At 69.8% G+C, this 56,341-nt stretch carries 50 protein-coding genes, 3 tRNA genes and 1 pseudogene (1 of these 54 cut by a window edge); 34 read left to right on the forward strand and 20 right to left on the reverse strand.

Annotation, left to right across the window (positions count from 1 at the left end; translation table 11 throughout):
• Window positions 1-262: 262 nt before the first annotated feature.
• From GWK61_RS56370 to GWK61_RS14115, 5 genes are all read right to left on the reverse strand, one after another.
• On the reverse strand, window positions 263-2,365 hold the full coding sequence (locus tag GWK61_RS56370) for a DUF5107 domain-containing protein (RefSeq protein WP_323747559.1): 2,103 nt from the start codon (window positions 2,363-2,365) through the stop codon (window positions 263-265).
• A complete protein-coding gene (locus GWK61_RS14100; protein ID WP_228562302.1) occupies window positions 2,362-3,207 on the reverse strand; it encodes a carbohydrate ABC transporter permease in 846 nt (281 codons plus the stop codon). The genes GWK61_RS56370 and GWK61_RS14100 overlap by 4 nt, the downstream gene beginning before the upstream one ends.
• A 32-nt stretch (window positions 3,208-3,239) precedes the next feature.
• Window positions 3,240-4,208, reverse strand: coding sequence for a carbohydrate ABC transporter permease (locus GWK61_RS14105; protein ID WP_194908806.1), 969 nt, complete (start codon window positions 4,206-4,208; stop codon window positions 3,240-3,242).
• Window positions 4,209-4,210: 2 nt separating this feature from the next.
• Window positions 4,211-5,527 (reverse strand): ABC transporter substrate-binding protein, encoded by a 1,317-nt coding sequence (locus GWK61_RS14110; RefSeq protein WP_194908807.1) that lies wholly within the window; start codon window positions 5,525-5,527, stop codon window positions 4,211-4,213.
• 237 nt (window positions 5,528-5,764) lie between these two features.
• Window positions 5,765-7,768 carry a DUF5107 domain-containing protein gene (locus GWK61_RS14115; protein WP_194908808.1) on the reverse strand — a complete coding sequence of 668 codons (2,004 nt, stop codon included), beginning with the start codon at window positions 7,766-7,768 and terminating at the stop codon, window positions 5,765-5,767.
• A 140-nt stretch (window positions 7,769-7,908) separates the two neighbouring features.
• Between GWK61_RS14115 and GWK61_RS14120 the strand changes: the two genes are divergently transcribed.
• Together GWK61_RS14120 and GWK61_RS14125 are read left to right on the forward strand one after the other, a co-directional pair.
• Window positions 7,909-8,694, forward strand: coding sequence for a DeoR/GlpR family DNA-binding transcription regulator (locus GWK61_RS14120; protein WP_194908809.1), 786 nt, complete (start codon window positions 7,909-7,911; stop codon window positions 8,692-8,694).
• 94 nt (window positions 8,695-8,788) lie between these two features.
• Window positions 8,789-9,595, forward strand: a complete 807-nt coding sequence (locus GWK61_RS14125) for an SIMPL domain-containing protein (RefSeq protein WP_194908810.1) — start codon at window positions 8,789-8,791, stop codon at window positions 9,593-9,595.
• Between the two features lie 80 nt (window positions 9,596-9,675).
• Here the strand turns inward: GWK61_RS14125 and GWK61_RS14130 are convergent, their stop codons facing one another.
• The gene (locus GWK61_RS14130) at window positions 9,676-10,332 is read right to left on the reverse strand and encodes an NUDIX hydrolase (protein ID WP_194908811.1); all 657 of its coding nucleotides are present in this window, start codon (window positions 10,330-10,332) and stop codon (window positions 9,676-9,678) included.
• Between the two features lie 91 nt (window positions 10,333-10,423).
• Here GWK61_RS14130 and GWK61_RS14135 point away from each other — a divergent pair.
• The 6 genes from GWK61_RS14135 to GWK61_RS14160 all read left to right on the forward strand — a co-directional run bounded on the left by GWK61_RS14135 (window position 10,424) and on the right by GWK61_RS14160 (window position 13,164).
• Window positions 10,424-10,496: transfer RNA gene (locus GWK61_RS14135), tRNA-Thr, on the forward strand.
• Window positions 10,497-10,574: 78 nt separating this feature from the next.
• Window positions 10,575-10,648, forward strand: a tRNA-Met gene (locus GWK61_RS14140).
• Between the two features lie 110 nt (window positions 10,649-10,758).
• Window positions 10,759-10,923: a 50S ribosomal protein L33 gene (gene rpmG, locus GWK61_RS14145; RefSeq protein WP_194892873.1), complete on the forward strand. Its 165-nt coding sequence runs from the start codon at window positions 10,759-10,761 to the stop codon at window positions 10,921-10,923.
• Window positions 10,924-11,102: 179 nt separating this feature from the next.
• Window positions 11,103-11,570, forward strand: a complete 468-nt coding sequence (locus tag GWK61_RS14150; protein ID WP_194908812.1) for a MaoC family dehydratase N-terminal domain-containing protein — start codon at window positions 11,103-11,105, stop codon at window positions 11,568-11,570.
• On the forward strand, window positions 11,567-11,995 hold the full coding sequence (locus GWK61_RS14155; protein ID WP_194908813.1) for a MaoC family dehydratase: 429 nt from the start codon (window positions 11,567-11,569) through the stop codon (window positions 11,993-11,995). The genes GWK61_RS14150 and GWK61_RS14155 overlap by 4 nt, the downstream gene beginning before the upstream one ends.
• Before the next feature lie 104 nt (window positions 11,996-12,099).
• Window positions 12,100-13,164, forward strand: a complete 1,065-nt coding sequence (locus tag GWK61_RS14160) for a UDP-N-acetylmuramate dehydrogenase (RefSeq protein ID WP_194908814.1) — start codon at window positions 12,100-12,102, stop codon at window positions 13,162-13,164.
• A gap of 440 nt (window positions 13,165-13,604) precedes the next feature.
• On the opposite strand, the gene GWK61_RS58495 is transcribed toward GWK61_RS14160, so the two are convergent.
• The 4 genes from GWK61_RS58495 to GWK61_RS14180 all read right to left on the reverse strand — a co-directional run bounded on the left by GWK61_RS58495 (window position 13,605) and on the right by GWK61_RS14180 (window position 19,966).
• The gene (locus GWK61_RS58495) at window positions 13,605-16,178 is read right to left on the reverse strand and encodes an ArnT family glycosyltransferase (RefSeq protein ID WP_194908815.1); all 2,574 of its coding nucleotides are present in this window, start codon (window positions 16,176-16,178) and stop codon (window positions 13,605-13,607) included.
• Window positions 16,175-17,461 (reverse strand): bifunctional glycosyltransferase family 2/GtrA family protein, encoded by a 1,287-nt coding sequence (locus GWK61_RS14170; RefSeq protein ID WP_194908816.1) that lies wholly within the window; start codon window positions 17,459-17,461, stop codon window positions 16,175-16,177. Before GWK61_RS14170 ends, GWK61_RS58495 begins: the two co-directional genes overlap by 4 nt.
• Before the next feature lie 241 nt (window positions 17,462-17,702).
• The gene (locus GWK61_RS14175) at window positions 17,703-19,172 is read right to left on the reverse strand and encodes a HAMP domain-containing sensor histidine kinase (RefSeq protein WP_194908817.1); all 1,470 of its coding nucleotides are present in this window, start codon (window positions 19,170-19,172) and stop codon (window positions 17,703-17,705) included.
• A gap of 8 nt (window positions 19,173-19,180) precedes the next feature.
• A complete protein-coding gene (locus GWK61_RS14180) occupies window positions 19,181-19,966 on the reverse strand; it encodes a response regulator transcription factor (protein WP_438939767.1) in 786 nt (261 codons plus the stop codon).
• Window positions 19,967-20,099: 133 nt separating this feature from the next.
• Here GWK61_RS14180 and GWK61_RS14185 point away from each other — a divergent pair, with 133 nt between their 5' ends.
• A complete protein-coding gene (locus tag GWK61_RS14185) occupies window positions 20,100-20,780 on the forward strand; it encodes a TetR/AcrR family transcriptional regulator (RefSeq protein ID WP_194908818.1) in 681 nt (226 codons plus the stop codon).
• Window positions 20,781-20,987: 207 nt separating this feature from the next.
• Window positions 20,988-22,544, forward strand: a complete 1,557-nt coding sequence (locus GWK61_RS14190) for a DHA2 family efflux MFS transporter permease subunit (RefSeq protein WP_194908819.1) — start codon at window positions 20,988-20,990, stop codon at window positions 22,542-22,544.
• Here GWK61_RS14190 and GWK61_RS59485 read toward each other — a convergent pair.
• From GWK61_RS59485 to GWK61_RS14205, 3 genes are all read right to left on the reverse strand, one after another.
• Window positions 22,431-23,156 (reverse strand): CPBP family intramembrane glutamic endopeptidase, encoded by a 726-nt coding sequence (locus GWK61_RS59485; protein ID WP_194908820.1) that lies wholly within the window; start codon window positions 23,154-23,156, stop codon window positions 22,431-22,433. The genes GWK61_RS14190 and GWK61_RS59485 overlap by 114 nt on opposite strands.
• Window positions 23,099-23,554 carry an alpha/beta-hydrolase N-terminal domain-containing protein gene (locus tag GWK61_RS14200; RefSeq protein WP_194908821.1) on the reverse strand — a complete coding sequence of 152 codons (456 nt, stop codon included), beginning with the start codon at window positions 23,552-23,554 and terminating at the stop codon, window positions 23,099-23,101. Before GWK61_RS14200 ends, GWK61_RS59485 begins: the two co-directional genes overlap by 58 nt.
• Before the next feature lie 229 nt (window positions 23,555-23,783).
• Window positions 23,784-25,031 (reverse strand): pyridoxal phosphate-dependent aminotransferase, encoded by a 1,248-nt coding sequence (locus tag GWK61_RS14205; RefSeq protein ID WP_194908822.1) that lies wholly within the window; start codon window positions 25,029-25,031, stop codon window positions 23,784-23,786.
• A gap of 192 nt (window positions 25,032-25,223) precedes the next feature.
• On the opposite strand from GWK61_RS14205, the gene GWK61_RS14210 reads away from it, so the two are divergent.
• From GWK61_RS14210 to GWK61_RS14245, 8 genes are all read left to right on the forward strand, one after another.
• Window positions 25,224-25,296: transfer RNA gene (locus GWK61_RS14210), tRNA-Trp, on the forward strand.
• Window positions 25,297-25,405: 109 nt separating this feature from the next.
• The gene (gene secE / locus GWK61_RS59490) at window positions 25,406-25,675 is read left to right on the forward strand and encodes a preprotein translocase subunit SecE (protein WP_194908823.1); all 270 of its coding nucleotides are present in this window, start codon (window positions 25,406-25,408) and stop codon (window positions 25,673-25,675) included.
• Between the two features lie 48 nt (window positions 25,676-25,723).
• Window positions 25,724-26,467, forward strand: a complete 744-nt coding sequence (gene nusG, locus GWK61_RS14220) for a transcription termination/antitermination protein NusG (protein ID WP_194908824.1) — start codon at window positions 25,724-25,726, stop codon at window positions 26,465-26,467.
• 119 nt (window positions 26,468-26,586) lie between these two features.
• Window positions 26,587-28,734, forward strand: coding sequence for a cell wall-binding repeat-containing protein (locus tag GWK61_RS14225; RefSeq protein WP_194908825.1), 2,148 nt, complete (start codon window positions 26,587-26,589; stop codon window positions 28,732-28,734).
• 245 nt (window positions 28,735-28,979) lie between these two features.
• Window positions 28,980-29,414, forward strand: a complete 435-nt coding sequence (rplK, locus tag GWK61_RS14230) for a 50S ribosomal protein L11 (RefSeq protein WP_194908826.1) — start codon at window positions 28,980-28,982, stop codon at window positions 29,412-29,414.
• A gap of 122 nt (window positions 29,415-29,536) precedes the next feature.
• Window positions 29,537-30,250, forward strand: coding sequence for a 50S ribosomal protein L1 (gene rplA / locus GWK61_RS14235; RefSeq protein WP_194908827.1), 714 nt, complete (start codon window positions 29,537-29,539; stop codon window positions 30,248-30,250).
• Between the two features lie 305 nt (window positions 30,251-30,555).
• On the forward strand, window positions 30,556-32,259 hold the full coding sequence (locus GWK61_RS14240) for an IS1182 family transposase (RefSeq protein WP_194908852.1): 1,704 nt from the start codon (window positions 30,556-30,558) through the stop codon (window positions 32,257-32,259).
• A 1,099-nt stretch (window positions 32,260-33,358) separates the two neighbouring features.
• The gene (locus tag GWK61_RS14245; protein WP_194908828.1) at window positions 33,359-35,380 is read left to right on the forward strand and encodes a S53 family peptidase; all 2,022 of its coding nucleotides are present in this window, start codon (window positions 33,359-33,361) and stop codon (window positions 35,378-35,380) included.
• A 112-nt stretch (window positions 35,381-35,492) separates the two neighbouring features.
• Here GWK61_RS14245 and GWK61_RS14250 read toward each other — a convergent pair whose 3' ends face one another.
• Both GWK61_RS14250 and GWK61_RS14255 read right to left on the reverse strand, forming a co-directional pair.
• Complete coding sequence (locus GWK61_RS14250) at window positions 35,493-36,707, reverse strand: RNA polymerase sigma factor (RefSeq protein WP_194908829.1); 1,215 nt, start codon at window positions 36,705-36,707, stop codon at window positions 35,493-35,495.
• Entirely contained in the window at window positions 36,704-37,075 is a 372-nt protein-coding gene (locus GWK61_RS14255; RefSeq protein ID WP_194908830.1) for a YciI family protein, read from the reverse strand. The genes GWK61_RS14250 and GWK61_RS14255 overlap by 4 nt, the downstream gene beginning before the upstream one ends.
• A gap of 154 nt (window positions 37,076-37,229) precedes the next feature.
• Between GWK61_RS14255 and GWK61_RS14260 the strand changes: the two genes are divergently transcribed.
• The 3 genes from GWK61_RS14260 to gad all read left to right on the forward strand — a co-directional run bounded on the left by GWK61_RS14260 (window position 37,230) and on the right by gad (window position 39,432).
• Complete coding sequence (locus GWK61_RS14260) at window positions 37,230-37,475, forward strand: hypothetical protein (protein WP_194908854.1); 246 nt, start codon at window positions 37,230-37,232, stop codon at window positions 37,473-37,475.
• A 187-nt stretch (window positions 37,476-37,662) separates the two neighbouring features.
• Window positions 37,663-37,902 carry a chaplin gene (locus GWK61_RS14265; RefSeq protein WP_194908831.1) on the forward strand — a complete coding sequence of 80 codons (240 nt, stop codon included), beginning with the start codon at window positions 37,663-37,665 and terminating at the stop codon, window positions 37,900-37,902.
• A gap of 138 nt (window positions 37,903-38,040) precedes the next feature.
• Window positions 38,041-39,432, forward strand: coding sequence for a glutamate decarboxylase (gene gad / locus GWK61_RS14270; protein WP_194908832.1), 1,392 nt, complete (start codon window positions 38,041-38,043; stop codon window positions 39,430-39,432).
• A gap of 38 nt (window positions 39,433-39,470) precedes the next feature.
• Here gad and GWK61_RS14275 read toward each other — a convergent pair whose 3' ends face one another.
• Together GWK61_RS14275 and GWK61_RS14280 are read right to left on the reverse strand one after the other, a co-directional pair.
• Window positions 39,471-40,274, reverse strand: coding sequence for an alpha/beta fold hydrolase (locus GWK61_RS14275; protein WP_194908833.1), 804 nt, complete (start codon window positions 40,272-40,274; stop codon window positions 39,471-39,473).
• Between the two features lie 116 nt (window positions 40,275-40,390).
• A complete protein-coding gene (locus GWK61_RS14280; RefSeq protein ID WP_194908834.1) occupies window positions 40,391-40,903 on the reverse strand; it encodes a hypothetical protein in 513 nt (170 codons plus the stop codon).
• Window positions 40,904-41,080: 177 nt separating this feature from the next.
• Between GWK61_RS14280 and GWK61_RS14285 the strand changes: the two genes are divergently transcribed.
• Window positions 41,081-42,127, forward strand: coding sequence for an ankyrin repeat domain-containing protein (locus tag GWK61_RS14285; RefSeq protein WP_194908835.1), 1,047 nt, complete (start codon window positions 41,081-41,083; stop codon window positions 42,125-42,127).
• A gap of 4 nt (window positions 42,128-42,131) precedes the next feature.
• Here GWK61_RS14285 and GWK61_RS14290 read toward each other — a convergent pair whose 3' ends face one another.
• Entirely contained in the window at window positions 42,132-42,605 is a 474-nt protein-coding gene (locus tag GWK61_RS14290) for a molybdopterin-binding protein (protein ID WP_194908836.1), read from the reverse strand.
• A gap of 180 nt (window positions 42,606-42,785) precedes the next feature.
• Between GWK61_RS14290 and GWK61_RS14295 the strand changes: the two are divergent.
• The 4 genes and pseudogenes from GWK61_RS14295 to GWK61_RS14310 form a co-directional block, all read left to right on the forward strand.
• A pseudogene (locus GWK61_RS14295) lies at window positions 42,786-43,208 on the forward strand (TOBE domain-containing protein); the annotation flags it as partial.
• 71 nt (window positions 43,209-43,279) lie between these two features.
• Window positions 43,280-44,191, forward strand: coding sequence for an extracellular solute-binding protein (locus GWK61_RS14300; protein WP_194908837.1), 912 nt, complete (start codon window positions 43,280-43,282; stop codon window positions 44,189-44,191).
• A gap of 50 nt (window positions 44,192-44,241) precedes the next feature.
• Window positions 44,242-46,071, forward strand: a complete 1,830-nt coding sequence (locus tag GWK61_RS14305) for an ABC transporter ATP-binding protein/permease (protein WP_194908838.1) — start codon at window positions 44,242-44,244, stop codon at window positions 46,069-46,071.
• 28 nt (window positions 46,072-46,099) lie between these two features.
• Window positions 46,100-46,495, forward strand: a complete 396-nt coding sequence (locus GWK61_RS14310) for a DUF302 domain-containing protein (RefSeq protein WP_194908839.1) — start codon at window positions 46,100-46,102, stop codon at window positions 46,493-46,495.
• Between the two features lie 83 nt (window positions 46,496-46,578).
• On the opposite strand, the gene argG is transcribed toward GWK61_RS14310, so the two are convergent.
• Window positions 46,579-48,048, reverse strand: a complete 1,470-nt coding sequence (gene argG / locus GWK61_RS14315) for an argininosuccinate synthase (RefSeq protein WP_194908840.1) — start codon at window positions 48,046-48,048, stop codon at window positions 46,579-46,581.
• Window positions 48,049-48,171: 123 nt separating this feature from the next.
• Window positions 48,172-48,933, reverse strand: coding sequence for a DeoR/GlpR family DNA-binding transcription regulator (locus GWK61_RS14320; RefSeq protein ID WP_194908841.1), 762 nt, complete (start codon window positions 48,931-48,933; stop codon window positions 48,172-48,174).
• Window positions 48,934-49,023: 90 nt separating this feature from the next.
• Here GWK61_RS14320 and GWK61_RS14325 point away from each other — a divergent pair, with 90 nt between their 5' ends.
• From GWK61_RS14325 to GWK61_RS14360, 8 genes are all read left to right on the forward strand, one after another.
• Window positions 49,024-50,238, forward strand: a complete 1,215-nt coding sequence (locus GWK61_RS14325) for an MFS transporter (RefSeq protein ID WP_228562304.1) — start codon at window positions 49,024-49,026, stop codon at window positions 50,236-50,238.
• A 44-nt stretch (window positions 50,239-50,282) separates the two neighbouring features.
• A complete protein-coding gene (locus GWK61_RS14330; RefSeq protein ID WP_194908843.1) occupies window positions 50,283-50,798 on the forward strand; it encodes a MarR family winged helix-turn-helix transcriptional regulator in 516 nt (171 codons plus the stop codon).
• 312 nt (window positions 50,799-51,110) lie between these two features.
• Window positions 51,111-51,674 (forward strand): NADPH-dependent FMN reductase, encoded by a 564-nt coding sequence (locus GWK61_RS14335; RefSeq protein ID WP_194908844.1) that lies wholly within the window; start codon window positions 51,111-51,113, stop codon window positions 51,672-51,674.
• Window positions 51,675-51,676: 2 nt separating this feature from the next.
• Window positions 51,677-52,489, forward strand: coding sequence for a pirin family protein (locus GWK61_RS14340; RefSeq protein WP_194908845.1), 813 nt, complete (start codon window positions 51,677-51,679; stop codon window positions 52,487-52,489).
• A 40-nt stretch (window positions 52,490-52,529) separates the two neighbouring features.
• Window positions 52,530-52,946: a nuclear transport factor 2 family protein gene (locus tag GWK61_RS14345; protein ID WP_194908846.1), complete on the forward strand. Its 417-nt coding sequence runs from the start codon at window positions 52,530-52,532 to the stop codon at window positions 52,944-52,946.
• Window positions 52,947-53,086: 140 nt separating this feature from the next.
• Window positions 53,087-54,988 carry a hypothetical protein gene (locus tag GWK61_RS14350; protein ID WP_194908847.1) on the forward strand — a complete coding sequence of 634 codons (1,902 nt, stop codon included), beginning with the start codon at window positions 53,087-53,089 and terminating at the stop codon, window positions 54,986-54,988.
• 86 nt (window positions 54,989-55,074) lie between these two features.
• Complete coding sequence (locus tag GWK61_RS14355; RefSeq protein ID WP_194908848.1) at window positions 55,075-55,608, forward strand: SigE family RNA polymerase sigma factor; 534 nt, start codon at window positions 55,075-55,077, stop codon at window positions 55,606-55,608.
• On the forward strand, window positions 55,601-56,341 hold the 5' portion of the coding sequence (locus tag GWK61_RS14360) for a hypothetical protein (RefSeq protein WP_194908849.1). The gene runs 129 nt beyond the window's last position; only the first 741 of its 870 coding nucleotides appear in the window; the start codon lies at window positions 55,601-55,603; its stop codon lies beyond the right edge, outside the window. The genes GWK61_RS14355 and GWK61_RS14360 overlap by 8 nt, the downstream gene beginning before the upstream one ends.

Raw genomic sequence — 56,341 nt, forward strand, 5'->3', positions numbered from 1 at the left:
CTGTTCGACAACGCGCGCCAGGAAGCCGTCCAGCGGATGCTGCTGAGCCGCCTGGCGCAGGCCGACGCGGCTGGGTGAGCAGCGTGCCCGACCTCCTGGTCGCCGAGGGCAGGCTCGGCGTCCGGCTCGGCGAGGACCCGGCTGCGGCGGCTCCCCTCCGGATTCCGCCGCGCGCTTTTGCCTGCTTGCCCAGCAGCTTGAGATCCCTTCCCGAATCAGTCCCGTCGGCGCCCGGGGAGGTGTGTCATGCGCTCCTCTCGGATCAGCCTCCGGACATCCGGAAGTCGTATTCGGGCGGTACCGGCTGGTCGGGATGCGCGGCGAGCCACAGGAGGTCCAGCGAGGCCTCGCCTTCCTGCAGGTTGTCGACCGTGATGCCCTCGTCGAGGAGGCGCCGGACCTGGTCGATGTCGCCGGTGGTGAGGGCGGCCTGCGCGTTGTAGAGGCGGATGCGGCCGTGTTCGCGATCCGCCGCGCTCAGCGCCGCGATGAGGCCGAGCGCTTCAGCAGCGCGGTCGGCGGCGAGCAGCGCTTGAAGCGTCTCGATGGTGAGCTCGCGAAGGTCCGGCTGGAGGCGGTGCGCCGCGACGGCCAGGTCGGCCCGCTCGCCGGGCGACGCCGCGAGATGCGCCAGCGCACGCTGCGCCCAGGCGTTCGGGCGCTCGGCGAGGGAGCGCGTCCAGGCCTCGCGGGCCCCGCCGCGGTCGCCGTCGGCGAGGCGGAGGAGGCCGAGGTGGTAGAGCGCGTGCCAGTCGTCGGCCGACGCTTCGAGCAGCGAGCGCCAGACCGGGCCGACGATCGGGGACGCCGGTGGCTCGCTGGACGGCAATCGCTTTGTCTGCAACAGATCCAGCCACGGCTGCTGCTCCGCATCGCAGGACCCGAATGGCCGCAGCGAATCGGCGGCCAACGCGCCAGCCGAGACCTCCAAGGCACCCCAGCCAGATCCATGATGCAGCACCTCGGGAACGGCGCCCGCGCCTACCTCCGAGCTCGCGCCAGCCTGCGCGCCCACACCCACGCCGACCGCCGCGCTCGCGCCAGGCTCGCGCACCGCATGCGTGCCCTCGACAGACGTGTCCGCGCCCGCGCCGCCCCGCACGCTCGCGCCAGCCTGCGCACTCGCGCCAGGCTCGCCGACCGCAGGCGCGCCCTCACCAGCCGCGTGCGCACTCGCGCCAGCGTCCCCGAACCGCCGCGCCTCAGCGAGCGCAGCCTCCAAAGCCCCCCGCGCCACCAACCGCTCCAGCGCCCCCGCCACCGCGCCCCGGGCCTCGTCCCACGTCCCGCGCACGGCCGCCGGGTCCGCCTCCAGCAGCCCGTATGCCTCGACCCACTCCCACGTGGCCCCGCCGGGCAGCTCCAGGTGCTCCAACTGCGTGCGCGCCAGCCCGGCCTGGATCTCGATGTACTCCGCGTCCGGCCCCGACAGCCACTCCTGCCACCGCTGGCCGCCGGCCCCGACGCCCCACTGGAACAACTTCCGGCCGATCAGCCGGTCCGTCGAGGTCTGCACCAGGCCCGAGCCGTTCTCGTCCAGTGCGGCGATCCAGCGGCGCTCGCCGGCCGGAATGTCCATGAAGAAGTCCGCCGCCGCTGGGAACCGTGCCGGGTAGCTCTGGTCGCCGGCCGTGCCCTCCGGGAAGTCGATCAGGCTGAGCTGCGCCGTGTAGTCGAAGTGGAACGCACGCTCCGTCGGCGCCACCACGCGGACATCAGCACTCTGCGGCACCGCGATGTTCGACCACCAGTACACCGGCGTCGGCGTCTCGGCCGGGTTGTGCAGCGCCACGTGCACCATCAGCGTCGGCGATCCCGCCGGCAGCCACGCGTCGACGGTCATCACCACCCGCCGCATCCGCTCGAACTCGTACATCCGCAGCACCGGCGTGCCGTCCGGCGCGCTCAGCCGCACCGCGTGCAGCGGCGAGCAGGTCAGTGGCCAGTGCCCGGTGCCGCCGAGGTTCCACTCCACGCCGCCGGCCAGCCAGGCGTCGCGCAGCGCCAGGTTCGCCGGCTGCAGGATCGGGTTGCGGTGCAGCAGTTCGCGGCCGGTCGGCCGGTGCACCAGCGACCACAGGCGGCCGCCGTAGTCCGGGAGGAACGTGGCGGTCAGCACCTCGTTCTCCAGCACCAGCGTCGGCAGCTCGCGAAGAGAACGCTCGCGGGTGTACGAGTCCTGCGTCGTGTACGGCAGCAGCGTCGGCGGCCGGCCGTAGTCCAGGTTCCGCGCCATGTCCGGGTAGGGGGCCACGGCGGAGTCGAAGCCGGGCCTGGCGATCCCGTGCAGGATCGGCAGCCGGCCCGCGGCCGGGTCGGCGGCGCCCGGGATGCGCAGGACGTCGCGTCGGAGTTCGGTGGTCACTTGCCTATCCCCACTGTCATACCTTGGATGATGCGGCTGCCGAGCCAGCTGAACAACGCGATCATCGGAGCCAGCACCACGCACACCCCGGCGAACATCGCGCCCCAGTCCAGGCCGTTGAGCTGCGCCTCCTGGACGAAGTTGGACAGCGCGACCGGCAGCGTCACCTTGTCCTGGCTGTGTGTCAGCACGATCGCGAACAGCGTCTCGTTCCACGCCGAGATGAACTGCAGCAGGAACGCGGTGACCAGGCCGCCGCGCGCCACCGGCAGGATGACGCGGGTGAACGTGCGCAGCGCGCCGGCGCCGTCCAGGACCGCGGCCTCCTCCAGCACCTGCGGGATGCCGGCGAAGAAGCCGGTCAGCAGGTAGACGGTGAAGGGCATCGCAAGACCCAGATACACCAGGATCAGCCCCGGCTGTGAGTCGTCGAGGTTCACCTTGGCCATGCCGATGAACAGCGGCACCACCATCACCTGGCTGGGCACCCCCAGGCCCATGGCGAACGTCATGCTCATCGCGCCGGAGACCCGGTTGCGGCGGCGGGCCAGCGCGTAGGCGCAGGGCGCGGCGACCGCGACGGCCAGCACCGAGGACAGCACGGCGACCAGCACGCTGTTCAGCGCCGCGCGGCCGAAGCCGCCGTCGGAGAACACCCTGCTGTAGTTGGCGAACTTCGGATGTGTCGGCGCGCCGAAGGGGTGGTTGAGGATGTCGGTGCCGTCGCGCAGCGAGGTGAGCAGGATCCAGCCGATCAGCGCGATGTCGGCGGCGACCACCACCCACACCGCCCCGGTGGCGATGCGCATCGGCAGGCTGGCGGCTTTACGCCTGGGCCTCATGGGCTCGTCTTCCTTTCCGTGCCGCGGTCGGATCAGTACTCGATGGGGTCGCGGCGCAGCAGCCGGCGCAGCACGACCGTGAAGACGACCACCAGGAACAGGCTCACCAGCGCGGCGGCCGTGGCCAGCCCCAGTTGCGGCGTCGAGGCGGTCGGGAAGGCCTCGATGTAGACGTACATGGCGGTGTTCCAGGAGTCCGACGGCGGCTGGGAGCCGCTGCTGCCGCCGTACATCAGGATCAGTTCGAAGATCTTCACCGAGCTCACCGTCCACAGCACCGCGCACACCGAGATCACATCCCAGCACATCGGCAGCGTGACGTGCCGGAAGCGCTGGAAGGCGTTGGCGCCGTCGAGTTCGGCGGCCTCGTAGAGGTACTCCGGGATCTGGTCGACGGCGGCCATCAGGATCGCGGTGTAGTAGCCGGTGGCCGTCCACACCAGGGTGCCCAGGATCATCGTCTGCAGGTGCTCGGTGGCCAGCCACTGCGGCGGATGGCTCCAGCCGAGCGCTTCGAGGGTCTTGTTCACCGGGCCGGTGGGGGAGAACAGGACGCCCGCGGCGATCCCGAACACCATCGCGTTCACCAGGCACGGGAAGAACAGCACCGAGCGGGCGAACAGCTTGCGGTTCATCTCGCGCAGGACCAGCATCAGCGCGAAGGCGAACGCGAAGGTGAGCAGGCCGCCGACGAGGAGGATCTTCAGCGTGTTGGCCAGCGAGTGCCGGAAGATCGGGTCCTGCCACAGGGTCTGGTAGTTCTTCAGACCCCGCCACTTCTTCGGGCCGATGCCGTCCCACTTGTAGAGGCTGGTCCAGGCCGCGTAGCCGACCGGGACCAGGAACAGTACGACGTAGATCAGGACGGCCGGCGTGGTGAACGCCCAGAACATGCGGCGCCGCGAACGCTCCAGCGGGGCCGCGCCGACCGGGGGACGCGAGGCGGACCCGCCCCGGACGCGGCGCGTCTGGGACGAGTCCTGAATGGTGGCGGTGCTCATGGTCAGCTCTGGCTCTTCCAGAACGAGACCTGCGCGGACTTCATCTTGGAGACGAAGGTCGCGGCGTCGGTCTTGCCGTGCCAGAAGTCCAGGTAGTTCTGGTTCCAGACCTTGGTGGTCCAGTCGCCGGCCACGCCGTCGAAGGTGAGCCGCAGCTTGGGTGCGTTCAGCGTCTTCTGCACATCGGCCAGCTCGGCCGGGGCCGGGATGTCGGTGCGCGGCGTGATGTTGCCGGCCTCGGTGGAGATGCCGGACAGCGTCTTCTTCTGCAGGAAGTAGGCCATGAACTGCTCGGCCTGGCTGACGTTCTTGGCGCTCTTGGTCAGGGCGAAGCCGAAGACCATCGAGTCCGGCTGGGTCGCGCCCGGCGGGAGCATGAAGCCGTACTTCCAGGTCACCGGGATCTGCTTGGCGACCTCGGCGGTGACCCAGTTGCCGTTCATCAGGAAGCCGGCCTTGCCGCCGGCCCAGTTGGTCTGCTGCGCCGGGTACTTCGTCGCGGTGTAGGTCGGGATGATGTAGCCGCCCTTGACCAGCTGCTGGACCTGCTGCGCGGCCTTGAGCACCGCCGGGTTGTCCCAGCCGGCGCCGGTCTTGTCGGTGGCCAGGTCGTTGAAGTTCACGCCGCCGGCGCTGAGCAGGTAGTCGAACCACAGGCCGTTGGTCCAGGAGTCCTCGCCCTCGGAGGCCAGGCACGGCTCGCTCTTCGCCTTCAGGGCGTCGCAGACTTTGATGAAGTCGTCCCAGGTGGCCGGCTGCGAGGCCATCGCGGCCGAGACGGTCGGGTCGGCGGAGTTGTAGAACACGCCCGCGGTGCTGGCCTCGTACGGGATCACCCAGTGCTGGCCGCCGTCGGGGTCCTTGGGCAGCGAGTCGAAGTACTTCGACGGGATCGCGTCGGAGACCTTCTCGTTGTCGGTCGGGATGGTAATGCCCAGGACCGCGGAGAGGTCCTTGGCGTTGCCGTTCTGCGCCGCGGCGCCGTAGATGACGTCCGCGCCCTCGTCCCACATGTCCGGCGCCTTGCCCGCGGCCATCGCCGGGCCGATCTTCTTGGCCACGTCCCGGCCGGTCCACTCGACGTTGACCTTGATGCCGGTGTCGGCGGTGAACTGGGTGATCGCGGCCTGGATCACCTTGGCCTGCGGCTCGTCCTGGCGCCACATCGACCAGTAGCTGAAGCTGCCGCCGGACTTGCCGGAGCCGGTGCCGGTCGAGGAACCGCTCTTGCTGCTGGAACACGCGCTCACACCGACCGCGAGGACGGCGGCGGTGGCTATCGCGAGAAGCCGGGGGCTCCGGCCGGTGCTGCTGCCCATATTCGTTTCCTCCGAAGGGGATCACTCGGGGTGCTGGGAGGAGACAGTAGGACGCTGTTCACAGGAACTACAAGCATTCTTTGCAAGATTCCTTGTGATGATGCGATATTGAGATCTCTGATTGCATTGGCTCGCAGAAAGTTGCAAAAACTGTGAGAAACGGCGGCACAAGATGGCCGCGCAGCTGTGAGCTGGGGCGGAGCCGGGGATTCCGAGGAAGGGGGCTGCTAAGGCCTGCTACAGCTGACGGACGCTGTAGTCGTAGCTGCACGGCAGCGGGTGCTCTTCGCGCAACCGCTGTGACACGACCGGACCGAGCCCGCCGGCCTGCCGGGAGTGGAACTCCCACCACATGTCCGACAGCGGGTCCTCGCCCTCGCGGACGTCCTCGACGACCAGACCGGTCTCCAGGATCCGGCGCGCGCGCACCAGATCGCCGGCGTCCAGGGCGGCGCGGCACTCCAGCATCAGGATCCGCCCGGCGAAGCGGTCGGGCTCCTTGAGCCGGTCCACGATGTCCAGCGCCTCGGCCGGGCGCTCGGCGGCGATCAGGGCGCGCAGCGTCTCGATGGTGAGTGGACGCAGGCGCGGCGAGAGCTGCCAGGCGCGCAGATAGCGGTCGGCGGCCTCGCCGGGGCGGCCCTCGGACTCGTCGAGGATCGCCAGATTCCGGTGCGCCCACGCGGTTTCGGCCTGGGCCATGGACTTCTCCCACGCCTCGCGCGCGCCGGCCAGGTCGCCGGCGTGGTAGCGGTTCACGCCCAGATGCAGCCAGGTGAACCAGGTCGCGTGCGCGGGGTCGGAGGTGGCCTTCTCCAGCAGCGCGCGCCAGACCGGGCCGACCGCGTAGGACGACGGTGGCAGTGCCGGGGCCGGGGTTGGCATCTGGCCCTTGCGGACCAGCGAGAGCCAGGACTGCTGGTCGCGGCCGATCGTGGCGTCGGGGAACGGCGTGCCGGGCAGGTTCAGCGCCCGGTTGCGGCCCAGGGCGCGGCGTTCCAGGGCGCCCCAGCCGGTGCCGGCGTGCAGGACCGCCTCCGGCGGCTTCTCGGCCAGCGCGGTCATGGTCGCGAGTTCTTCGTCGAGGCGGTGCGCGGGCAGCAGATCGGCGAGCGCGGCGGCCGCGGCTTTGGTGGCGTCGGGCCATTTCGCGCCGTGGATCTTGTCGGGATCCGTCTGGAGCAGGCCGTACGCCTCGACCCAGGACCACGACTGGCGGCCCGGGAGCCGCAGGTGTTCCAGCTGGGTGCGGGCCAGGCCGGCCTGGATCTCGAAGTACTCGTGGCGCGGGCCGGACAGCCAGTCCTGCCAGTTGCGGCCGCCGGAGCCGGTGCCCCAGTGGAAGAGCTTGCGGCCGCGCATCCGGTCGGTCGAGGTTTGGAAGAGGCCTGATCCGCTCGCGTCGACGGCGGCGATCCAGCGGCGCTCGCCGTCGGGGATCTCGGCGAAGTAGTCGGCGCCGTAGTCGATGCGGCCGGGGTAAGAACAATCAGCGGTGTCGGCGGCGCGCCACTGCGGGAACGGGATGCGGCGCATCTTGCCGGTGTAGGAGAAGTGGTACGCCGAGGTCGCGGGCATCAGCGCCCGGGAATCAGGGGTCTGCGGTACGGCGGCGCTGCTCCACCAGTAGACCGGGGCGTCCTCCGGGAAAGGGTTGTGGACGCGCACGTGGACCAGCAGGACCGGGGAGTTGTCGGGCAGGTAGCAGTCGAGCTGGTAGACCAGGCGGCGCTGGCGCTCGTACTCGTACATGCGCAGGACCGGCGTGCCGTCGTCGCGGGTGAGGCGGACGGCGTGCATCGGGGAGCAGGTGAGGGCGGTGTGGCCGAAGGTGCCCAGGTTCCATTCGACGCCGCCGGCGAACCAGGCGTTGCGCAGCGCCAGGTTGGCGAGCTGGAGCTTCGGCGGGAAGTGCAGCAGCTCGCGGCCGGTTTTCTTGTGGCGCAGGGACATCAGGCGGCCGCCGTAGCCGAGGAGGAACTCGGCGCGCAGGAGGTCGTTCTCCAGCACCGCCGTGACCAGCTCCCGGTCGGGGGTCTCGCGGGTGTAGCCGTCCTGGAAGGTGTAGGGGAGCAGGGATTCGACGTGGCCGTAGCCGAGGTTGGCGACCATTTCGGCGTCGGCCTCGGAGACGTCCAGGCCGCCGCGCGGGTCCGCGAGCTTGCGCAGCGGCGGGAGCGGGTTCTCCGGGCCGAGCGCGGCCACGGGGAGGACCGCGGAGGCCAGGCGCAGGACGCTCAACCGACGGCCCCCTAGGATTTGGCGCTGATGGGTCTACAGCTTGCAGACAGGTCTACACCTTGCAGGATTGCTTCAGTGTGCCAGAAAATCTTGCAAGGAAGGTCACGATCTCAGCATGGAGTGCACGGAAGGAGCTTGGCGTGAATCGCTACGAGCGCTGGAGCGTCCTGCTGGAGATGCTCGCCGAGCTGGGCAAGCTGGAAATCGAGGAGACGGCGGAGAAGCTGGGGGTCTCGCCGGCCACCGTGCGCCGGGACTTCGACGAGCTCGCCGCCCAGCAGCTGTTGTCGCGAACCCGCGGCGGGGCCACGGCACACAGCGTCTCCTACGACCTGCCGCTGCGCTTCAAAGTCGCCCGCCACGCCCCCGAGAAGCAGCGCATCGCCTCGGTCGCGGCCGGCATGGTCGCGGTCGGTTCCACGGTCGGCATCAACGGCGGCACCACCGCCACGGAGGTGGCGCGTGCCCTGGCCACCCGCGCAGACCTGGCGGGCGAGCAGCGCGGCCCGGCGGTGACGGTAGTGACGAACGCACTGAACATCGCCCAGGAACTCGTGGTCCGCCCCTACCTGCACGTGGTCGCGACCGGCGGCGTCGGCTCACCCAAGTCCTACGAACTGGTCGGCCCGGTAGCAGCCGCGATGCTCGAACGCGTGGCCCTGGACCTGGCCATCCTCGGCGTCGACGCCCTGGACGCCGAACACGGCGCCAGCGCCCACAACGAGGCGGAGGCAACGGTGAACCAGACGCTGGCTTCGAGGGCACGGCACGTGGTGGTGGTCGCGGACTCCTCGAAGCTGGGGCGCCGGGCGTTCGCGCGAATCTGCCCGATCTCGGATGTCACGACGCTGGTGACGGATGGGGACGCGCCGGAGGAGATGGTGGCGCGGTTCACGGAGCTGGGGGTGCGGGTGGTGCGGGCTTAGGGGCGCGCTCCGCAAGCCAGCAAGCCCGCAAGCCCGCCGAGCCCCCGATCGTCCCATACGGGAACCGAACGTAGATCGGCCGCATCCAACCGCCATGGACCTCAATCTCAGCATCACCCGCCGCGCCCTCGTGCTCGGCGTCGCGACCCTGCTCGCCGCCGGCGGTGCGGTCGCCATCGGGATGTCCGGCGGCAGTTCGGCGCCGAATGCCAATGCGGCGCCCTTCGGGTCTGCGCTCGTCGGGAACGGGACGCCGGTGGCGCCGGATGCGTTTCCCGGTATCACCGTGCAGGGCACCGGGAAGGTGACCGGGACGCCTGACACGCTCATCCTCACCCTGAGCATCACCAAGAACGCCTCGGATGTCAGCTCCGCGATGAACGGCGTCTCCGGGACGATGGGCGCTGTGCAGGCCTCGCTGACCGGCAACCACGTCGCCGCCGCCGATCAGAAGACGTCCGGGCTGAACGTCGGTCCGCAGTATGAGTATTCGAGTGGTAAGCCGACGGTCACCGGATATCAGGCTTCGGAGAACCTGACCGTGACGCTGCGCGATCCGAAGTCCGCGGGCACGATCATCGCCGCGGCGTCGACCGCCGGTGGGAACGCCACCCAGATCTCCGGATTGTCGACCGATCTGCAGAATGACTCCGGGCCGTTGGGGCAGGCCCGGGACGCCGCCTTCAACGACGCCAAGGCCAAGGCCACGCAGTACGCGAAGTCCGCAGGGCGCACTCTGGGCCAGGTGGTGCGCGTCGAGGAGAACGACAGCAACCCCACCCCGAAGCCGGTGAACTACGCGCCGTCAGCGGCTGGAGCGACGCCGGTGAATCCGGTGCCGATCCAGCTGGGCAGCACCGATGTCACGGTCCAGGTGACCGTCGTGTTCAGCTTCGCTTGAGCCGTTCGGCGGCCCCCCGTTCGGGGTCGGCCGGGCCGAACGGGGGGCCGGGCCGGCTACTCGCGTTCGGCCCCGCTCGGCTACTTCCGCTCGGCCAGCACCCGCAGCAGCCCGACCAGCGAGGAGGACGTTGCGATCTGCCCGGCGTCGATCAGCCCGAGTACCTCGTCCAGCGGAATCCACGCCACCTTCTCGGCCTCGTTCTCCTCCGTCGGCTCCCCGATGTACTCGGCACCGAACGCGCGGAACAGGCGGTACTGCGACCGCAGCATCCCGCCGACCGGGTGAAAGGACAGCAGCGGTGTGACTTCGCTCACCCGCCAGCCGGTCTCCTCCTCCACCTCGCGGCGTGCGGTGTCCGCCGGGTCCTCGCCGTCCTCGATCAGGCCGGAGGGGATCTCCCAGACCCACTTGTCGATCGCGAAGCGGTGCCGCCAGATCAGCAGCACCTCCTCGCGCCCGGCCTCGGTCCTGGTCACCACGCAGCTGGCGGCGCTGCGGGTGCGGATCACGTGGTGCTCGAAGCGGGTGCCGTCGCCGAGTTCCACGTCGGCCATGAGGACGTCCACCCAAGGGTTCTCATACACCGGCCGCTCGGAGTGCACGGTCCACTGGCTCCGGCTGCGCGCCGGGGGTGCGGCCGGGGTGTCGGCGGCGTAGTCGGCGGTGTTGTCGGGGGTGCCGCCGGGGGCGTCGTCGGGTGTCTCGTGAGACGGCGTCGGCTCAGGCTCTGACATGCGGCTGAGCGTAGTGGACCGGGGTCGCGACACGGCGTGCCGAAACCCGATTTCGCGCCTGGCCCAAGACCGTGTAACTTATTCCCTGCTCGCCCCTTTAGCTCAGTCGGCAGAGCGTCTCCATGGTAAGGAGAAGGTCTACGGTTCGATTCCGTAAAGGGGCTCAGGTCACACCGGGGGTCCGGTGGACACGAAAGGGTGAAAGCCCGTGTCCGCCGGACTGTTCCGGTAGTTGATCGAGTGGCGGTGTAGCTCAGCCTGGTAGAGCAAGCGGCTCATAATCGCTGTGTCGCCGGTTCAAGTCCGGCCACCGCTACGCATCTGGCAAAACCCTCAGCCCTGCAAGGTACTCTTGCAGGGTTGTCCATCGTGAGGGCCGACCTGGGAAGGTCCGGAGCCCTCGAAGAAGTAGAAAGAGGCACCCCAGTGGCTGCTGTCGACGTCCGGCCGAAGATCACCCTCGCGTGCACCGAGTGCAAGCGGCGCAACTACATCACCAAGAAGAACCGGCGCAACGACCCGGACCGTCTTGAGCTGAAGAAGCACTGCCGCTGGTGCAACAAGCACACCCCGCACCGCGAGACCCGCTAGTCCCGTGGCCCCGCGCCCGGCTCGCAGCCGGGCTGTGCTGGCTGGGCCCGCGCTAGCGTGACACCAGGCCCGTACTGCCGGGTCACGCCTCGCGGCCTGTAGTTTCGGACCGCCCCGCCGACTCCCGATCACGGAGTGGGCGCGGGCGGTTTCTTCGTATCCAAGGAGGCACAGGGACGATGGCCCTGGACGTCGGTTTCATCGGCCGCACCTATCCGCCCACCGCGGTGTATGAGGTCGGCCGCGAGAAGATCCGCGAGTTCGCCGACGCGATCGGGGACCCGAACCCGGTCTACCGCGACCCGGCGGTGGCCCAGGACCTCGGGCACCGCGACGTGCTGGCGCCGCCGACCTTCCCGATCGCCATCACCTGGCCGGCCGCGACGGTCATCATCGAGGACCCGGACCTCGGCCTGGACTTCAGCCGGGTGCTGCACGGCGAGCAGCGCTTCGTGCACAACCGGCCGATCTACGCCGACGACCAGCTGACCGCGACCGTGACCATCGAGGACATCACCGAGCGGATGGGGCAGGGCTTCCTGAGCACCCGCACCGAGCTGAACACCGTGGACGGCGAACTAGTGGTGACCGGCTTCTCCAAGCTGGTCGTGGTCGGAGCCGGCGGCGGCGAGGGGGAGCAGGCGTGATCAAGTTCGCTGACGTCTCGAAGGGCGACGTGCTGCCCGCCCAGACGCTCCCGATCCGGCGCGTGGACCTGGTGAAGTACGCCGGTGCCTCCGGCGACTTCAACCCGATCCACTGGAACGAGCGCTTCGCGCAGTCGGTGGGGCTGCCGGACGTCATCGCGCACGGGATGTTCACGATGGCCTCGGCGATCCGCGTGGTCACCGACTGGTGCGGGGACCCGGGGATGGTCGTGGAGTACCAGGTGCGGTTCACCAAGCCGGTGGTGGTGCCGGACGGCGTGGACGAGGAGTCCGGCGCGCGGCTGACGGTGACCGGGAAGGTCAGCGCGGTCAACGAGGACGGGACGGTGCGGGTCGACCTGGTCGCGACCAGCGAGGGCGAGAAGGTGCTGGGGTTGGCGCGGGCTGTGGTGCGGCTGCCTTGACACCGCCCTGACCTGCGCTGTCCGAACAGTTCGGACTCCGTGACGATCGTTCGGAGACTGAGATGGCACGCCCGCCGGGCCCGGCACCCGGTACCGTGTGCCTCATGCTCGAACAGGCCTCGGCACCCCTCGCGCCCCTGACCACCCTGCGTGTGGGCGGACCGGCGCGGCGCATGGTGACCGCGACCACGGAGCAGGAGATCGTCGAGACCGTCAAGGACTGCGACCGGCGCGGCGAGCCGCTGCTGATCCTGGCCGGCGGCTCCAACCTGCTGATCGGCGACGACGGCTTCGACGGCACCGTGCTGAAGATCGCGTACACCGGCGTGACGAAGCAGAAGACGTGCTCGGGCCTGCGCCTCGGCGTCGCCGCCGGCCACGACTGGGACGCCTTCGTCGCGGAGGCGGTGGACCTCGGCGCGGTCGGCGTCGAGGCCCTGAGCGGCATCCCCGGCTCGGCCGGCGCCACCCCGATCCAGAACGTCGGCGCCTACGGCCAGGACGTCGGCCAGACCATCGCCTGGATCCGCGCCCTGGACCGCGAGACCGGCGACATCCGCGGCATGCAGTCCCGCTGCCTGGAGTTCGGCTACCGCGACTCGGTGTTCAAGCAGCACCCGGGCAAGTACGTGGTCCTGACGGTCTGGTTCGGCTTCGACCCGCCGGCCGCCGCAGAATCCGAGCGCCTGTCCGCCCCGATCCGCTACGCGGAACTGGCCCGCGCACTCGGCGTCGAGGAAGGCGACCGCGCCCCGCTCGCACTGGTCCGCGAGACAGTCCTGAAGTTGCGCGCCGCAAAGGGCATGGTCCTGAACGCGGAGGACCACGACACCTGGTCCGCAGGCTCCTTCTTCACGAACCCGGTCCTCGACGCAGCCGCCTTCGACGCCCTGGCCGCCCGCGCGACCATGGCGCCCCCGCGCTTCCCGGCCCCGGACAACCAGGTGAAGACCTCGGCAGCCTGGCTCATCGAGCAGGCGGGCTACCCGAAGGGCTACGGCGCCGGCGCCGCGACCCTGTCGACAAAGCACACCCTGGCCCTGACGAACCGCGGCGACGCGGCAGCGGCCGACGTGCTGCGGCTGGCGCGGGAGATCCGCGACGGGGTGCGGGACCGGTTCGGGGTGGAGCTGGTGCCCGAGCCGGTTTTTGTGGGCGCTGATCTGTAGCTTCGATATTAGGGGCGGATCGCAAGTAAGCGATTGATCACTGCATATCGGGCGATATCGGGCGAATGGCGCGGCGGGGCTCGCGCTCGGATTCGGCTGCTGCGCGACAACCGGGGGCTGCGCTGGCCAGGCTGGCGCAAAAAGGCTGATGCTCGGCCGACTTGCTGCTGCCGGGACGCGCCGCTGAAATGCTTGCGCGGTCAAATGTTGCTCTGCGGGACGCACCGCTGATTGCCGCTGTGCGCTGGCCAAACTGCGATGCCGCCCAAACTGCCGCGCTGGTCGCTTCTGCTGGTGTGTTGCTGGTGCCGACCTGCTCTCGCGGATCGAATCGCTGCCTGCCAATGGCGGGCGGGGTGTTCAGGCCACGTGAGTCGGCGGGTGAGTGGGCCGTACCCCACTCACCCGCCGAGCTTGTGTTCCTCCTTATGGGGCGCGCCTTACGAGGTGGGCGCGGTCAGGTCGTAGATCGTTACGCCGTCGATGGTCTGGGCCTTGTAGTGGGCTGCTACCCAGGTGCCGATGGAGGTGCCTTCGTCGGCTCCGCCGTTGGCTCGCATGCCGATGCCGCCGCCGATGTAGTAGTGGATCTTGTGTTGGGCGACGTCTGCCTGGAACTGGGCCAGGGTGGGGGAGGGGTCGGAGCCGTTGAAGCCGCCGATGGCCATGACGGGGTCGCCGGTGCCGAGTTGGTAGCCGGAGGCGTTCTGGGCGCCGATGGCTGCGGCGACCCAGGTGTAGCTCGACGCGTTCTGCTTCAGCAGGGCCAGGATCTGGGCGCCGGGCTTGCTGCCGTCGAGGAAGTTGTTCCCGCCGGTGCCGCCCGGGGACTGGGTGGTCGTGCCGCCCTGGGTGCCGCCGAGTTGGGTCTGGCCGCCGGTGCTGCCACCTGTGCCGCCGGTGGCACCGCCGAAGCCGCCGGTGCCACCTGTTCCGCCAGTGCCGCCAGTGCCGCCGGTACCACCGGTGCCACCCGGGCCGCCGCCGAAGCCGCCGGCCGGCGGGGTCTGGCCGGTGCCGGTCTGGCCGGTCGTGCCGCCAGTGCCGCCAGTACCACCAGTGCTGCCAGTGCCGCCGGTGCCGCCCGTGCCGCCGCCCTGGAAGCCCGGGAACGTGCCGGTGAAGTGCCGGCCGGTCCGCGCACCGCCGCCGAAGCCGCCGAAGCCCTGGCCGGCCGGTCCGGCCGAGGGGATCGAGCCGCTGTGGCCCTGGCCGGTCGTGGCCACGGCGTACGCCGCCGGGCCCAGCAGCACCGCACCGACGCCGATGGTCACCGCAGCGAGTCGCAGAGCCCTGTTACGCGGGGCCTCGGCAGCGGGCTGCGCGGCCGGGCTGGCAGCGGAGGCAATAGCAGGGTCCTGTGAAGAACCGTCAGCCTCGGCACCCTCGACAGGCACCCAACCGGGCTGCACGGCCAAAGGAGTGGCGGCAGAGGCGTCAGAAGCAGCAACCGCGCCCTTCCGCAGCCACCCCGGCCCGGCCAGCAGCAGCACCGTCCCGACCACACCGGCGACCGCGATCAGATACCGCAGCCACGAGTACCAGTCCGGCGTCTGCCCCAGCAGGTGGAACGACCACCACGTGGTCACCCCCACCGCACCGGCCAGCCCGATCCGCGCCAGCGGCTCGGCCCGCCGCGCCCACACCATCCCGCCGCCGATGCCGAGCGTCACCGCGATGAGCGGCGCCAGCGCGATCGTGTAGTACGGGTGGAAGATGCCCTTCATGTAGCTGAAGACCGCAGCCGTGCTCACCAGCGACAGCCCCCACGCCAGCAGCGCGGCCCGCGCGTGGTCCGTGCGGCGCGCCCGGCCGGCGGCCCACAGGCCGAAGACGAACAGCACCAGCGCGGCCGGGATCAGCCAGCTGACCTGGCTGCCGATCTCGGAGTCGAACATGCGCCCGATGCCGGTGCCGGAGCTGAAGCCGCCGGCGCCACCGCCGCGCGCACCGCCGCCACCGGGCGGAGCGAACGTCCCACCGGCGCCCGCCGCGCCGGTGGCACCCGTAGTACCGGTAGCACCAGTAACCCCGGTCGCCCCGGCAGCACCCGCCGCACCCCGTGCCGCGCCGCCACCGAACCCGCCGCCGACACTCCCGGTCTCATTGCCGGTCAGCCGCCCGAACCCGTTGTACCCGAACGTCAAGTTCAGGAAGCTGTTGTCCTGCGACCCACCGATATAAGGCCTCGAACTCGCCGGCGTCAGCTGCACGATCGCGACCCACCAGCCCGCACTGACCACGATCGCCAGCCCGGCCGCGCCGATCTGCCACAACCTGCGCAGGAACTTGCCCGGCCCGAGCGCCAGATACACGGCCGTCAGCGCCGGCAGGATCAGGAACGCCTGCAACGTCTTCGTCAGGAACGCGAACCCGATCAACGTCCCGGCCAGCACCAGCCAGCGCGTGCTGCCGTGCTCCATCGCGCGCACCACCGCGTAGACGGACACCGTCATCAGCAGCACCAGCAGCGCGTCGGGGTTGTTGAACTTGAACATCAGCACCGCGACCGGCGTCGCCATCAGCGCCGCCGCCGCGAGCAGCCCGGCCGCCGAGCCGATCGTCGCGTTGCGCGTCCGGCTGAGCACCCGCTTCACCGCCGCGTAGACCACGCCGCACGTCGCGACACCCATCAACGCCTGCGGCATCAGCATGGTCCAGGAGTTGAAGCCGAAGATCCGGCCCGAGATCTCCATGATCCACAACGAGGCCGGCGGCTTGTCGACCGTGATCGAGTTGCCGGCGTCCAGCGAGCCGAACAGCATCGCCTTCCAGCTCTTCGTACCGGCCTGGACCGCAGCGGAGTAGAACGAGTTGGCCCAGCCGGAGGACGACAGGTCCCACAAATACAGGACCCCAGCAGCCACCAGCAGACCGAGCAAACTGGGCCGGGCCCAGCGCGGGTCGGTCTCGGGGCCGCGCCAGAAGCGCGTGAAGCGCCCGGTGCCGCCGGCCGCCGTGGACGGCGCGCCGATCTGGTATCCGACGTCTGACGTCGGGGACAAGGTGCTCATGACAGCTCTCCAGAAGTCTGACCCGCCCGCACCGGGGATTCGTGATCGGCGGACGTCAGGGGATGGTGCCTCGGGTGGAAGACCCAGGCGCGGAGCAACACGAAACGGGCCAGCGTCGACAGGCCGTTGGCGACGATCAGCGCCGCCAGTTCCGTGGTGCGGGAGGGATGGTGCACGGCCGCGTGGACCCCGGCCAGCGTCCCGGTCGACAGCACCAGGCCGATGGCGAACGCGACCAGGCCTCCGACCTGGTCGCGCAGCGCGTTGCGGCTGCCGGTGACGCCGAAGGTGAAGCGGCGGTTGGCCGCCGTGTTCGCGACCGCCGTGACGGCCAGCGCGACGGCGTTCGCCGCGAAGGCCCCCATCGGCGCGCGCAGCAGTACGTAAAGGAGCAGATAGGCCAGCGTCGACAGCACGCCGATGGTCGCGAAGGCCGGGATCTGCCACTTCAGCCCGGGCGGCGGATCGGCCGCCAGCACCCGGGCCCGGACCGGCGCCCCGGAGGAGGACCGCAGCGAGGCCTTGGCGACCCGCCACATGCCCCGCAGGTCCGCCTTGGCGGTCTTCACGATGTCGACCCGGGAGTCCGGGTCGTCGATCCAGTCCACCGGCACTTCGTGGATCCGCAGCCCCGAGCGCTCGGCGAGCAGCAGGAGTTCGGTGTCGAAGAACCACTCCTCGTCCTGCACCCGGGGCAGCAGCGCCTGGACCACCTCGGTCTTGGCGGCCTTGAACCCGCACTGCGCGTCCGAGAAGCGGGCCGCCATCGTGGTGCGCAGCAGGAAGTTGTACGTGCGCGAGATGAATTCCCGCTTCGGACCGCGTGCCACGGCGCTGCCGCGGGCCAGCCGGGAGCCGATGGCCAGGTCCGAGTGGCCGCTGAGCAGCGGGGCCACCAGCGGCAGGAAAGCGTTCAGGTCGGTGGACAGGTCGACGTCCATGTAGGACACGACGTCGGCGTCGGAGGCGGACCACACGGCGCGCAGCGCGCGGCCGCGGCCCTTGAGGTCCAGATGGACCGCCCGCACCCCGCTCAGCTCCCGCGACAACCGGGCGGCGACCGCCCACGTGCCGTCGGTCGAGGCGTTGTCGGCCACAGTGATCCGGAAGGGATAGGGCAGGTTCTCGACGAGGTAGCGGTGCAGCCTGCGCACGCTGGCCTCCAGGACGTGCTGCTCGTTGTAGACGGGCACCACGACCTCGACCAGCCGTCTGCGCGGACCACCCGCCGCCCCGGTGCCGGCGTCCGGCGGTTCGCGGTCGGTGAGAGCGGTTGCGTTCATGCCCTCGACGCTCGCGGCGCGGCGTGGGAGGGGAATGAGGCTTCGATGAAGCGCGCATGAGAATGGGTGCGACACTGGTCGGACGTGTGAGCGTCCGTTGACAAACCTGAGATCGCCGAACGGAACACAGAACGTCGGAACCACGGCGCGGCGGCCGTGATTCCGACGTGGCGGTCACAGGATCGGACCGTCCGATTGCGGACGGTAGTGTCAGTGATGACAAAGCCCTGATGGACTCGACTCAGGCCTCTGCGGTGCCGGGAAGGAACAGCCGCGCGATGGTTCCGGGCCCGTCGTACGGCTTCTCGAAGGCGATGATGCCCCCGGACTCGCGCGCGGCGCGGGCCACGATCGCCAGCCCCAGACCGCTGCCCGGCATCGCGCGCGCGGTGGGGGAGCGCCAGAAGCGCTCGAAGACGTGCGGCAGTTCCTCCGGAGGGATGCCCGGCCCGCGGTCGCGCACGGTCAGCGAACCGTTGGCCAGCCGTACCTCCACGGCCGCCCCCGGCGGTGAGAACTTCACCGCGTTGTCGAGCAGGTTCACCACCGCGCGCTCCAGCGCCGCGCCGTCGCCGTGCGTGGTCCACGGATGCAGGTCGTCGATGATGGTGACCGGGGTGTCGCGGGCGGCGCCGCGCGGGCGGACGCGTTCCACAGCGCGCGCGGTGACCTCGTGCAGCGCCACCGGCGCGGTCACGGTCATGGCCTGCTCCGGACGCGACAGCTCCAGCAGGTCGGCGATCAGCACCGTCAGCTCGCGCATCTGCGTGCGGGCGCCGGTGAGCAGTTCGGTGCGCTTGCCCTCGGGCAGCGGCCGGCCGGACTCCTCGGAGCGGATCAGCAGGTCGATGGCGGTGCGCAGGGACGTCAGAGGAGTGCGCAGCTCGTGGCCGGCGTCGTCGACGAGGCGTTTCTGCTCGTCCCGGGACGCCTGCAGGGCCGCGGTCATCGAGTTGAAGGACTCTGAGAGCCGGGCGATCTCGTCATTGCCGGACACCGGCATCCGGACCGACAGGTCCTCGGTGCGGGCGACGTGCTCGACCGCTGAGGTCAACTCGTCGACGGGACGCAGTCCGGCACGCGCGACAAGCAGGCCGGTGGTGGCCGCGCCGCCGATGCCGATCAGCGAGACCACGATCAGCAGCCAGGCCAGGCTGCTCAGGGAGTCGTCGATGGGGCCGTAGGCCTGTGACTTCAGGAAGACGCCGGGATGGAACGGGTCGCGATTGGCCACGACCTGGACGCGGACCTTCTCGCCGTTGGCGTTGACGCCGTCGCGCCAGATGGAGGCGCCCGGCGGCGCGTGCTCGATCTGCAGGTCCGCGGTCTGGCCCGGAACCGCGGTGGATCCGGGCAGGGCGCAGGTCTGAGTCCCGTTGAAGAAGGTGACGCTGACTGCGGCCGGCGGGAAATGGTTGACGCCGCTGTGCGTCGGATCCACCGCGTCGCCGGGACTTCCACCATTCGCCGCGGCCGTCGCTCCCTTCCCGATGTCGCAAGGGGACCTGGGCTGGTAGTCGGCCGGATCCGGTCCGCCAGGCTTGCCCTCGGGGTACAGGCCGAAGCCCGGATCACGGCTGCCGGCGATGGCGCTGTCCATCTGGTTGTGGAGCCGGTCCCGCACCGCGATGTAGGAGATCAGGGATACCGCGCCGATCGCGATCGCCACGGCCACGGCGCTCATGAGAGCCAGCCGCGACCGCAGGGGCATGCGTCGCCTCATCGGCGCGCGCCGGAGGCCGTGCGCAGCGCGTAGCCGACCCCGCGTACGGTCTGGACCAGGCGGGGGAGGCCGTCGAACTCGGTCTTCTTGCGCACGTACATGACGTACACGTCCAGCGAGTTCGAGGCGGGCTCGAAGTCGAAGCCCCAGACCGCGCGCAGGATCTGTTCGCGGGTCAGGGCCTGGCGCGGGTGGGACAGGAACATCTCCAGGAGCAGATACTCCGTTCGGGTGAGTTCGATCAGCTGGCCGGCGCGGGTCACCTCGCGGGTGAGCGTGTCCATGCGCAGGTCCTCGTACTCCAGGACGTGGTCGCCGTGTCCGGCCGCGCCGGGGGTGGCCTCGGTGCCCTCGACGGTCAGCGCGCCGCGCCGGAGCAGGGCCCGGACCCGGGCCAGCAGCTCGTCGAGTTCGAAGGGCTTGGCCAGGTAGTCGTCGGCGCCGGCGTCCAGGCCGGCGACACGGTCCCCGGTCAGGTCCCGGGCGGTGAGCATCAGGACCGGCAGGTGCGGATCGGCGGCGCGCAGCCGGCGGCAGGCGGTGAGCCCGTCCATGCCGGGCATCAGCACGTCCAGCACGACCAGGTCCGGGCGGCCGCGCTCGACCTCGGCCAGCGCGGCGCGGCCGTCGTTCGCGGTGCGGACCGCGTACCCCTCGAACTCCAGGCTGGAGGCGAGCACGGCGCGGATGCCGGGCTCGTCGTCGACGACGAGGATCTCGGAGGTGCTCTGTCCCGCCGGGGACCCGGCGGGACCAGCGAGGAAGGGCGTGGGAGAGCTCACGGCGACCACTATCTGCGGGGTGGATGAGGAACGTCTGAGAATCCGTCAGGAGAAGTATGAGAGGTTTTCGGCTCGCCGACCACGGGTCCTCAGCAGGTTGCGGCTCTGGTTAGTGACTGATAACTTACTTCCCATGAGCCCCCGCATGAGTGCCGAAGAACGACGCGACCAAGTGGTGCGAGCCGCGGTCGCCGAGTTCGCCGTCCGCGGGCTTGAGGGCACCTCGACCGGCGACATCGCCAAGCGGGTCGGGGTGTCGCAGCCCTACCTGTTCCGACTGTTCCCGACCAAGCGCGATCTGTTCATCGCCGCCGTGCAGTACGGCGCGACGCAGGTGCGCGACGTGTTCACCAAGGCGGCCGAGGGCAAGTACGGGCACGCCGCGCTCGCCGCGATGGGCGACGCGTACCAGAACCTGCTCATGGAGGACCGCCTGGTGCTGAACATGCAGCTCCAGCAGTTCGCCGCCTGCCACGACCCGGAGGTCCAGGCCGCCGTGCGCGGCGCCATGCAGGGCCTTTGGCAGCACATGGAGAACCTCTCGGGCGCCCCGCTTGGGGTCCGCGTGGACTTCTTGGCCAAGGGCATGCTGTGCAACGTGATCGCCGCGATGGGTCGAGACAACGTCGAAGACCCGGAGTGGCAGCCGATCCTCAACGTGCTGCGCGACGACACCGCCGTCGCCGCCGACACGGCCGAGGAGCTCGACGCCGAAGCCGCGAAGGGGTACTCGGACCAGTCGTCCGGCAGCGCGGCCGGCAGCCCGGCCGAGCCGGAGTACGCGAACTACATCTCGAAGGCGTTCACCGACTGACCTGATCTGGCCTGACCTGATCTGGTCCGACCGGTCCGGCGGGAACGCCGACCGAGCCACCGCAAGGCACTTTCCGCGCCACCCGTCTGTCCATCGAAGTTAGTGACTGCTAACTACCCGGCCAATCTGATCAACCCGATCAACCCGACCAACCCGACCTGCGCTGTTCCATGATCTGTACTGATCCAAAATCCGGAGGGGATCACCATGAGCACCGAGACCATCGGCGGGCACCAGGGCCCACCGGCGGAGGGCCTCCGGGCCGCCACCATCGGCCACCCGGTCCGCACCTTCGTCATCACCGGCATCGCCATGTTCATGGCGTCGCTGGACAACCTCGTCGTCAGCATCGCGCTGCCCTCGATCCGGGAGTCCCTGCACGCCGGCCTGTCCGGCCTGCAGTGGACGGTCTCCGCCTACACGCTCACCTTCGCCGTCTTCCTGTTGACCGGCTCCACGCTCGGCGACCGCTTCGGCCGCCGGAACCTGTTCGTCATCGGCCTCGCCGTCTTCACCGCCGGGTCGGTGGCCTCGGCGCTGGCGCCGAACATCGGGGTGCTGATCGCCGCGCGTGCCGGGCAGGGCCTCGGTGGTGCGGTGGTGGTGCCGCTGAGCCTGACGATGTTGTCCGCGAGTGTCCGTCCGGAGAAGCGTGGCGCGGCCGTCGGCGCGTGGAGTGCGATCTCCGGTCTGGCGGTGGCGCTGGGGCCGGTGGTCGGCGGTGCCGTGGTGGAGGCCGCGTCGTGGCAGTGGATCTTCTGGGTGAACGTGCCGCTGGGTGTGGTGCTGCTGCCGCTGGCGTGGTTCGGCCTCACCGAGAGCCGTGGTCCGGCGCGCCGGCTGGACGTGGTCGGGACCGTGCTGGCCACCGGCGGCCTGCTCGGCGTCGTGCTGGGCCTGATCCGGGGCGGCGACGTCGGCTGGACCAACGCGCTGGTGCTGGCCGGTTTCGTCGGTGGCGGGGTGCTGCTGGTCGCCTTCATCGTCTGGGAGCTGCGGACCGACGCGCCGATGGTCCCGATGCACCTGTTCCGCGGCCGGGCCTTCCCGCTGACCAACTTCAGCACCCTGCTGATGTCCTTCGGGATGTTCGGCGCGATCTTCTTCCTCTCGCAGGTCTTCCAGACCGTTTACGGCTTCTCGCCGCTGGGCTCCGGGCTGCGGGTGCTGCCGTGGACCGGCGTACCGATGCTGGTGGCGCCGATCGCCGGGATCCTGTCCGACCGGATCGGGGGCAAGTGGATCGTCACGGTCGGCCTGGGCCTGCAGGCGGTGGCGCTGGCCTGGGTGGCCGAGGTGATCTCGACCAAGCTGGACTACGCCGCGCTGCTGCCGGCCTTCCTGATCGGCGGGACCGGGATGGCGATGTTCTTCGCGCCGATCGAGAACCTGGTGCTCGGCTCGGTGCGGCGCGACCAGGAGGGCATCGCCTCCGGCGTCAACAACGCGCTGCGCGAGTTCGGCGGCGTGCTGGGCATCGCGGTGATGGGCGCGGTGTTCTCCGCGACCGGCGGCTACGGCCCGACCGCGACGAAGTCCGCCGACCAGCACTTCATCGACGGTCTGATCCCCGCGGTCTTCACCGGCGCGGCGATCCTGGCCGTGGCCACGGTGGCGATGTGGCTGGTCCCCGGCCGCGGCGCCGGCGCCTCACAGCTCGGGGACGACTCCGACGCGCACCAGGAAGCCGAAGACGTAGCCCAGGGCGTTGGCGGCCCAGTGGAAGGACATCGGCACCAGGAGACTGCCACTGCGACGGCGTAGCTCGCAGAACACCGCGCCGCCGAGGCCGGTGAACACCACGGTCCCGAGATCGGCCAGCGCCGCCCCCAGCTCCGAAGGCCCCAGGAGTGAGGTGAGCGCTGGCTTCTCGGTGTTCAGGTGCAGCGAGGACAGGATGTGCCAGCACCCGAACATCAGGGAGCTGAAGGCGGTGGCACCCAGCGGCGGCCACCGCCGCAGCGCCAGCCCGAACAGCACGCCGCGGAACGCCACCTCCTCGGCCAGCACGGTGGCGAACGGCACGTCGACGAACACCCGCACTGCGACCTGCCACACGGTCAACGAGGCGTAGCGCTGGTCGGTGAACAGCGAACGCGTGGCCGGTAACAGGGCGCCGCCGAGGTAGACCAGGGCCACCCCGGCGATGATGATGCCGGACCACTTCAGGCCGAGCGGCCAGGACCTGTGGTCCAGGCCCAGCTCTTCGAGCGCGTGGCCGGACCACCAGGCCAGCGCCGCGAACAGGCCGGTGACGATGAACGCGACGACCAGGTCCGGCAGGCTGTCGAACCAGTGGACGCGGTGCTCCAGCCAGTTCAGCGCCGCCAGGAGAACGTGCCCAGCGACAGCCCGATGATGATCCCGGCGTTCCACGTCGAGGACTGGTTCTGGCCCATCAGCAGCTGCAACTCGCGCTGTGTCCGGGCGCCCCAGACGACCACCGAGACGCTCACCACGAGCAGCACCACAGGGATGAACTGCCACGAGCGCTTCCGCAGGTGCTCGCTGAAGCTCCAGCCCCGCCGCCGCGCCACCGACCGGACCAGGGTGCTGATCAAGGAGCCGACGCCGTAGCCGGCGATACCCGTGATGCCGCCGAGCAGGCCCTGCATGATCCAGGGCCGGGGGAGCAGCGAAGGGGTCAGCGACAGCCAGAAGAAGAGCGTCGCGAAGCAGTAGCCGGTCAGGTCCGGCCAGCGGCGCACCACCCAGGACGGGTCCGGCGGGTTCCAGTACGGCTTCCGGGCGAACGCCGCGACGCGCTGCGTCAACCGCCGACGGCGCCCGGAGCCAGAGCCGGAGTCAGAGCCGGAACCAGAGCCAGACTCAGAGCCGGAGTCGGTTTCAGAATGCCTGGTTGCAGAGGAGAAGTCCGTGAGATCCGATTTCTCCATCCGGCCATTATCAGCGCCCGAACGGCGAAATCGTGGGACCGGGACCCGCCGACCGCGCGAAAAGGCCCCGGCACGACGCCGGGGCCCTTTCGGGGGAGCTTCGGATTCAGCGCGCCTCGCCCAGCAGCTTCTGCAGCCGCGACACGCCCTCGACCAGGTCCGCGTCGCTCAGCGCGTAGGACAGCCGCAGGTAGCCCGGGGTCCCGAAGGCCTCACCGGGCACCACGGCGACCTCGGCCTCGTCCAGGATCAGCGAGGCCAGCTCGGCCGAATTCGCCGGGTGCTGCCCGCGGATCTCCTTGCCGAGCAGCGCCTTCACCGACGGGTACACGTAGAACGCGCCCTTCGGCTCCGGGCACAGCACGCCGGGGATCTCGTTCAGCATCCGCACGATGGTCTGCCGGCGGCGGTCGAAGGCCAGCTTCATCTCGTTCACCGCGGCCAGGTCGCCGGACACCGCGGCCAGCGCGGCGACCTGCGCGACGTTGGAGACGTTGGAGGTGGCGTGCGACTGCAGGTTGGTGGCGGCCTTGACCACGTCGGCCGGGCCGATCAGCCACCCGACCCGCCAGCCGGTCATCGCGTAGGTCTTGGCCACGCCGTTGACGATCACGGTCTGCTCGGCGAGCTCCGGGACCGCCTTCAGGATCGAGGTGAAGCGCGCGTCGCCGTAGACCAGGTGCTCGTAGATCTCGTCGGTGAGGACCCACAGGCCGTTCTCCAGGGCCCAGCGACCGATGGCCTCGACCTGCTCAGGGCTGTAGACCGCGCCGGTCGGGTTCGACGGCGAGACGAACAGCAGGACCTTGGTGCGCTCGGTCCGGGCCGCCTCCAGCTGCTCCACCGAGGCCAGGTAGCCGGTGGTCTCGTCGGTGACCACGTCCACCGGCACGCCGCCGGCCAGCTGGATCGCCTCGGGGTAGGTGGTCCAGTACGGGGCCGGGACGATGACCTCGTCGCCGGGGTCCAGCAGGGTCGCGAAGGCGTTGTAGATGGCCTGCTTGCCGCCGTTGGTGACCAGGACCTGGTTCGCCGACACCGACACGCCGGAGTCGCGCAGCGTCTTGTGCGCGATCGCCTCCTTCAGCTCCGGCAGCCCGCCGGCCGGCGTGTACTTGTGGTACTTCGGGTCCTGAGCCGCCTTCAGCGCCGCCTCGACGATGTAGGCCGGGGTCGGGAAGTCGGGCTCTCCGGCTCCGAAGCCGACCACCGGCCGGCCGGCCGCCTTGAGCGCCTTCGCCTTGGCGTCCACGGCCAGGGTCGCGGACTCGGCGATGGCGCCGACGCGACGGGAGACTCTGGAGGCAGGGTCGCGGCGGGACGGGGAGGGTGTGTTGGCTGCGGAGGCTGTCATGCCTCCCATCGTCCCACCGCAGGGGGGTCGTTCGGGGCGACGTTCCACGAAAGGAGACGCCCGCGACACGGCCGGTATGCGTGCCGCGGCGGAACCCGTTCGCAATCGAGGACGTGCGTCCCGTACACTCTCGATCGGCGGATTCCCCTTCCCCACCTCGGCGAGGTAGGTTTGTGGAGCACGCTTAGGCAAAGGGTCGTAGCTCAACTGGCAGAGCACCGGTCTCCAAAACCGGGGGTTGGGGGTTCAAGTCCCTCCGGCCCTGCTTAGGCGCCCAGGAAAGCCCGGTAATGGGCTCTCCTGGGCGCGAAGCGTGTTCGCGGCAGGACCTGCCGCAACAACTTGCCACTTTCACCGAATGTGATGAGGACCAGGTGACCGAGACGAGCTCGACCTCAGCGATGTCGAAGCCGGACCGCGGCCGCGGCGGTGACCGCCGCCCCGAGCGCCGCCGGTCCCCGCTGGGCCGGATGAGCCTGTTCTACCGGCAGGTCATCGCCGAACTGCGCAAGGTGGTGTGGCCGACCCGCAACGAACTGGTCACCTACACGACGGTGGTCATCGTGTTCGTCGCGATCATGGTGGGGATCGTGGCTACGCTGGACTATGGGTTCAGCAAACTGGTGATGTGGGCGTTCGGCTGAGCCGTCGTACCGAACCCACCACCCCGAGCAAAGGAAGTATGAGCGACCGTGTCTGAGACCTACGGAGACCTCGAAGAAGTGACTGTTCTCGTGGAGAACGACGACGAAGAGGCCGTCGAGGAGCAGGTCGCTGCCGGTGCGCCCGAGGACGTCGCCGAACCGGACGCCGAGGCCGGCAGCGCGCACGCGCCGGGCAGCCCGGAGGCGATCGAGGAGTTCCGCGAGGCCCTGCGCCGCGCGCCCGGCGAGTGGTACGTGATCCACAGCTACGCCGGCTACGAGAACCGGGTGAAGCAGAACCTCGAGACCCGCATGACCACCCTGAACATGGAGGACTTCATCTTCCAGGTCGAGGTGCCCATGGAGGAGGTCGTCGAGATCAAGGGCGGCCAGCGCAAGCGGGTCAAGCGCAACAAGTTCCCCGGCTACGTGCTGGTCCGGATGGACCTGACCAACGAGTCCTGGGGCGTGGTGCGCAACACCCCCGGCGTCACCGGCTTCGTCGGCAACGCCCACGAGCCGTACCCGCTGACCCTGGACGAGGTCGTGAAGATCCTGCTCGAGGAGCAGCCCGAAGAGGTCAGCGGCAAGCAGAAGGCGCCGGCCGAGGTCAAGGTGCTGGACTTCGAGGTCGGCGACTCGGTCACCGTCATCGACGGCCCGTTCGCCACGCTGCAGGCCACGATCAACGAGATCAACGCCGACTCCCAGAAGGTCAAGGGCCTGGTGGAGATCTTCGGCCGGGAGACCCCGGTGGAGCTGAGCTTCAACCAGATCCAGAAGAACAGCTGAGCCGCTTCTCCCCCAAAGGTATGACCGGTCTTCATGCTGCTTTCGCAGGCGGCTGACAAGGGCGCCCCACTAGCCTGGGGCGCCCTTAACATTTCCTGAAGATTCCGTGGGGGGATCTCATGGCTTTCCGCATGTCCCGGCGGCTGTCCGCGGCCGCGATCGTCTCGGCCTCGCTGGTCGGTCTGGCGGTCGCGCCGCAGGCCGGTGCCACCGTCGCCGGCGTCCCGGCGAGCAGCCCGCTGACCGTCAGCCACACCGATGGCAGCCTGGAGACCGTCGGCGGGGGGACCTCCTCCGTGCCCTGGGCCGGGACCGACGTCTCCTGGTCGCCCGACGGCAGCAAGTACGCCTTCTCCGCCAACAACCAGATCTACACCGCGAACGCCGACGGCTCCGCTCTGAAGATCGTCGCGCACGGCGCGGCCTCCGGCGCGCAGCCGGTCTGGGCCTACGGCGGCGAGCTGCTGGTCTTCGCCGGCTGGGACCCGACCGTCAGCAGCTCCGGCCCGACCCAGCTGATGGCCACCTGGTCCAACGGCTCGGCGAACGACAACGGCCTGCCGGTGTCCTGGCCGCTGCCGAAGGTCGCCGCGGCCGGCACCGCGGACTCCAGCCCCGACTACGGCGGCGACGTGCTGGCCTTCGCCCGGGCCACCGTGGTCTCCGGCGGAACGAACACCTCCGACGGGATCTGGATCCGCAGCAGCGCCGGGAACTACGTCCCGTTCCAGGTCTCGGCCGCCGGCGTCGCGCCGACCGTGTCGCCGGACGGCAAGACGGTGGCGTTCGTGCAGCCCGACAAGAACAAGGTGCCGCAGATCTGGACGGTGCCGACCTCGGTCCCGGCCGGCGGGCTGCCCACCCCGGTGCAGCAGACCTTCGTGGCCGCCGGATCGGCGAGCACCCCGACGATCACGGTCGCCAACCCGGTGTTCTCCCCGGACGGCAGGCGGATCGCCTTCGACGAGACCTCGGTCCCGGCCGGCGCGGCCAAGGGCACCAGCCAGGTCCGCTCGGTCGCGCTGAACACCGACCCGAAGGCCACGGTGAACACCGAGGTCGTCTTCGCCGTCACCGGTGCGCTCAGCGGCACCGAGCACCTGGCGTACCGGACCGAGTTCACCAAGCAGGTGCTGCGGCTGGCCGGCTCGGACCGGCTCGGGACCGCTCAGTCGGTGTCGCAGTCGCAGTGGCGGAATAACGGCGACGCCTCGGATTCCGTGCGGTCGCAGGCCAGTGTCGCCGTGCTGTCCCGTGACGACCTGCCGGCCGACGCGCTGGCCGGCTCGACGCTGGCCGCGCGGCAGAACGGCCCGCTGCTGCTGACCGCGAGCGCGACGCTCTCGCCGCAGGCCGCCGCCGAGCTCAAGCGGATCCTGCCGGCCGGCGCGACGGTCTTCCTGCTGGGCGGCACCCAGGCGCTGTCCCCGGCGGTCGCGAACTCGGTGCACGCGCTCGGGTTCAGCGTCGTCCGGATCGCCGGGGCGAACCGGTACGACACCGCCGTGAAGATCGCCGACCGGGTCACCGCTCACCCCAGCCAGATCCTGGTCGCCACCGGCAACGACTTCGCCGACGCGCTGTCCGCGGGCGCGGCGGCCGGCGCCAACTACGGCGCGGTCGTGGTGCTCAGCAACGACAAGGCGATGCCGACCGAGACGGCGCAGTACCTGCACCGCTTCGGGACGGACTTCGGGCCGAACTCGGACGTGGTGCTGACCGCGGTCGGCGGCCAGGCGCTGGCGGCGATCGACTCGGAGCACCAGGGGTACTGGCGGGTGAAGCTGGTCGGTGCCGACCGGTACCAGACCTCGTACTTGGTGGCGAGCGCGTTCTTCCCGTACATGACCGCCGCGGGCGTGGCCACCGGCACCGCGTGGCCGGACGCGCTGTCCGGAGGGGCCGCGATGGGCAGCATGGGCGGCCCGCTGCTGCTGGTGAACCCGGCCACGGGGCTGTCCGGGCAGGACGCCGCGCTGCTGGACGCCAACCGCGGGGAGCTGTCCGGCGGGTACGTGTTCGGCGGGCCGGTGGCGGTGCCTTCCGGTGTCGACAAGGAGCTGGCCGGGGCGATCGCTGGTCCGCTGGGTGTGATCAACGGTGGCGGGAGTCGGCTGGCTGTCGGTGGGGGCGGCGCGGCTGGCTCGGGCGTCTCGGGCGTCTCGGGCTCGGGGGTCTCGGCGGCGCGTGCGGCTGCGGACCTGGCTTCGGCGCTGCCGGGCGGGACCCACGGTCTGGCCGGTGCGTACCAGCCGGTTCGGCCGTAGGGAGTGTCGTATCGGTATAGCGATATAGCGACGCAACGGATGTCGTAAGCCGTAAGGAACAACGCTCCTGGGAGCGATGTTGTGCATGAGGCCTCCGTACCGGTCCTGACCGGTGCGGGGGCCTCACAGCGTCCGGGGCACGGCAGCCGGTCCGGTAAGCTTGGCTGCTGTTGCCTTATGGCGACGTCTCTCCGCCGTGCCCTTGGTAGGGGTTATCGGCGACGTCTACAGAAACGAGTACGGGAATGCCTCCCAAGAAGAAGCTCACCGCGGTCATCAAGCTGCAGATCAAGGCCGGTATGGCGAACCCGGCCCCGCCCGTCGGCCCGGCGCTGGGTCAGCACGGCGTGAACATCATGGAGTTCTGCAAGCAGTACAACGCGGCCACCGAGGCGCAGCGCGGCCAGGTCGTGCCGGTCGAGATCTCGGTGTTCGAGGACCGCTCCTTCACCTTCATCACGAAGACCCCGCCGGCGGCGAAGCTGATCCTGAAGGCCGCGGGCATCGAGAAGGGCTCGGGCGTCCCGCAGAAGGACAAGGTCGCGACCCTGTCGCAGGCCCAGGTCCGGGAGATCGCCGAGACCAAGATGCCCGACCTGAACGCGAACGACGTCGAGGCCGCGATGAAGATCATCGCCGGCACCGCGCGTTCCATGGGCGTCATCGTCTCCGACAGCTGAGCTGTCCGAGGCTTCTGAGCCTCTCAGCCGGCAGTACCAGCAAGACCAGCAGTACCGGAACCAGTGGCAGAGCCGCGCGCGGCTCGCGAAGACCACACCTCACCCTCATTAGGAGAGCAGCAATGAAGCGCAGCAAGGGTTACCGCAACGCCGCGGCGAAGGTCGACGCCGACGAGCTCTACGCGCCGCTGGCGGCCATCCGCCTGGCGAAGGAGACCTCGGTCACCAAGTTCGACAGCTCCGTCGAGGTCTCGATGCGCCTGGGCATCGACCCCCGCAAGGCCGACCAGATGGTCCGCTCCACCGTCGTGCTGCCGCACGGCACCGGCAAGACCGCCCGCGTGCTGGTCTTCGCCCAGGGCGACAAGGCCGAGCAGGCCCGCGAGGCCGGCGCCGACATCGTGGGCTCCGACGAGCTCATCGACGAGGTCGCCAAGGGCCGCCTGGACTTCGACGCGGTCGTGGCCACCCCGGACCTGATGGGCAAGGTCGGCCGCCTGGGCCGGGTCCTGGGCCCGCGCTCCCTGATGCCGAACCCGAAGACCGGCACCGTCACCGCGGACGTCGTCAAGGCCGTCAACGACATCAAGGGCGGCAAGATCGAGTTCCGCGCCGACCGCCACTCGAACCTGAACTTCATCATCGGCAAGGTCTCCTTCTCCGAGCAGCAGCTCGCCGAGAACTACGCCGCCGCCCTGGAGGAGGTGCTCCGCGTGAAGCCGAGCGCCGCCAAGGGCCGCTACCTGAAGAAGATCACGTTCGCTACTACCATGGGCCCCGGCATCCAGGTGGACGCCAACCGCGTGCGGAACGTCGCGGGTGACGACGAGGCGTGAGGTAGAGGCTAGAGGCTAGAGGCTAGGGGCTTAGAGGCCGCCGGAGGTAGAGGCAGCTAGAGGCTAGGAGGAGCCCCCCGTTCGCGAGGATGGGGGGCTTTTTCGTTGCTGCTATTCGGTGTGTGGGTGGCGGTGTGTTCTCGGTTTTACAGGCGATTTTTTACGGCTTCGCCAATGGTTTGATGGCCTCGCAGATCCTGTTGCCCATTGGGTTGTTGGGTGGTGGTGGGGTTGGTGGTGCTGGCAGGGTTGGTGGTGCGGCCGGCTTTGTGTCGAGCCCCGGTCGTGGGGTGGGTTCGATGTCGATGCAGCCGGAGTCGTGGCCGGAGCCGGCGCCTGTGGTGGCGTGGGCGGTGCGGGCGAAGAACTATGGCCGTGTGGTGCCGTTGCCGGTGGCGGTGCGGGACCGGTTGGGTGAGTTGTTCCCGGATGTGGAGTTCGCTGAGGCGTTCGGGTCGACGGGTCCGGCGGGGTGGTCGCCGGGGCGGCTGGCGTTGGTCACGGTGTTCCAGATGGTTGAGAACCTGACTGATCGGCAGGCCGCTGATGCGGTGCGGGACCGCCTGTCGTGGATGTATGCGCTGGGGTTGGATCTGGCGGACACCGGGTTCGATCACAGTGTGCTGTCGCAGTTCCGGACCCGGGTGGTCGAGCATGGGTTGGAGGAGAAGGTCCTTGATCTGCTGCTGGCCCGGCTGGTCGGTCTGGGGCTGTTGGCCGCGGGTGGGAAGGCGCGTACCGACTCCACCCATGTGGTCTCTGCGGTGCGGGATCTGAACCGGTTGGAGTTGGCCGGGGAGGCGGTGCGTGCGGCGATCCAGGTGCTGGCTGCGGCGGCCCCGGACTGGGTTGCCGCGGTGGTGGATGTGCCGGGTTGGACGGCCCGTTATGACACCCGGGTCGATACCTGGCGGATGCCCACCTCGCAGGCCAAACGGGACCAGCTGGCGTTGGCCTACGGCCGGGACGGACATGCGTTGCTGGCTGCGATCTACGACCGGCGGTCGCCGGGGTGGCTGGCTGAGTTGCCGGCGGTGCAGACGCTGCGGGTGGTGCTGCTGCAGAACTACACCGTCACCGTCGATGCGCGCGGACGGGAGGTGGTCAGGCGGCGGGAGAAGGCTTCGCAGGGCGGGGACGGTCTCCCGCCGGGCCATCTGCGTATCGCCTCCCCGTATGACATCGACACCCGCTGGTCGGTCAAGCGCGACATGTTCTGGAACGGGTTCAAGCTGCACGTCACCGAGACATGCACCGGGGAACCCTGCGACAATCGCGCCCGGCCCAACCTGATCACCAACGTCGCCACCACCGAGGGCACCGTGCCCGATGCCGCCGCCTTGGAACCGGTCCATGCCCGGCTGGCCGACCGCGGCCTAGGCCCGGCCGAGCATTACGTGGACTCCGGCTACGCCAGCGCCGACAACATCGTCGCGGCCAAGTCGGACTACGGCATCGCCCTGATCACGCCGGTGTTACTGGACAACTCCGCCCAGGCCCGCGCCGGGGCCGGCTTCGCCGCCGCAAACTTCACCATCGACTTCAAACACCAATCCGCCACCTGCCCGCAGGGCGCGCACAGTTCGTCGTGGACCCCGGCTATCCAACGCGGCAACCCGGTGATCGTGGTCAAGTTCGCCAACGCCGTCTGCGGGCCCTGCCCGGTACGCGAGCAGTGCACCACCTCAGCCATCGGCCGCCGACAACTGACCTTGCATCCCGCAGCCGCGACCCAGGCGCTACGGGCCCGACGCACCGAACAGACCGAGACCCGCTGGCAAACCGACTACGCCCTACGCTGCGGCATCGAAGGCACCATCGGGCAAGCCGTCACCGTCACCGGCGCCCGCCGCGCCCGCTACCGAGGCATCACCAAAACCCGACTGGAACACAACTACAGCGCCGCAGCACTCAACCTCATCCGACTACACGCCTGGTGGAACGACCAGCCACTCGACCGCAGCCGCACCAGCCACCTCGCCCGCCTCGAACTCTCCCTCGCCGCATGACCAATTCAAATGGGCAACAGGATCCTCACTGGGAATCGCAGTTCGGTTGTGTCCCGCATGCCGCGCTGGCGGCCGGCGGTGTTCGCGAACACGACCGCGCGTCGGTCCGAGTCACTGCGCACGCGTTTGATCTGGCGGGTGGCGGCCGCGTTTGGTGGGTGCGTTGAGGCCTCTGGCGGGCCTCCTCGACGAGGGGGCGACCCGCGCGTCGGGTTGTTTGGTGGCGGTCCGTGACTGTTCGGCTTTCTATCCGCTGTTGCCTGCGCCGCGCTGTGCGCTGGCGGTGCTGCTTGTGGTCGCCAAGGTTCTGGGTCCCTCGCCGCGTCATCGCCGTAAACGGAACCAGCCCGGTCCGGCGGAATCAAGCCGGATCACAGCTGCTGTGGTCCGGTTGCGTCCGGCTAAACGGAAAATAAAAGTTCCCAGGGCAGCACAAAACGCCCCGGCCTCCCAGGGGTCGTCGATCACACCACGTCAAGCACCCGTGCCGGTTCCACGCGACAGGTCTGACCCACGTGCTGCTGCGATATCGCTTGGGGGTCGGCAAGGTCCCCAGCGATCACGTCCAACAAGGCAGGCATCCCGGCCGCATGTCGGCCGGCACTTCACAGCCACATTTTCGTGCCGACAAGGCGGCGCGGCAACGCGCCAGATTCACTTGACACCGCCAAACCGGGCAGGTTGGCTGCGCCCGCTGACGCGGCGAGGGACCCAGAACCAACACCCCGCATGGTCCGGTCGGACCCGGCGAACGGCATCGCTGGTCCTGCTGCCCCGTCACCGCAGTAAGCCAAAAAATCCCGCCGCGCGGCCCCATCTCCGCTGGATGCGTCGTTTTCACACCCTTGTAAAGGATCTCATCGTTTCGCAGCCCTTTGGCCCGGTTCCCGGGCCACGTCGCCGGCAACCAGGGGTGACGGATTCGTAAAATCCTGATCAACTCGGCGCCTGCCGATCAAACTCATGTGCTTCTTACCCTTGTGTTTCTCGGTGGGCCGTCTATAGAAATGACCGACGCGGGCTCGTATCCCACTGCCCACTATGCGTTTTTCGGGCTTTGCGGACATTCATCCCTCTTTTCGGGAAGGGAACACGCACCATGACCAATGCCGTACCACGGCACCGCCGACGAATAGCCACGGCCACGACCATGACGGCCGTCGCGGCTTTCGTGACCGCCGGCGTGGCGCTGGCCGCGCCGTCGAACGCCGACTCCGGCTCGGCGACGATCGCAGGCAGCACCCCGGCCTATGCGACCGCCTCCAACGACCTCGGGCAGACCGGTACCGCCGCGCCGCTGAGTGTGCGGGTGTACCTCTCGGGTCAGGACGCGGCTGGGCTGGAGGCCTATGCCCGCGCCGTGAGTGACCCGTCGAGTGCCAGCTACAAGCACTACCTGAGCGCCGCTCAGGTGCAGAGCCGGTTCGGGGCCTCGCAGAAGCAGATCGATGCGGTCGCCGCTTGGCTGAAGCAGTCGGGTCTGAACGTCACCGGGACGAACACCCACTGGATCGACGTCACCGGTACCGTTGCCGCCGCGCAGAAGGCTTTCGGCACGCAGCTGCACAACTTCGCCACTTCTGAGGGCACGCTGCGTGCGCCGAAGAGTGACGTGAAGGTGCCGTCGGGGCTGGCCGGCGTGATCCTCGGTGTGACCGGGTTGTCGCAGAGCACGACGCATGCGGTCACCAACCACACGAAGGACCCGGCCACCACCACGAAGAAGGGCGGGATCTCCAACAACGACCCGTCCTGCTCGGACTACTACGGCCAGAAGGCGGCGCCGTCCTCGGCTCCGGCCGTGCCGGCCGGGTACACCACGCCGGCCACGCTGGCGCAGTGCTCGGTGGTCCCGTCCGAGCTCCGCAAGGCGTACGGCGTCTCCAGCACCGGGCTGACCGGTAAGGGCGCCACGATCGCGATCGTCAACTGGTACGGCTCGCCGACGATGGAGGCCGACGCCAACCAGTACTCGGTCAACCACGGTGACAAGGCGTTCGCGCCCGGGCAGTACTCCGAGGTGAACGACCCGTCGCAGTACACGAACCAGGCCCTGTGCGGGTTCGGCGACTACGGAGAGGAGTCGCTGGACGTCGACATGGCCCACGGCCTCGCGCCGGACGCCAAGGTCATCACGGTCGCCGCGAACTCCTGCTTCGACAGCGACCTGATCGCGGCCGAGGCGAAGATCGTCGACAGCCACCTGGCCGACATCGTGTCGAACAGCTGGGGCGAGCTGCAGTACACCACCGGCGGCGACATCGACCCGGCGGTGACGAAGGCGTTCGACCAGATCTTCATGCAGGGCGCGGCCGAGGGCATCGCCTTCGACTTCTCCTCCGGCGACTGCATGAACAACGACGCCTACTCCATCTCCAAGGGCCTGAACTGCGACCCGACCTCGTCGCGCGCGCAGATCGAGTGGCCGACCGGCTCCTCGTGGGTCACCTCGGTCGGCGGTACCGCGCTGGCGCTGAACAAGCAGGGCGGCTACGGCTTCGAGGCCCCGATGGGCGACACCCGCAGCGGGCGCACTGCTCCCGGCGCGGCCTCGTGGACCCCGGCCGGCCAGACCTTCGGCGGTGGCGGCGGCGTCAGCGAGAGCGAGGCGCAGCCCTGGTACCAGAGCTGGACGGTCCCGAACAAGCTGTCCACCACGCTGATGAGCGGCGCCAAGGCCTCCAAGCCGATGCGCACCATCCCGGACATCTCGCTGAACGGCGACCTGTACTTCAGCAGCACCCTGGTCGGCCAGACCACCAACGGCGTCTACAGCGAGGGCGGCTTCGGCGGCACCTCGGTGTCCGCGCCCTCCTGGGCGGGCTTCCTGGCCGACGCGCAGCAGGCGCAGTGGGGCGTGCCGGTCGGCTTCGCGAACCCGGCGATCTACGCCCGTTCGTGGCTGGCCAACGACGTGCTCCAGACCCCGAAGCAGATCGCGACCTCGCCGACGCACTCGGTGGTCTTCCAGTACCCGGCCAGCAGCCCCGCTGCCGGCCAGTACCGGCTGATCCAGTACGGCCTGGACGAGGGCCTGCCGGCCGCCCGCGGCTACGACGAGGCGACCGGTGTCGGCTCGCCGAACGCCTGGTTCCTGCGCTCGTTCGGCTTCGGCTTCTGAGCACCTGAATCGGTGACGGAGTCCGCGCTGTCATGAACGGACCGGCCGCTTCGCCCTTCGGGGCGGGGCGGCCGGTTTGTTGTGGAGGCTCGGTGGACGTTGGGTTCGGAACCTACGCCCGCAGCTTCCTGGCCCGCGCATCCAAGTAGCGCTGCTCGGCGATACTCGCCGTGGCCTTCGCCGCGCGCCGAAAGTTCTCATACGCGCCGTCCGTGTCCCCGGCCATCTCCAGCAGATGCGCCCGCACCGACAGCAGCCGGTGGTGCTTGGCCATCCGCTCGTCGGCGTCGAGCGTCGCCAGCACTGCGAGCCCGGCCTCTGGCCCCTCGATCTCGGCGAGTGCGACCGCGCGGTTCAACGTCACCATCGGGTTCGGCGCGATCCGTTCCAGGACCAGGTACAGCGTGTGGATCTGCCGCCAGTCGGTGTCCGCGGGGTCGGTGGCGACGGCGTGCGTGGCGGCTATGGCCGCCTGCAACTGGTACGTCCCCAACTCCGTGCCGCCCAGCGAGTTCTTCGCCAGCTCCAGCCCTTCGGCGATCAGCTCGGCGTCCCACTTGGTCCGGTCCTGCTCGTTCAGCGGCACCAGGTCGCCGCCCGCCGTCGTGCGCGCCTCGCGCCGGGAGTGTGTCAGCAGCATCAGCGCCAGGAGCCCGGTCACCTCGCCGTCGTCCAGCAGCTGCGCGTGCACCATCCGGGTCAGCCGAATCGCCTCGGTCGCGAGGTCGACGCGGTCCAGGTCCGCGCCGGACGACGCGGTGTAGCCCTCGTTGAAGATCAGGTAGAGCACGTGCAGTACGACCTGCAGCCGCTCTTCGCGCTCGGGTCCTTCTGGAAGCTCGAACCTGCTCCCGGCCGCCTTGACGCGCTGCTTGGCGCGGCTGATCCGGGCCGCCAGCGTGGCCTCCGGGACGAGGAACGCGCGGGCGATCTCGGCGGTCGTCAGGCCGCCGACGGCGCGCAGCGTCAACGCGGTCTGCGAGGCCGCGGTCAGCGTCGGGTGGCAGCACAGGAAGAGCAGGACCAGGGTGTCGTCGGTGTCCGGGACCTCGTCCGGGACCGCCTCGGAAGCCCAGACCTGCTCTTCCCGTTCACGCCGTGCGGAGTCGCTGCGCACCTGGTCGATGAGCCGGCGGGAGGCGACCGTGGTCAGCCAGCCGCGCGGGTTGTCCGGCAGGCCCTCGGCCGGCCACTGGACCGCGGCGGCCAGGACGGCCTCCTGCACCGCGTCCTCGCAGCCCTCGAACCTGCCGTACCGGCGCACCAGGGCGCCGAGGACCTGCGGGGCCAGTTCGCGGAGCAGGTCCTCGATCGCCGGTGCTGTCATGCCTCCAATTGTCCATCGGAGAACATGACCTGGCGCACTTCCACCCCGAGCCCGTCGATCGAGGCGTCCGGGATCTGCGTGGCCAGCTCGACGGCCCGCGCCTTGTCCTCGACGTCGATCAGGTAGAAGCCGCCCAGGTACTCCTTGGCCTCCAGGAACGGGCCGTCGGTGACGACCGGCTGGCTGTTGCGGACCCGCACCACGGCCGCCTGCGACGGGTCGACCAGCGCCTGGGTCAGGATCAGCTCCCCGGAGTCCTTCAGGGACTGCATGAACCGGCCGTGGCCCTCGCCGATCCCGGCCTTCTCCTCGTCGGTCAGCGCGTCCAGCACGGCGGGGTTGATGTGCAGGCTGATCAGGAACTTCATCTCGATACTCCTTGTGTCTCGGACGCCCGGCGGCGCCCTTCACCCGGTTGTCGGAGCCGTCACGGGGTTCTTGACATCTTCCGCCGAACCGACGTCAAAGACCGGCGGGCCGCTCCGACGACCCGGTGAAGACGTCGAGAAGAGGAGACAAGAGATGCGTACGAACCGGGCCTGGCTGGGACTGACACTGCTCATGCTGCCGACGCTGATCGTCGCGATGGACATGACCGGGCTCGTCGCGGCCGTGATCTTCGCGGCGCTCTCGGTGCTGGTGTTCGTGATGCGCCCGGTCGAGTCGCAGCCGGATGAACCGGCCGCCGCTGTCAACGAACCGGCCACCGAATCGGCCGTCACCAGCGCCGCATCGGCCGTCCCGGAGCCGGTGGCGGCCTCCCATTGAGATCCGTCCGTATGGGTGACTTTTCGAGGTTCCTTTCACAAAGCTCTGACCTGCGGAGACGGTGAGTCAAGGCCCGGTTTTCCAGGCGGGGGGCGCTGTCGCTCGGAAGATGTAGTCCGGTTTACGAGCGATGGCCGGAAAGTGTAGAGCTTGCGGTGGTTCGCACCTCCAACGTCAGGGAGCTTCAATGAGCATCCGCAAAACCCTCGCGGCCGTGGCTTGCGCCGCGTTCGCGGTCCTGGGCACTGCCGGCACCGCCTCCGCCTCCGGCGCGGGCGCGATCGGCAGCGCGTTCGGCTCGCCCGGTCTGCTGTCCGGCAACGTGATCCAGGTTCCGGTCAACATCCCGGTCAACGTGTGCGGCGACAACGTCGGCATCCTGTCGGCGCTGCTCGGCACCGCCGGCACCGTCTGCGTCAACCGCTGACGTTCCAGCTCCCCAAGGACCCCGGGCCACATGTGGCCCGGGGTCCTGCCTTTCCCGCCGGTCGGCACCTCATGGTTTGCCATATGCGGCAGTGCGGGAGAGCGTTGTTCGGGAGTCTGTTCTCAAGGAGGCGCACGGATGTCGCACAGCCACAGCGAACGCGATCTGAGTGGGGACGTGGACGTCAACCCACTGTTCGCCCGGCCGGGGGAGTTGCGCAGCCGGCCCCGGACCCGGCTGGCAGACCTGCCGATGCTGCCCGAGACCGCCTACCAGGTGGTGCACGACGAGGCCATGCTCGACGGCAACGCCCGGCTGAACCTGGCGACGTTCGTCGGTACCTGGATGGACGACCAGGCGCGCCGGCTGTACCTCGAAGCCTTCGACAAGAACATGATCGACAAGGACGAGTACCCGAGCACCGCCGCGATCGAGGAGCGGTGCTGGCGGATCCTGGCCGACCTGTGGCACGCCCCGGACCCGGCGCGCGCCATCGGCACCTCGACCATCGGCTCCTCCGAGGCGTGCATGCTCGGCGGCCTGGCGCTCAAGCGGCGCTGGCAGGAGGCGCGGCGCGCGGCGGGCAAGCCCGCCGACCGGCCGAACCTGGTGATGAGCTCGGCGGTGCAGGTCGTGTGGGAGAAGTTCTGCAACTACTGGGACGTCGAGGCGCGCTACGTCCCGATCACCGAGGAGCACAAGACGCTCGACGGCACGGACCTGAAGTCCTACGTCGACGAGAACACCATCGGCGTGGTCAGCATCCTCGGCGTCACCTACACGGGCATGTACGAACCCGTGCTGGAGGTCAGCCGGGCCCTGGACGAGATCCAGCACGAGACCGGCCTGGACATCGCGATCCACGTCGACGGCGCCTCCGGGGCCATGGTCGCCCCGTTCCTGCAGCCGCACCTGGAGTGGGACTTCCGGGTCCCGCGCGTGGCCTCGATCAACACCTCCGGCCACAAGTACGGGCTCGTCAACCCGGGCCTGGGCTGGGTCCTGTGGCGGGACCGGGACCTGCTGCCGGAGAGCCTGGTGTTCAAGGTGAGCTACCTCGGCGGCGAGATGCCGACGTTCGGCCTGAACTTCTCGCGCCCGGCCGCGCAGGTGCTGGTGCAGTACTTCCAGTTCCTGCGGCTGGGCCGGCTCGGGTACCACGAGGTGCAGAAGGCATCCCAGGACGTGGCGAAGTACCTCGCCGACCGGATCGGCGCGATGGCGGCCTTCGAGCTCTGGAACGACGCCTCCGACATCCCCGTCTTCGCCTGGCGGCAGAAGCCCGGCCACGGCACCAACTGGACGCTGTACGACGTCTCCGACCGGCTGCGGATGAAGGGGTGGCTGGTGCCGGCGTACCCGATGCCGGACAACCTGTCCGACACGGTGGTGCAGCGCGTGGTGATCCGGAACGGGATGAGCATGGATCTGGCCACGAACCTGCTCGCCGACATCGAGGAGGCGGTCGCCTACCTCGACAAGCTGACCCAGCCGCTGCCGGACGCCGAACGCTCGGTGTTCCACCACTGAGCCGCGAACACTGACAGGCAGAGCATTCCGGAGCCCCCTCAGGCCGCGTGCTCGGCGAGGAAACCGGTCATCAGCGCCAGCCACTCCGCCGGCCGCTCGGCGAACGGCAGGTGCCCGGTCGCGATCCGGGCCAGGCGCGCGCCCGGGATCTTTACCGCCAGCTCCTCGTGCAGGTGCGGGGAGACCAGCGGGTCCGCCGTGGTCGAGATGACCAGCGTCGGCGCGGCGATCGAGCCCAGGTCGCCGCGCACGTCGACCCGGCGGACCAGGTCCACGTGCTCGGGCGTGCCGGCCGGGATGAGCCCGGCCAGGCCGTCGATCGCCAGCCGCAGGTGGCTTTCGGGGGTGGCGTCCAGGGTCTCGGCACCGAACGCGACGAGCGTGAGGAACTCCGAGAGCCGGACCGCGTCGCCGGCCTGGTAGAGGTCGTTCCACAGCTTCGCCGCGAGGTCCAGCCGCGCGTCCCGGTAGGCGAAGGTCGCCGTCAGGATCAGGGCGCTGACGCGCTCGGGGTACCTGGCCGCCGCCCGGATCGCCACCGGCCCGCCGAGCGAGAACCCGGCCAGCGCGAAGCGCTCCAGCCCTTCGGCGTCGGCTGCGGCGACCAGCTGGTCGGCCAGGAAGTCCACGCTCAGCGGCCCGGCGGCGCGCGGCGTCCGGCCGGTCCCCGGAAAGTCGATCCCGACCACGGTGTGCCCGGCGCCCAGGCCGTCCAGGACCGGGCCGTAGTTCAGGGCGATGCTCCCGCCCGCGCCGTGCGCCAGCAGCAAGCCGGGGCCGGTGCCCCCGACGGTGCGGGCCAGGACGGGCTCGGTGGCGAACGGCGTGCCGACGACAGGCATGGAAGCCCCCTCACAAGTATTTGTAGCGGTCGCTACAGAAGAACGGTACCACGTTCTGTATCGGTCGCTACATAAGAGTTGGAGGTGCTCCCACCGGGTCGGGTGGCGAGTTTGCTCTAGATGATCGTCCGCGAGAACACGCTGTGCCCGTGCGCCTCAGCCCGGCGGGCCAGCGCCCGGAACTGTTCGACGGAACTCCGCGCCTCGACGAAGTCGACGAACGTGACCTCGGGGATCTCCATCCACTGCGCGGCGAGCATCGGCACGTGGTCGTCGGTCACCGCGGCCAGCGTCGTGACCCAGTCCTCCGGCATCACCTGCAACAGCAACCCGGACTCCCACGGCGACTGCTCGCCGGGGCGCTCCTCCCCGTAGGGCCACGTCTCCTGGTCCGGCCACACCAGCCGCGGCCCCACACCGCGCCGGATCTTGAACGGCACGCCCTCGGCGAACGCGACCAGCTGCCCGACCACCACGTGCACGTCGAGCCCCTTGGCCTCGAACCAGTCGGCCCCGTGGTCGTCGAGCCCCACCTCGGCGGGCTCCCGCCAATCCCCGCCCGGCCCCACCGCCCACGCGATCGCCGTCGCCGGGTCCGGCGCGCGGAAGTAGTCATGAAACACGCCCATGACGAGAGCGTAGCCGCCGGTCAGGACAGTTTCGGGGGGGATGGCCCAACCGCTGAGCCCAATGCTGAGGCCGTTCCTGAACCGCCGCACCACCGACGCCTACCGTTCGGCCACTGCTGAGATCCGAGCCGCCGCAACAGAATCTTGATGTCCCCGGGCGTGCCTATGCTTGCCCGCATGGCGAGGAAGAAGAAGCGGCTGCCAAAGGATTTCGACACCACGCTCCGCTCCGGCGACTTGGACGCGATGAAGGCGGTCTTCGACACCACCGAGCTCGACGCCCACGACGGCATGTACGGCCCGACCGCGCTCGGCATGTATGGCATCCCGCTGGAACTGGTCGCCTGGCTGGTCGAGCAGGGCGCCGACGTCGAGGCCGTCGACCGCTCCGGCCACGCCCCGCTGTGGCGGCACGCACGTGTCGGCCACGACGCGATCGTCACCGCCCTGCTGGACGCTGGCGCCGACTTCCAGGACCTCGAGCGGCCCGCGCTCCACTCGGCCGCCGAAGGCGCCAAGCCCTCCACGGTGCGCCTTCTCCTGGAACGCGGCGCGGATCCCCTCGTCCTCAGAGGCCAGTTGACGGCGCTCGCCTCGGGCCTTCAGTACTGCTCCAACATCGACCTGCCGAGGATGGCCGAGGTCGCCCGGATCCTCCTCGACGCCGGTACTCCCATCACTCTCACGATGCGCGAACGCATTGAGGCGATCGGCAAACGCTTCGAGTTCTACCGAGCGGGCTTCAATCCGGACTACATCGACGAGGCCGACGCCGGCCTGAACCGCCTCTACGAGCTGTTCGGCGTCACTCCGGTCGGACAGCGCCGCACTCACGACGGCACCTCCCCGATCACCGTGACCGCCACCGCCTGGCCCGATCGGCATCAAGAACTCTGGGACTACCTGGTCCCCGGCCGGGGCCCGGCTGCCACGGCCCAGGGCGAGGCCATCCGCATCACCGGCCGCCTCGCGCACGAAGTCCTCGACAACGGCGGCATCAACTGGGACAGCGACTTCCGGTCGATGGCCCGCACCCTGCCGACCTTGTTCGCCTTCGGCATACCGCTGCCGGACGCGCAGCTGAACGAGGCGACCACGCTGGCCCTGAACTACCGCCGCAACAGCCCTGAGGAGCACATCCAGCGGCTCAGCGAACTGGCGGTGTGGTGGGTGCTCGCCAACCCCGAGCCCCTGCCGGCGCCGGAGCCGGCCTACACCCGCTAGCTGATCAGTCGCCTGAATCGCTGCGTATCCGCACGTCGGCGACCTTGCTGACGTGCCGCGCCCCGCACACGTCCCCCGGCACGACCAACTGCGGCCCCTCCGCGTCCAACGCGTCGCCGTCGCGCGTCAGCCCGAGCAGCACCGGGATGTTCGCGAACTCCGGGTCGATCTCAGCCCACGACAACACGACCCGGTGCCCGTCGTGCGCCCGGATCGAGATCAGGAACCGCAACCGGTCCTTCCGCTCCCCGGGCACGAAAGCCGGCTCCGCGAGCCGCGCCACGTCCAGCAGCAGCGGCCCGGAGAACCGGTGCCGCCGCGGCCCGCTCTTGCGGCAGGTGAACTCCACCTCGCACTCGTGCCGCCGCAGCGACCACAGATCGGCCACGCTCAGGACGCGGGGCGACCGCACCTCGCCGCCGAGCCGGACGAACCCGCCGCCGGCCGCACGGACCGTGCCGGTCTGCTCACCGAGCATGGGATCCTCCCTCGCGCGGGCCGCCTCCGTTCGGCGGATGCCGCCCACGATCCACAGTAGGCCGGGTCCCGGCAGAAGCAAGGGTTGTCACAGCACCTGCGAGACGATGTGTGCCGTCCGTTATGAATATGCAAGGTCTTCCAGCCTTTCGCCCTGGCGTCTGCGTTGTAAGCTCACCGCGTGGACGTCTACCGGATGGGTGAGGCCGCCGAACTGCTCGGCGTCAGTGCCGACACCGTGCGGCGCTGGGCCGACGCCGGCCGGCTGAGCGCGCAGCGCGACGAGAACGGACACCGGGTGATCCCGGGGCCCGAGCTCGCCGCCTTCGCCTCCTCGCTGGCCTCCGCCGCCGACGAGCGCTCGGAGGTGTCCTCGGCCCGCAACCGGCTGCGCGGCATCATCACCGCGGTGACCAAGGACGCGGTGATGGCGCAGGTGGACATCCAGGCCGGGCCGTTCCGGGTGGTGTCGCTGATGAGCCGGGAGGCCGTGGACGAGCTGGACCTGCGGGTCGGCGCGACCGCGGTCGCGGTGATCAAGTCGACGACGGTGGTCGTGGAACGCGGCCCGGCCCGGGCGTCGCACACAGGCAAGCCGAAACCGGACGAGGCCGACGGCGGTGCGGTCACCGCCGAGTCGGCGGACGTGACCGTGGAGACCCGAGGGGGCCGTTCGTGAAGAAGTCAGTCGCCGTAGTCATTGCCACCGGCCTGTTGCTGGCCGGGTGCAGCAGCTCCAAGAGCTCGCCGAAGGCTGCCGGGGGATCGAGCTCGACATCGGCTTCGTCGTCCTCCGCCGCCACGTCGGCCTCGTCCTCGGCGCCCAGCGCGAGCGGCCCGGTCAAGGTCGCCTACGCCGCCTCGCTGGCGAACCTGATGGAGCACGACCTCGGCCCGGCTTACAACAAGGCCACCGGCGGCGACTTCCAGGGCAACGCGGCCGGCTCCACGCAGCTGGTCAGCGAGATCAAGGGCAAGGTGAAGCAGGCCGACGTCTTCATCAGCGCCTCCACCGACGCCAACACCGGGCTGATCGGCGACGCCAACGGCGGCTGGGAGGCCTGGTACGCGACCTTCGCCACCGCCCCGCTGGTCATCGCCTACAACCCGAGCAGCAAGTTCGCCGCCGACATCAAGTCCAAGCCCTGGAACCAGGTCATCACCGAGTCCGGCTTCAAGATGGGCTCGACCGACCCGAAGCTGGACCCCAAGGGCAAGCTCGCCGCGCAGGCGCTGACCAAGGACAACGTCCCCACCTCGGCGGTGCAGGTGTTCCCCGAGGAGCAGCTGGTCGGCCGCCTGCAGTCCGGGCAGTTGGACGCCGGCTTCTTCTACTCCAGCGAGGCCACCGAGCTGAACATCCCGACGGTCACCCTCGGCGACATCCACCTGCAGGCCACCTACACCGTCAGCGTCCTGAACAAGGCCCCGGACGCGGACGCGGGAGTCGCCTTCGTGCAGTTTCTGCTCGGTGACGCGGGCAAGGCCCTGATGACCAAGCACGGCCTCCAGTTGCAGCCGATCAAGGTGACCGGCACCGCCGGGTCTGTGCCGGCGCCGTTGCAGTCCCTGCTCAACGCCGGCTGAATCTGAGTACCGACACAGTGCGGCCGACCGTCGGGGGCTCAGGCGCGCGGATGCTGCGCACCCCGCTTCCGTGGCTGGCCGCACTGCTGGTCGCCTACCTGCTGGTCCCGCTCGTCGCCTTCCTGGTCCGGGCCCCGGGCCAGGGCGGCTCGGCGACCGCGGCACCCGGCGTCGGCGACGCGCTGCGGACGTCGATGATCACGGCGACCATCAGCACCGCGGTCGTCACCCTGCTCGGCGTCCCGCTGGGCTACCTGCTGGCCCGCTCCGGCAGCCGCACCGCCGGCGCGCTGGGCGTCGCGGTCCAGCTGCCGCTGGCGCTGCCGCCGCTGATGAGCGGGATCCTGCTGATCTACCTGGTCGGGCCGTACACCACGATCGGCCAGTTCTTCCACGGCGGGCTCACCGACAGCGCCGCCGGCGTCGTGCTGGCGCAGTGCTTCGTGGCGGCGCCGTTCCTCGTGGTCTCGGCGCGCTCGGCCTTCGCTGCCGTGGACCCGGCGCAGCTGGACGTCGCGGCGACGCTGGGGCACGGCGCGCTGTCCCGGACGCTGCGCGTTGCGCTGCCGATTGCGGCGCGCGGGATCCGGGCCGGGATGCTGCTGGCGTGGCTTCGGGCCTTCGGCGAGTTCGGCGCCACGATCGTGCTGGCCTATCACCCTTACACCCTGCCGGTGTTCACGTACGTGCAGTTCAGCAGCACCGGCCTGGCCGCGACGACGGTTCCGGTGTTGGTGACGCTCGGCGCGGCGCTCGTGGTCCTGCTGATCGCCGACCGCGGCCCGGCCCGCCGCGCGCACCGCCGCCGCCCGGTGCGGCTCCCCGAGCCCCGGCCTCCGGCACTGTCGCAGGGTCCTGTCCTCGACTTCAGCATGACAGCTCGCCTCGGCGCCTTCCGGTTGGCGGTCGAGCACCGCGGCGTGGGTCGCAACTTGGCCATTCTCGGCGCCTCGGGCTCGGGCAAGTCCGCGACTCTGCGCCTGCTCGCCGGGGTCCTGCCGACGCATGATGCGCACATCGCCCTCGGCGGCCGCGATCTGGCAGCGCTGCCTGCCGAACACCGGGGTATCGGCTACCTCCCGCAGCACCCGACTCTGCTTCCGCACCTGCGCGTCTGGGAGCAGGTCACGTTCGGGGTCGGCGCCGATCCGGCGCTTGCGGCGTTCTGGCTGGGCCGGTTGAAACTGACCGACCTCGCCGACCGCTACCCCGACCAGCTCTCCGGCGGCCAGGCCCGCCGCGTCGGCCTGGCCCGGGCGCTGGCGCGCGAACCGCGTCTGTTGCTGCTCGACGAACCCTTCGCCGGCCTTGACGCCCCGGTCCGCGACGAACTGCGCCGCCTCCTGCGCACGGTCCTGCGCGAAACCGCGCTGACGTCGGTCTTGGTGACGCACGACCCTGACGACGCGGCGCTGCTGTCGCAGGACACGTTGTTGTTCGCCGACGGCACGGTCCTCCAGGACGGAGCCACGCGCGTAGTTCTCACGCATCCAGCTGGCCCGAACGCGGCGCGCCTGCTCGGCGTGCGCAACATCGGGCACGGCCATGTCGACGCCGATGGAGTGTTGGAGAGTGGGCCTTTACGTATTGCGCTTCCCAAGTCGGCACTGGAAACTCCGGCCTGGGAACACGCGACGCCGCCGAGCGCGGTCGCGTGGTGCGTCCAGCCGCACGACGTCCGCCTGGTCCGTACCGGTGGGACCCGGGCCATCGTCGATGACGTCGCGCACCTCGGCCCGATCGCCGAACTGGTCCTTCTCCTCGAAGACGGCGGCGCCGAACTGACCGTCACGGTCCCCAGCGGCCAGGAACCGGAGATCGGTGCAGAATGCCAGGTGGAGGTGCCGGCCGAAGCCGTCATCGTCTGGCCCGAAGGCTGATCGTCCAGTCCCACCATGGAGTCGCCCGATGTCCGAGAACCCGCACGTCGTCACCAAGACCGCGAGCACGTCGGTCACTGAGACCAGCCGCCGTCTGCTGGAGCTGCTGGAGCACGCCGGCGCCACTGTCTTCGCGATCATCGACCAGGCCGCCGCGGCCCGGACCGTCGGCCAGGACCTGCGCGAGACGATCCTGGTCCTGTTCGGCAACCCGGCCGCGGGCACTCCGGTCATGGCCGCGCAGCCGTTGGCCGCGCTCGATCTCCCGTTGCGCATCCTTATCTGGGACGACAACGGGACCACTCGCGTCAGCTATCTGGATCCTGCGGCGCTCGCCGACCGGTATGGGGTTGATTCCGAGCTGCTTGGGAAGCTCGGAGCGGTCCATGTGCTCAGCGACAAGCTCGCCGCCGCCGCCGCGTGAGCTCATAGGTCCTGTCCGCAGATGAAACAGCCCCCGAAGCGTGGAAACGCATTTCGGGGGCTGTCTTCGTCAATCTCAAGCCGTCAGTCGTTCCCGGCCTCGATCGCAGCGCGGTCCAGCAACTCCTCGTCGCCCTCCGCCTCGGCCTCGGCCGCCGGCCGCGCGGCGATGCTCTGCGCCCCGCCGTCGGTCATCGCGCCGATCAGCTCGCTGGAGAAGGGATGGCCGCCGGGCAGCGTCGCCGCCTCCACGCCGGCACCGCTGCCGACCATGCCCAGGTGCGCGTACTGCTCAAGCTTCGTGCGTGAGTCGGCGATGTCGAGGTTGCGCATCGTCAGCTGCCCGATGCGGTCGACCGGACCGAAGGCGGCGCCCTCGGTGCGCTCCATCGACAGCTTCTCCGGGTGGTAGCTCAGGGCCGGGCCCGCGGTGTCGAGGATCGAGTAGTCCTCGCCCCGGCGCAGCCGCAGCGTCACCTCGCCGGTGATCGCGCGGCCGACCCAGCGCTGCAGCGACTCGCGGACCATCAGCGCCTGCGGGTCCAGCCAGCGGCCTTCGTACAGCAGCCGGCCCAGGTGGCGGCCCTGGTTGTGGTACGCCGCGACGGTGTCCTCGTTGTGGATCGCGTTCACCAGCCGCTCGTAGGCGATGAACAGCAGCGCCATGCCGGGGGCCTCGTAGATGCCGCGGCTCTTGGCCTCGATCACCCGGTTCTCGATCTGGTCCGACATGCCCAGGCCGTGCCGGCCGCCGACGGTGTTGGCCTCCTGCACCAGATCGACCGCCGAGCCGAAGGTCTTGCCGTTGACGGTGACCGGCCGGCCCTGCTCGAAGCCGATGGTGACGTCCTCGGCCGCGATCTCGACCGCCGGGTCCCAGAACCGGACGCCCATGATCGGCTCGACGATCTCCAGGCCGGTGTCGAGGTGCTCCAGCGACTTCGCCTCGTGCGTGGCGCCCCAGATGTTCGCGTCCGTGGAGTACGCCTTCTCGGCGCTGGCGCGGTAGGGCAGGTCGCGCTCGGTGAGCCACTGCGACATCTCCGAGCGCCCGCCGAGCTCGCTGACGAAGTCGGCGTCCAGCCACGGCTTGTAGATCCGCAGCGCCGGGTTGGCCAGCAGCCCGTAGCGGTAGAACCGCTCGATGTCGTTGCCCTTGAAGGTCGAGCCGTCGCCCCAGATCTGGACGTCGTCCTCGAGCATCGCGCGCACCAGCAGCGTGCCGGCCACCGCCCGGCCCAGCGGCGTGGTGTTGAAGTAGGCCCGGCCCCCGGACCGGATGTGGAAGGCGCCGCAGGCCAGGGCCGCGAGCCCCTCCTCGACCAGGGCGGCACGGCAGTCGACCAGGCGCGCGAGCTCGGCGCCGTAGGCCTGGGCGCGCCCCGGCACGCCGGGGAGGTCCGGCTCGTCGTACTGGCCGAGATCGGCGGTGTAGGCGCACGGCACGGCGCCCTTCTCGCGCATCCACGCGACCGCGACCGAGGTGTCGAGCCCGCCGGAGAAGGCGATGCCGACGCGCTGACCTGCTGGCAGGGATGTGAGTACCTTGGACACGAGTGCAACTATATACGACCGCCTGAATAATCATGCCACCGCGTCCACATGATGGGCACGGCGCGCCGTCATTCGGGCCGCCGGCCGCCTGCCTCGGTGGCCCTGTGGCCCCGGCGCCTCGCCTCAGACGGCCTTGACGATGGTCCCGGCCGCTTCGAGCGCGGCCACCTCGTCGGCTGGCGCCTCGGCATCGGTGACGACGGTGTGCAGGATGCTCGACGGCCCCACGTAGGCGTGCGCGGTACGCCCGAACTTGCTCCCGTCGGTGGCCAGGATCGTGCGGCGCGACGAGGCGATGCTCGCCTTCTTCACGGCCGCGTCGTCGAGGTCGTAGGCGGTCAGCCCCTCGGCGGCGCTGAGCCCGCAGCAGCCGATGACGGCGGTGTCGAAGCGCAGCGCGGCCAGGGACGCGAGCGTCAGCGGACCGGTCAGGTCCCCTTCGGTGGTTCGGGGGCGCCCGCCGGGCACCAGTAGCGCGGCCTGCCCCGGCGTCTCGCTGAGCACGCGGATCGCCTGAAGCGACACCGGCATCACGGTGACCGGCCGCTGGTGCAGCAGGCGGGCGACCTCCAGGCACGTGGTGCCGCTGTCCAGCACCACGGTCTCGCCGTCGGCGATGAGCGACGAGACCTCGGCGGCGATGCGGCGCTTGGCCTCGACGGCGTCGTGGGCACGCAGCGCGAACGGCGGTTCCTCGCCCCGGAGGAGCAGCGTGCGGGCCCCGCCGCGGACGCGTTCCAGCACGCCTTGCGCGGCCAGCACGTCGAGGTCGCGCCGGATGGTCATCTCCGAGGCGCCGGTGAGCTCGGCGAGCTCCGGGACCGTGGTGTTGCCCGACTCTCTCACGGCCTCGGCGATCCGCCGGTGACGGTCTGCGGTGCTCATACCGGCGATTGAACACCACGCACAACGAACATGCAAACTGTTCATTCACTGGGTTTTCAAACATGGATTGTGTTCGTTATGGTGGTCGGCATGGAACGATCACTCCGCTCCGCCCGAATAGCGACCTTCACGTACTTCATCCTCTGCGGGACGCTGATGGGCACCTGGGTGGTGCACATCCCCGCCATCGAGCACCAGGTCGGCATCAGCCACGCGACGCTCGGCGGCCTGCTGGTGTTGTTGGGCCTCGGGGCGTTCGCCGGCATGCAGGTGTCGGGGCGGCTGGCCGACCGCTTCGGGCCTCGCGTCGTGGTGCCCACGGCCGGCGCGCTGTGCGGCGCCACGCTGGTGCTGCCCGGGCTGGCTCGGGAGCCTTGGACGTTGGCCGCCGCGTTGCTCGTCTTCGGGTTCTTCAACGGCTGCCTGGACGTGAGCATGAACGCGCACGCGGTTCATGTGGAGAAGGCTTACGGCCGACCGGTCATGTCGGCGTTCCATGCCGCGTTCTCGGTCGGGGGCGTGCTCGCCGCGATCATCGCCGCCGGTACTTCGGGCGTCGGCATGAGCCCGGCGGTGGCGCTCGCGATGATGGGGGCTGTGGGGGTGGTGGTCGCCGTTCTCACGACGCGCGCTCTGCTTCCCACTGAGCCTCGGCCTTTGGTTTCCCTGCCTCTAGCTGCCGAGGACGAGCACCCGCCGCTTCCCTCGCCCTTCACTCGCCGGGGTGCCGGAAGGCGCATCTGGCTCCTAGCCGCCCTGGCTCTGATGATCATGCTCTGCGAAGGCGCCGCGAACGACTGGAGCGCGTTGCACATGAAGGACGTCCTGGGCGCGCCGGCCAGCACCGCCGCCTTCGCATACGGCACGTTCGCCGCGGCGATGACCCTCGGCCGACTGCTCGCGGATCGAATCTCGGCTCGCTTCGGCGCGATGGCGATCCTGCGGTATGGCGCGGCCATGGCCGCCGTCGGCATCACGATCGTTGCGCTGGGGCCGTGGATCTGGGCCGCGTTCGCCGGGTGGGCCCTGTTCGGCCTGGGCTTGTCGGGTTGCGTCCCACAGCTCTTCAGCGCGGCCGGTCACGCCGACCCCTCCGCCGCCGGCACCAACGTCTCGCGCGTCGCCGGGCTCGGTTACGTCGGCATGCTGGCGGGCCCCGCCGTCATCGGCTGGATGACGCATGTGATGGCCCTGAACCACGCGTTCCTTCTGCTGACCGCGATGTGCGTGACGGCCGCGACGACCGCCGGGGTCCTGCGCGTCGGATCGGAGCGCGCGCCGGAGCTGGCGCTCAGCAGCACCTGATTGTCGGGTATCCGCCACGATGACTTGAAGGCTAAACTCATCGCATGACGGCCCCACCGATAGCCCAGCAACCCGCACCCTCCACCGACGACGCCGATAACGCCGACCTCTGGCTGAGCCCGAGTGAACTCTCCTCCTGGCTGTCCGTGGTCCGCCTCATCACGCGCCTGCCCTGGGCGATCGACGGCCAACTCCAACGCGACGCCGACGTGAGCATGGTCGAGTACATGACGATGGCCATGCTCGCCGAGGCGCCAGAGTGGACCATGCGCATGAGCACCCTGGCCGAAGAAGCCTCAGTGTCCCTCTCACGCCTATCGCACATGGCCAAGCGCCTCGAAGCACGCGCCTACATCCGCCGCGAACCCGACCCCACCGACGGCCGCTTCACCAACGCCATCCTCCTCCCCACCGGCATGCACAAGATGCAGCAGGCAGCCCCCGCCCACGTAGCCTTCGTCCGCCACCTGGCAGTCGACAACCTGTCACCCGAGCGCCTACGCCGCCTAGGTCAAGACGCCGAACGTATCCTCCGCCGAATCGACTCGCCCGCGCGCTGACCCGCGCCGCCCCTGGGCCTCGCGCTGCTGCGAGCTGCCTCGCAAACTGAGTCGAGCAGCCTTCTCGAGCTGAATCCCGAGCCCACCGGTTCCCCGAAGTGAGCACTCCCGAACCGCAAGCAGCCTCTCGCTGTGCCGCGCGCTATCCCGACTCGCAAGCCGTGCCTTCCCTCCCGCAGCTCAGCCCCAACTTCCGCCCCATCACTTGAATGTTCATGTCATAGGCGCTAGATTTACCCCTGTCAGCACAACCCGCTCGGGAAACCCCCCGACCATGACATGAATATTCAAGTCCTCCCGAAGGAGACCACCATGAGCGACCTGCGAATCGCCGTCATCCTCGGCAGCACCCGTCCGGGTCGGCGGGGCGAGGTCGTCGCGGACTGGGTCATGGCGCGCGCCAAGGCTCGGGCCGGGGCCGAGTACGCGCTGGTCGACCTGCTCGACTACCCGCTGCCGCACATGGACGAGCCGCTGCCGCCGTCCTTCGGGCAGTACGTCGGCGACCACACCAAGGCCTGGGCCGAGACCATCGGGTCCTACGACGGCTTCATCTTCATCACGCCGGAGTACAACCACTCCATCCCCAGCGTGCTGAAGAACGCGATCGACTACGTCTACGCCGAGTGGAACGACAAGGCCGCCGGCTTCGTCGCCTACGGCACCGTCGGCGGCACCCGCGCCGTGGAGCAGCTGCGCGGGATCCTCTCGGCCGTGAAGATCGCGCACGTGCACCAGCAGCTGTCCTTCTCGGTGTTCACCGACTTCGACGAGGCGGGCGCCTTCACCCCGGACCCGCGCAACGAGCAGGCCATGAAGACGCAGTTCGACCAGGTCGAGTCCTGGGCCCGGGCGCTGAAGACGGTCAGGGCCTGATCATGGCCGCGCCGCGTACTCCAGCCGCCACCTCCCACATCGGCACCCGCCACATCACCACCCCCCACATCGACATCCGCCGCGCCGCCGACCGCACCGAAACCCGCCTGTCCTGGCTCCACGGCCGCCACTCGTTCTGGATCGGCGGCCGGCCCTACGACCCCGCCAACACCCACCACGGCCTCCTCCTGGTCCACAACGAGGACACCATCGACCCGGGCACCGGATTCGAGACGCACCCCCATCAGGACATGGAGATCGTCACCTGGGTCCTCGAAGGCGCCCTGGTCCACCAGGACTCCGAGGGCAACTCCGGCGTCATCTACCCGGGCCTCGCCCAGCGCATGAGCGCCGGCACCGGCATCATGCACTCCGAGAAGAACGACTCCTGGCGCCTCGGCGGCGCGCCGCACTCGGACCCGGTCCACCTGGTCCAGATGTGGATCGTCCCCGACGAGCCCGGCATCACTCCGGGCTACGAGCAGCTCGACATCGACCATGACCTGCTCGCCGGCGGCCTGGTCACCGTCGCGTCGGGCCGTCCGCAGCACGCCGCCGAGACCGCGATCCGCATCCGGAACCGCGACGCCGCCCTGTACGCGGCCCGCCTGATCCCCGGGCGCCCGATTCAGCTCCCCGAAGCCCCGTACCTGCACCTCTACGTCACCCGCGGCTCCATCGAGCTCGAAGGCGCCGGCGCCCTCACAGCCGGCGACGCCGCACGCCTCACCGCCACCGGCGGCCAACGGATCAGCGCCACCGAGCCCGCCGAGGTCCTGGTGTGGGAGATGCACGCCGACCTCGCTCAGGCATGACCAATGACTTGATCCTTCAAGCAATCGAGGAGTGAGAGCCATGCACGAGAACGAGAAGATCATCCGCGCCGCCTACCAGGTCGCCGAGGACCAGGATGTGGCCGGCTGGATCGCCGCCTTCACCGAGGACGGCACGTTCACCGACGAATCCATCCCCCACACCTACCGCGGCCCCGAAGAACTCGGCCAGACCGTCGAGGTCTACGCCAAGGCCTTCCCCGACATGCACCGCGAACTCGAGAAGTTCTACGTCGTCGACAACACGGTCATCGTCCAGCTCCGCCTCCAGGGCACCCACACCGGCCCGCTGGAGCTGCCCACCGGCGCCGTCCCGCCGACCGGCAAGCGCATGGACGCCCCGTGCTGCGACGTCTTCGAACTCGTCGACGGCAAGATCAAGCGCTTCGACTGCTACGCCGAGGGCTCGGTCATCGCCAAGCAGCTCGGCCTGGCCTGAGCACCGGCGTCAGTACTGGCACCGCACCGCACGACCACGGCGCCCGCGACCCCGATCATGGGATCGCGGGCGCCGCCTTGCTCCAGCACCGCGTGATACTTTCCTGCCACGGAACAGGGGCCGAGGTGGGGCGGGGATTAATGTCTGAGACTGAGCTCACTGCTGCGCCGGAACTGCCGGACGCGCCAGAGCTGCGCGACGCCCACGACACGCGAGACGCGTCGGAGACCCCCGACCACAAATCCCCCGACCAAGACCTCGCCGCCTCCGACCCCATCCGCCGCGGCAACCGCCTCACCGCGCACTTCGACCGCCTGGTCCGCCGCGACATCTTCGGCGTCAACGCCGCGGTCCTCCTCTTCCTCCTCGCCCCACTGGCCTTCGGCTACTACGCCCGCCTGCACTGGTTGGCCCACTCCTTCCCGCCCGACAGCCGCTACTACGTCACCATGACGCTCCGCGACCTCGGCTGGAGCGACGCCCACGCGCTGACGAAGCAGTGGACCGACGCCGGGAACATCGCCGAGTCCTGGTACTTCGCACACAGCGACCCGACCTGGCTGATGGTCCAGTCGCGCATGCTCTACCCGTTCTTCGCCGCGCCGTTCGTCCTGGTCTTCGGCCTCGGCGAGGGGATGCCGATCGCCTCGATGGTGGCCTTCGCCGTGATGCTGTGGGCCGTGGCCCGCCTGGTCCAGCGGCTCTACGGCCCGACCGCCGCGCTCGCCGCCGGCGCCGTCCTCGGCGCGTGCGGCTTCATGATGAACCTCGCCGAGGCGGTCACCGATCCGGTCGCGATCGCGGTCCTGGCGCTGATCCTGCTGAACCTCCCGCTCGGCCGGCGCGCCCGGGCGCACAACCTGGTCCTGCTCGCGCTGCTGTCCGTGCTGCTTGAACTGAGCCGCCAGGTGATGCCGACCGCCGCGGCCATGGCGTTCTTCGCCTGGGCCTGGGCGACCGTGTTCCCCGGCCGCGGCCGGTACCGGCGGTGGCGCAACGACTGGCTGTGGCCGTCGGCGATCGTCGCCGGCACGACCGTGTTCGTCCACCTGCTGGAGGGCCAGCTCGCCGGTCGCGGGGCCGGCTCTCAGATGTCGCAGGTCACCTCGGACCCCACTCACATCGCCTGGACCATCACCCGCTACGACGCCCTCAGCACGGTGCACGAGGACCGAGCCCTGTCCGTGCTGCTCGTCGGCGCCTTGCTCTTCGCCGTGATCCGCTTCACCGACGTCGTCTCGGGGCTCCTGTTCGGCGCGATCGCGGGTACCTACGTGATCATGATCGCCGGCCTCGAACCCTCCGACATGCGTTACGAGTCGATCATGTTCCCGGTCGCCGGCCTTGCGGTCGGAGCACTCTTCCACCACCTCGCCCCGGCCTCACTGCGCGGCGGCGTCGTCGGCGACGGCACGCTCCGCTCGGACCGGCTCCCCGCCGTCGACACCTGGTGGCAGCGCGGCCCGCGCCGGATCCCGGCCCTCGGCGCGTCGGCCGTCGTGGGCCTGGCCTTCCTGGTCGGATGGTCGGCGACGCACGGTTCCCAGTCCATGGCCGGTGCCGTGCCGACGGCTCCGGCAGCCGCGGCAGCCCTGGCCGGAGACCCGCACGCCGAGCTCCCCGACCACGCCATCGCCGCCGAGGCGGTCCTGTCCTCCGAGTTCACCGAGGCCGAGAAGATGGTCAAGGGCGCGGGCTCCGGCTTCCTCCTCTACGCCGACTGGCGCCACCCGATGCGGTACCGGCCGTTGTCCCCCAGCCAGCCGGGCTGGGCCCACCGCGGTGCGGACGGTACCGCGGTGCTGTACCCAGGGGACCTGGACGACTCGGACTGGACCGCGTTGTCCCGTGGGTTCACCTTCAACGGCACGCTCGACCCGGCGACGGTCAAGGTGATCACCAGACAGACCAGCGCCTACGGGCAGGACGTGACGTTCACCGTCTCCGCCGGCGGCACCGTCCACCGGGGCCACGCCACCGTCGTGTACCCGATCCGCTCCGTGATGCCCGGGATCGTGACCGAGATGGTCTTCGACTCCTAAGGCCTCTGAAGTCCCCAAGCCGATGCAACGCTGCGCGGACGCCCACGCGTACAGCGCTCGACACATCGGCAAGGGAGGAGAGCGGCATGACGGGGAAACAAGCGGAGTCTGCTGTCACGGATTTCGACCTCATCTACGCGGCGAACGCGCCACGCCTGGTCGGCCAGCTCTATTTGATGATCGGTGACCTCGCCGAGGCCCAGGACTGCGTCCAGGAGGCGTTCGCCAAGGCCTGGCTGCGGTGGGACTCGCTGACCGACGGCCGCGGCGACCCGATCGGGTGGGTCAAGACCACGGCGTACCGCATGGCGGTCTCGCACTGGCGGCACTGGAAGTCCGGCGTCAAAGCCCTGCGCAAGCACGGCGCGCCGCTCGACGCCCCGGAACCGTCCCCGGACGCCGTCGCGCTGCGCGACGCACTGGCCAAACTGCCCAAATCCCAGCGCGTCGCCCTGGTCCTGCACCACCTGAACGACATGCGGGTCGAGGACGTGGCCCGCGAACTCCGCGTCGCCCCCGGCACGGTCAAGGCCCGGCTGTCCCGGGGCCGCGCCGCCCTCGCGGTCCTTCTCGCCGACTGGCACACGGACGTTCTGGCAACGGAGGAATCCCATGCTTGACAACGAAGTCTTCACCGAAGCGATGCGCCCCGAGGACTGGACGCACCTGGCCGGCAACGGCGCCGCGGCCCGCGCCAAGAGCGTCGGCCTGCGCCGCACCCGCTACGCCGGGATCGTCGGCGGCACGGCTGCGGCCGTGGTGGGTGCCGCGGTGATCGCCGGTACCCTCGGCCTCGGCCTCGGCGGCGGCTCAGCGGCCTCGGCGGCCTCACCGGCTGCCAGCGGTACCCCGACGAAGTCCGGCCCAGTGACGATGGCCGAGGTCTTCGCGCAGTGGAAGACCTGCCCGGACTCGCAGCTGACCGTGGCGAACCTGGGCCCGACGGATCCGGCCGACCTGCAGCAGCGGTGGCGCGATGCCTGCCACCGCTACGAAGGGACCCTGTCCGCGCTGCTGCCCTCCTACGAGGTCACACCGGACATGGCGAGCATCTCGCAACCCGGTGGTTCCAATCCCGACTGGCGGGACTACGAGAACCCCGCGTACGTCGTCCCCGCCGGCTACACGCCACACATGAACCCGAACCTCTACCGAGTCGTCAGCTCCGACGGCAGCATCACGTCGGTGATGATCCGTGCGTCCCGCTATGTGGACATAAAGCCGATCTCGGGCGAACAGGTGACCCTGTCGAACGGGCTGAAGGCCACGCTGGGTCTTGGCTCCACCGACTTCTTGAAAAAGGGCGACAAGGGCTACGGGATCTTCATTCTGGACGGCAGTAAGTCGTTCCTG

The sequence above is a fragment of the Catenulispora rubra genome (assembly GCF_015356825.1).
GTDB classification, from domain to species: domain Bacteria; phylum Actinomycetota; class Actinomycetes; order Streptomycetales; family Catenulisporaceae; genus Catenulispora; species Catenulispora rubra.

Bases quoted from the DNA above. Each gene is read 5' to 3' on its own strand.
- GWK61_RS14100 (WP_228562302.1), bottom strand. From the start codon at position 3,207: ATGAGGCCCAGGCGTAAAGCCGCCAGCCTGCCGATGCGCATCGCCACC.
- GWK61_RS14105 (WP_194908806.1), bottom strand. From the start codon at position 4,208: ATGAGCACCGCCACCATTCAGGACTCGTCCCAGACGCGCCGCGTCCGG.
- GWK61_RS14110 (WP_194908807.1), bottom strand. From the start codon at position 5,527: ATGGGCAGCAGCACCGGCCGGAGCCCCCGGCTTCTCGCGATAGCCACC.
- GWK61_RS14125 (WP_194908810.1), top strand. From the start codon at position 8,789: ATGGACCTCAATCTCAGCATCACCCGCCGCGCCCTCGTGCTCGGCGTC.
- GWK61_RS14130 (WP_194908811.1), bottom strand. From the start codon at position 10,332: ATGTCAGAGCCTGAGCCGACGCCGTCTCACGAGACACCCGACGACGCC.
- GWK61_RS14150 (WP_194908812.1), top strand. From the start codon at position 11,103: ATGGCCCTGGACGTCGGTTTCATCGGCCGCACCTATCCGCCCACCGCG.
- GWK61_RS14160 (WP_194908814.1), top strand. From the start codon at position 12,100: ATGCTCGAACAGGCCTCGGCACCCCTCGCGCCCCTGACCACCCTGCGT.
- GWK61_RS58495 (WP_194908815.1), bottom strand. From the start codon at position 16,178: ATGAGCACCTTGTCCCCGACGTCAGACGTCGGATACCAGATCGGCGCG.
- GWK61_RS14170 (WP_194908816.1), bottom strand. From the start codon at position 17,461: ATGAACGCAACCGCTCTCACCGACCGCGAACCGCCGGACGCCGGCACC.
- GWK61_RS14175 (WP_194908817.1), bottom strand. From the start codon at position 19,172: ATGCCCCTGCGGTCGCGGCTGGCTCTCATGAGCGCCGTGGCCGTGGCG.
- GWK61_RS14185 (WP_194908818.1), top strand. From the start codon at position 20,100: ATGAGCCCCCGCATGAGTGCCGAAGAACGACGCGACCAAGTGGTGCGA.
- GWK61_RS14190 (WP_194908819.1), top strand. From the start codon at position 20,988: ATGAGCACCGAGACCATCGGCGGGCACCAGGGCCCACCGGCGGAGGGC.
- GWK61_RS14205 (WP_194908822.1), bottom strand. From the start codon at position 25,031: ATGACAGCCTCCGCAGCCAACACACCCTCCCCGTCCCGCCGCGACCCT.
- GWK61_RS14225 (WP_194908825.1), top strand. From the start codon at position 26,587: ATGGCTTTCCGCATGTCCCGGCGGCTGTCCGCGGCCGCGATCGTCTCG.
- rplK (WP_194908826.1), top strand. From the start codon at position 28,980: ATGCCTCCCAAGAAGAAGCTCACCGCGGTCATCAAGCTGCAGATCAAG.
- rplA (WP_194908827.1), top strand. From the start codon at position 29,537: ATGAAGCGCAGCAAGGGTTACCGCAACGCCGCGGCGAAGGTCGACGCC.
- GWK61_RS14240 (WP_194908852.1), top strand. From the start codon at position 30,556: ATGCAGCCGGAGTCGTGGCCGGAGCCGGCGCCTGTGGTGGCGTGGGCG.
- GWK61_RS14245 (WP_194908828.1), top strand. From the start codon at position 33,359: ATGACCAATGCCGTACCACGGCACCGCCGACGAATAGCCACGGCCACG.
- GWK61_RS14250 (WP_194908829.1), bottom strand. From the start codon at position 36,707: ATGACAGCACCGGCGATCGAGGACCTGCTCCGCGAACTGGCCCCGCAG.
- GWK61_RS14255 (WP_194908830.1), bottom strand. From the start codon at position 37,075: ATGAAGTTCCTGATCAGCCTGCACATCAACCCCGCCGTGCTGGACGCG.
- GWK61_RS14260 (WP_194908854.1), top strand. From the start codon at position 37,230: ATGCGTACGAACCGGGCCTGGCTGGGACTGACACTGCTCATGCTGCCG.
- GWK61_RS14265 (WP_194908831.1), top strand. From the start codon at position 37,663: ATGAGCATCCGCAAAACCCTCGCGGCCGTGGCTTGCGCCGCGTTCGCG.
- gad (WP_194908832.1), top strand. From the start codon at position 38,041: ATGTCGCACAGCCACAGCGAACGCGATCTGAGTGGGGACGTGGACGTC.
- GWK61_RS14275 (WP_194908833.1), bottom strand. From the start codon at position 40,274: ATGCCTGTCGTCGGCACGCCGTTCGCCACCGAGCCCGTCCTGGCCCGC.
- GWK61_RS14280 (WP_194908834.1), bottom strand. From the start codon at position 40,903: ATGGGCGTGTTTCATGACTACTTCCGCGCGCCGGACCCGGCGACGGCG.
- GWK61_RS14285 (WP_194908835.1), top strand. From the start codon at position 41,081: ATGGCGAGGAAGAAGAAGCGGCTGCCAAAGGATTTCGACACCACGCTC.
- GWK61_RS14290 (WP_194908836.1), bottom strand. From the start codon at position 42,605: ATGCTCGGTGAGCAGACCGGCACGGTCCGTGCGGCCGGCGGCGGGTTC.
- GWK61_RS14305 (WP_194908838.1), top strand. From the start codon at position 44,242: ATGCTGCGCACCCCGCTTCCGTGGCTGGCCGCACTGCTGGTCGCCTAC.
- GWK61_RS14310 (WP_194908839.1), top strand. From the start codon at position 46,100: ATGTCCGAGAACCCGCACGTCGTCACCAAGACCGCGAGCACGTCGGTC.
- GWK61_RS14320 (WP_194908841.1), bottom strand. From the start codon at position 48,933: ATGAGCACCGCAGACCGTCACCGGCGGATCGCCGAGGCCGTGAGAGAG.
- GWK61_RS14325 (WP_228562304.1), top strand. From the start codon at position 49,024: ATGGAACGATCACTCCGCTCCGCCCGAATAGCGACCTTCACGTACTTC.
- GWK61_RS14330 (WP_194908843.1), top strand. From the start codon at position 50,283: ATGACGGCCCCACCGATAGCCCAGCAACCCGCACCCTCCACCGACGAC.
- GWK61_RS14335 (WP_194908844.1), top strand. From the start codon at position 51,111: ATGAGCGACCTGCGAATCGCCGTCATCCTCGGCAGCACCCGTCCGGGT.
- GWK61_RS14340 (WP_194908845.1), top strand. From the start codon at position 51,677: ATGGCCGCGCCGCGTACTCCAGCCGCCACCTCCCACATCGGCACCCGC.
- GWK61_RS14345 (WP_194908846.1), top strand. From the start codon at position 52,530: ATGCACGAGAACGAGAAGATCATCCGCGCCGCCTACCAGGTCGCCGAG.
- GWK61_RS14350 (WP_194908847.1), top strand. From the start codon at position 53,087: ATGTCTGAGACTGAGCTCACTGCTGCGCCGGAACTGCCGGACGCGCCA.
- GWK61_RS14355 (WP_194908848.1), top strand. From the start codon at position 55,075: ATGACGGGGAAACAAGCGGAGTCTGCTGTCACGGATTTCGACCTCATC.